A 57,671-nucleotide genomic window follows, 5' to 3' on the forward strand; every position below is an offset into this window, starting at 1 on the left:
CTCCGGCATCTACGCCTTCAACCTGGTGCAGAAGCGCGCCAAGCGCCCCGCCGGCGCCCCGGACAGGTCGCTGGCCCGCCCGGTCACCAAGGTCGGTGTCGTCGGCGCCGGTCTGATGGCCTCCCAGCTCGCCCTGCTGTTCCTGCGCCGTCTGGAGGTGCCGGTCGTCCTGACCGACATCGACCAGGAGCGCGTCGACAAGGGCGTGGGCTACGTCCACGGCGAGATCGAGAAGCTGCTCGGCAAGGGCCGGATCAACCAGGACAAGGCCAACCGGCTCAAGGGCCTGGTCTCCGGTGTCCTGGACAAGGCCGAGGGCTTCGCGGACGCGGACTTCATCATCGAGGCCGTGTTCGAGGAGATGGGCGTCAAGCAGAAGGTGTTCGCGGAGGTCGAGGCGGTCGCCCCGGCGCACGCGATCCTCGCCACCAACACCTCCTCGCTGTCCGTCTCGGAGATGGCCTCGCAGCTGAAGCACCCCGAGCGCGTGGTCGGCTTCCACTTCTTCAACCCGGTCGCGATCCTCCCGCTCCTGGAGATCGTGCGCGGCGAGCGGACCGACGAGGCCTCGCTGGCCACCGCGTTCGGTGTCGCGAAGAAGCTGAGGAAGACCGCGGTCCTCACCAAGGACGCCCCGGCGTTCGTCGTGAACCGCATCCTGACCCGCTTCATGGGCGAGATCCAGAACGTCATCGACGAGGGCACCCCGGTGGCCACGACGGAGAAGGCGGTCGAGCCGCTGGGTCTGCCGATGTCCCCGCTGGTCCTGCTGGAGCTGGTCGGCCCGGCGATCGGGCTGCACGTCTCCGAGACCCTGAACCGCGCCTTCCCGGACCGGTTCACGGTCTCGCCCAACCTGAAGGCGGTCGTCGAGGCGGGCAAGCGCGGCTTCTACGTCTACAAGCCCGAGAACGGCTTCAAGCCGGAGCTCGACCCGGAGGTCGCCGCCCTCCTCGTCCAGGGCGACTCCGTCCTGACCGAGGAGCAGGTCCGGGCCCGGGTCCTGGACGCGGTGGCACAGGAGATCGGTCTGATGCTGGAGGAGGGTGTCGTCGCCGAGGCGCAGGACATCGACCTCTGCCTGATCACCGGTGCGGGCTGGCCCTTCCACCTGGGCGGCATCACGCCGTACCTGGACCGCGAGGGCGTCTCCGAGCGCGCCAACGGCAGGCGCTTCCTGCCGCAGGGCGTGGCGAGCGTCCCGGCGTAACCTCGGACGTACGCGGAACGGCCCCGGCACCTCTTCCAGGTGCCGGGGCCGTTCCCGTCGTCGCGGGCGGGTCACCCTATGGAGCGCCAGCCCTCCAGGAGGAGGCCTTCGGCCGCCGCCTTCTGCCGGGTGGTGACCAGGCCCGCGCCGCCGACCAGGGCCATCGCGACGAGGCGCCCGTCGAGGCCCCGGGTGAGGACGGTGGACAGGTCGCCCTGGACGTCCCCGGTCTCCGACCACTTGATGCCCTCGCTCTCCTGCTCGCTCGGGTAGGCGGCGAGGGCGAGGCGGCCGTCGGCGGACTGCTGGGCGAGGACCGTGCAGTCGAAGCCGTCGATGAGGCAGCGGGTGGCGGCGAGGCGCCCGGTGCCGACGGCGTCGCCGAGCGGCGTGGGCTCCAGGGAGCGCTCCGGGGACCAGGCGCAGACCCGGCCGTCCCCGTCGAGGTAGAAGAGGGTGACGTGGCCGGAGGGGCCGGTGGTGGCCGCCAGGGTCCCCATGACCACCGAGGCGGGGACCAGCTCCTCACGGAGCGGCTTGGCGCCCGCCTCCCGCTGCACGTAGCGGACGAGGCCCTTGGCGTGGCAGCTGAGCAGTTCGACCATGCCCGAGCCGTTGGTGAGGGCGACCGGCGAGGGGTCGGTCTTCGAGCCCATCAGGTCCCACCAGGGGTGCCAGCCGCCGGCGTCCTTCTGGGCCCGCACGCTGAGTCCGCCGCCGCCGTTGCGCACGAAGACGTACACGCGGCCCTGGGCGTCCACGGCGACGGCCGGGTCGCCGGTCCAGGGCCCCTTGCCGTTGGAGTGTCCGATGGGGCGCCAGGCCACGGCGGGACGGCCGGTCTGGAACTGGACGGAGTGCACCAGCTCGACGTGGTCGTCCTCACCGCCGGTGGGCCGCAGACCGACGAGGTGCACATAGCGGTCGGCTCCCTGGCCGACGGCGAGGAAGGCGCTCAGTCCTTCGCCGCCGAGCGGGTCGGGGCCGGTCCAGCCGCCGTCCTCCCGCTCGGTCCAGCGCACCACCCCTCCGTCCCTCGGCAGATGGGCACTGAACCTGCCGTCCGCCCCACGGGTCAGCCAGGATCCCTGGAGCCGGGGGGCGGCGGAGCCGTGGGAGCGGGCAGCGGGGACCTGGGATCGATTCGCCATGGGGGGATCCAGCACTCCGGTCGTCGGGAGGAGTTCGGGTACGAGCCGACTCTAGTCTCCCGCCGGGACGCCCCTTTCCGCGCCTTCGGGATCGGCGGTCAGGAGGGGAGTTCGCCGTCCTCGCGCGCGAGGCGGCTGTGCCGGTGGCCGTACAGGAAGTACACGACGAAGCCGAGCAGCATCCAGACGGCGAACCGGAACCAGGTCTCGGCGGGCAGGTTGAGCATCAGCCAGAACGAGGCCGCGACGGAGAGGATCGGCAGGGCGGGGACCCAGGGGGTGCGGAAGGCGCGCGGCAGGTCGGGGCGGGTGCGGCGGAGCACCAGGACGCCCACGGCGACCACCACGAAGGCGAAGAGGGTGCCGATGTTCACCAGGGTGGCGAGTTCGTTGATGCTGGTGAAGCCCGCGACGACGGCGATGATCACGCCGAGCAGGATGGTGGGCCGGTAGGGGGTCCGGTACTTCGGGTGGGTGACCGAGAAGAAGCGGGGCAGCAGTCCGTCGCGGCTCATCGCGAAGAACACCCGGGTCTGGCCGAGGAGCAGGATGAGACAGACCACGGTGAGGCCGACGGCGGCGCCGAAGCTGATGACGCCCGCGTAGAAGGGGTGCCCGACGGCTTTGAAGGCGTCCGCGAGCGGGGCGTCGACGGACAGCTCCGTGTAGTGCTGCATTCCGGTGACGACGAGGGCGACGGCCACGTAGAGCACGGTGCAGATGACGAGCGAGCCGAGGATGCCCCGGGGCATGTCCCGCTGGGGCAGCTTGGTCTCCTCGGCGGCGGTGGCCACCACGTCGAAGCCGATGAAGGCGAAGAAGACGACGGAGGCGGCGGTGAAGATGCCCATGACGCCGAAGTTGGTCGGCTGGTAGCCGAACATCAGCTGGATCAGCGGCTCGGTCCAGTCGGAGCCGCCGCCGGGCGGGGTGACGGCGGGCGGGATGAAGGGCTTGTAGTTGTCGCCGACGACGAAGAACAGGCCCGCCACGATCACGATCATCACCACGGTCACCTTGATGGCGACGACGACGGAGGTGATGCGGGCGGAGAGCTCCATGCCGAGGACGAGGACGACGGTCAGCACCAGGACGAGCACGAAGGCGAGGAGGTCGAAGGTGCCGCCGGGGATGTCGGGGCCTTCGAGCGCGGGTGGCAGGTGCCAGCCGATGTTGTCCATCAGCGAGCGGACGTAGCCCGACCAGCCGACGGCGACCACCGCCGTGCCCAGGGCGAACTCCAGGACGAGGTCCCAGCCGATGATCCAGGCGGGCAGCTCGCCGATGGAGGCGTACGCGAAGGTGTACGCCGATCCCGCCACCGGCACCGTCGAGGCGAACTCGGCGTAGCAGAGGGCGGCCAGGGCGCAGACGACGCCCGCGACCACGAAGGCGATGGCGGTCGCCGGGCCCGCGTTCTCCTTGGCGACCTTGCCGGTGAGGACGAAGATGCCGGTGCCGATGATGACACCCACCCCGAACACCATCAGGTCCCAGGCGGACAGGGACTTCCGGAGTGCGTGCTCGGGCGCCTCGGTGTCGCGGATCGACTGCTCGACCGACTTGGTCCGGAACATGCCCGAGCCGGCACGCGGCTGTTGGTCCGTGCTCATCGTCGTACCTCCTGCCGGAGGGCTGCCCGCCCGGGGCCCGGAAGGCACGCGAAAGGGCCGGTCGGCACTCCGAAGAGTGAACCGACCGGCCCCAGGTGACGGGGTCCGTCAGTCGCGCACGGGCTCCACGACGGGCTCGGCGGGCTCGGCGCTCTCGTACCGTCCGTCGAGGCGCGAGACCAGGCCGGTGACCTGGCGGGCGACGTCGAGGGCGGTCAGGCCGATCTCGGCCATGACCTCGCCCCGGGAGGCGTGGTCGAGGAAGCGCGGCGGGATGCCGAAGTCGCGCAGCGGGATGTCCACGTCCGCGTCGCGGAGCGCCTGGGCGACGGCGGAGCCGACGCCGCCGACCCGGCTGTTGTCCTCGACGGTGACGACGACCCGGTGGCGCTGGGCGAGCGGGGCGAGGGCCTCGTCGACCGGCTTGACCCAGCGGGGGTCGACGACGGTGGTGGAGATGCCCTGCCGGTCGAGCAGGTCGGCGATCTCCAGGCACATCGGGGCGAGCGCGCCGACGGAGACCAGGAGGACGTCGGGGCGGTCGCTGCCGGGCTCGCGGAGCACGTCCATGCCGCCGACGCGGCGGAGCGCGGGGACGGCGGGGCCGACGGCGCCCTTGGAGAAGCGGACCACGGTGGGGGCGTCGGTGACCTCGACGGCCTCGCGGAGCTGGGCGCGGACCTGGTCGGCGTCGCGCGGGGCGGCGAGTCGCAGTCCGGGCACGACCTGGAGGATCGACATGTCCCACATGCCGTTGTGGGAGGCGCCGTCGGTGCCGGTGACGCCCGCCCGGTCCAGGACGAAGGTGACGCCGCACCGGTGCAGGGCCACGTCCATCAGGACCTGGTCGAAGGCGCGGTTGAGGAAGGTGGCGTAGACCGCGAAGACCGGGTGGAGGCCGCCGGTGGCGAGGCCCGCCGCGGAGACCGCGGCGTGCTGCTCGGCGATGCCGACGTCGAAGACCCGCTCGGGGAACGCCTTGGCGAACTTGTCGAGGCCGACGGGCTGGAGCATGGCCGCCGTGATGGCGACGATGTCCTCGCGCTCCTTGCCGAGCTCGACCATCTCCTGGCCGAAGACCGAGGTCCAGTCGGCGCCGGAGGAGGCGATGGGCAGACCGGTGTCGGGGTGGATCTTGCCGACGGCGTGGAAGCGGTCGGCCTCGTCCTGGAGGGCGGGCTGGTAGCCGCGGCCCTTCTCGGTGAGGCAGTGGACGATCACGGGGCCGCCGAAGCGCTTGGCGCGCGTCAGGGCGGACTCCAGGGCCTCGATGTCGTGGCCGTCGATGGGGCCGACGTACTTGAGGCCGAGGTCCTCGAACATGCCCTGGGGGGCGATGAAGTCCTTGAGGCCCTTCTTGGCGCCGTGCAGGGTCTCGTAGAGCGGCTTCCCGACGACCGGGGTGCGCTCCAGGATGTCCTTGCCCCGGGCGAGGAAGCGCTCGTAGCCGTCGGTGGTGCGCAGGGTCGCCAGGTGGTTGGCGAGGCCGCCGATGGTGGGCGCGTAGGAGCGCTCGTTGTCGTTGACGACGATGACGAGCGGGCGGTCCTTGGCGGCGGCGATGTTGTTCAGCGCCTCCCAGGCCATGCCGCCGGTGAGGGCGCCGTCGCCGATGACGGCGACGACGTGGTCGTCCTTGCGCAGGACCTCGTTGGCCTTGGCGAGGCCGTCGGCCCAGCCGAGGACCGTGGAGGCGTGCGAGTTCTCGATGACGTCGTGCTCGGACTCCGCCTGCGAGGGGTAGCCGGAGAGGCCGCCCTTCATCTTGAGCTTCGAGAAGTCCTGGCGGCCCGTGAGCAGCTTGTGGACGTAGCTCTGGTGGCCGGTGTCCCAGAGGACCTTGTCCTTCGGGGAGTCGAACACGCGGTGCAGGGCGATGGTCAGCTCGACCACGCCGAGGTTGGGCCCGAGGTGCCCGCCGGTCTTGGAGACGGCCTCCACCAGGAACGTCCTGATCTCGTCGGCCAGCTGGTCCAGCTGTTCCGGGGAGAGCCGGTCCAGATCTCGCGGTCCCCTGATACGGGTCAGCAGAGCCACCCGTTCCTCCTTGCGTTTGAGCTGGTCGAGCTTGCCGATTTGTCGAGTCTAATGTTCCGTCCCGGATCGCGGACATCGGGCCGGGGAGTCGGGCATCACTCGGATGGCCTACATGGCGTTAATCTGTACGGCTCCGCGCGGGGCGGGCCGTGGGCCGGGCGGGGTGCCGCCGGGCCGGGGATCCGCACGGGTTCCGACCCCGCGCCGGGCGGTCGCGGCACCCGGACCGTGTGCGGGGTGGCCGCCCGCCTCCGGGACTCCGCCCGGCCGGTACGGCGGGACGCCCGTCGCGTCCGTCCGGATTCCACGCCCCCGGAGTCCCGCCCTGACCGCACTCCGGGGCGGCCCCGGGCGTCAGGCCTTCTTGACCACGCTCGACTTGAGCTGCATGGGGCCGAAGCCGTCCACCTTGCAGTCGATGTCGTGGCCGTCCACGCCGTCCACGAGGCGGATGCCGCGGACCTTGGTGCCCGCCTTGATGCCGCCGGGGCTGCCCTTGACCTTGAGCGCCTTGACGACGGTCACGGTGTCGCCGTCGGCGAGGACGTTGCCCACGGCGTCCTTGACGACCCGCGCGCCGTCGTCGCCGGACGGGCTTCCGGGGTCCGCCGTCGCCGACCACTCGTGGCCGCATTCGGGGCAGACGAGCAGGGCGCCGGTCTCGTAGGTGTAGACGCCGGAGCAGTGGGGGCACGGGGGGAGGTTCTCGTTCACTGTTCGATTTTAGGAGCCGATCCGCCCCTGGTGAAAGCCGAAGACTTCCAGCGGTCGAACACTACGCGACCACGACAACTATCAGCGTTTGCATTTATAGCGCGTGCGCAATTATTGTCGAGTCTCATCAAGAGCCCGCTCAAGCACTCGGAGAAGGGACGGACCCATGCCTCTCGCACTCCTCGCGCTGGCCGTAGGGGCCTTCGGGATCGGCACCACCGAATTCGTGATCATGGGCCTGCTGCCCGGGATCGCCGCCGACTACGGGGTCACCGTCCCCACCGCCGGACTCCTCGTCACCGGCTACGCGCTCGGCGTCGTCGTCGGCGCCCCGCTCCTGACCGTCCTCGGCTCCCGGGTCGGCCGGAAACGGATGCTCATGCTGCTGATGGGCCTCTTCGTCGCCGGGAACCTGCTCTCCGCCCTCGCCCCGGACTTCGGGACGATGCTCGCCGGACGCGTGGTCGCCTCCCTCGCGCACGGCACGTTCTTCGGCATCGGCTCCGTCGTCGCCGCCGGACTGGTCGCCCCGGACCGGAAGGCCGGAGCCATCGCGACCATGTTCACCGGACTGACCCTGGCCAACGTCGTGGGCGTCCCGCTGGGCACCCTCGTCGGGCAGGCGGTCGGCTGGCGCGCCACCTTCGCCGCCGTCGCCGCGCTCGGGGTGATCGGGCTGCTCGGCATCGCCCGGCTCGTCCCCGAACTCCCCCGCCCGGAGGAGACCCGGCTGCGCGGCGAGCTGACCGCGTTCCGCAACCCCCAGGTACTGCTCGCCATGGCCATGACCGTCCTCGGCTTCGGCGGGGTCTTCGCCGCGATCACCTACATCGCCCCGATGATGACCGAGACCGCCGGATACTCCGACGGCGCGGTCACCTGGCTCCTCGTCCTCTTCGGCGTCGGCATGTTCCTCGGCAACCTGGTCGGCGGACGCTACGCCGACCGGGCCCTGATGCCCCTGCTGTACGTCGCTCTCGGCGGGCTCGCGGTCGTGCTCGCGCTGTTCACCGTGGCCGCCCACCACAAGGTCCTCGCCGCGCTCGCCGTCCTCCTCGTCGGAGCCCTCGGCTTCGCCACCGTGCCGCCGCTGCAGAAACGCGTCCTCGACCAGGCCCACGGCGCCCCCACGCTGGCCTCCGCGGTCAACATCGGCGCCTTCAACCTCGGCAACGCGCTGGCCGCCTGGCTCGGCGGCCTCGTCATCACCGCGGGCCTCGGCTACACCGCCCCCAACTGGGTCGGCGCCGCCCTCGCGACCTCCGCCCTGCTCCTCGCCCTCTGGTCGGCCACCCTGGAACGCCGCACCCCGACGCCCGTCGGCCCGGTCGGTGGACCGGCGGGCCGGCGTGGGCCTGGATCAGTTCGGAAGGGTGCCCCAGATCTGCGCTGTTCCGGTGATCGGCAGGTTCGACTCGCGGTCGGTCCTCTGGCCGGAGACGGCGTCGAAGTTCGTCAGAGCGCCGTTCGTGGTGTCGAGGGTGAGGAGGTTGGTCCGGGACCAAGCCACCTCGAAGGGCCCGTCCAGGTCCGTCCCTGACAGGTTCGCCGGCTGCCCCAGGTCCTTGCAGTCGCCTTCGGTGAGGTCGAGGACCGCCAGGTGGTCGGCCGCCGTGGTGGTGTTGAGCGCTGTGGCGTACCACCGTCCGTCAGCGGAGAGCACGCCACGTCCGGCGGGGGTGCCTGCCGTGCAGTCCGGCAGCGGCGTGTTCTTGTCCGCCGCGGTGTCGTAGGCGGTGACGCAGCCGCTCTTCCCGCAGCCCTCCTGCCGCCAGATCACACGTGATGGCCCGGTGCTGACGACAGAGGCGTCTCTCGCCAGTGTGCGGGTGGGGAGACGGGTCTTCGCATCGAGCAGGACGATGTCGGTGCGTGCCTTCTTCGCGTTGCCCACGCTGGAGTCGTCCGCCGTGGTGAGCAGCCCGATCAAGCCCTGCGCGCTGTCGGCCAGGGGCCGGATCCCGCAGGGAAGCGCGTAGCCCTCCGGCCCGGGCCGCCCGGAGAGGTCGTACTGTCGTACCGCGTAGCGAGCGGTCACCGATTCGGGCAGGTCCTTGCCCCCGCACGCTGTCGGCGCCGGCTGTTCGGTGACGGCCCAGGCCTGGTGTTCTCGCTGAGAGGGGAACCAGGTCACGGCAGGCCCGAGGACGGTGGCGCGTTCCGGGCGGGCGGGCTCCAGCGAGACCAGGGTGCCGTCGTCGACACCGACGATCTCACCGGAGGACAGCTGGCTCTGCTCACTGAGTGTGTGGATGTCCTCGCCCGGCTCGGCATCTGCGGGGCGCTTCGCCGCGATCCTCACAGGAGAGTCGATCTCGTCGAGGACGCCGATGCTTCCTCCGAGGTTCAGGACGATGCCCCGCGGGGGCGCCGCCTGGGATTCATCACTGCTGCATCCGGTCAGCATCAGAGGACCGAGAGCCGCGGCGGCGAGCCACGGAAGTACGGCACGGGGACGGGGGGCGACTGCTGTCATGGAGGCTCCTTGGCGCGGCTCGACGAGACGTGGCGGACACGTGCGGGGGCCGGTCCCGCAAGGATCGGCCCCCGTGCGGTGCTGCTACGGCCTGGGTGTGCACGGACCGCTGGAGATGCACTCCGAGAAGAACGGGAAGACCGTGATGGCGGCCAGGCTGCCTTCGTTGCCGAGGAACCTCGCGCCGCAGCCGGCGGTGTCCTGCCAGCGTTCGACGACGTAGTTGGTCCGCTCGATCTTCGGGGTGGTGTAGCCGTACTTACCGCCGGGCACCTCCATCCAGCTCGTGACCGTCACGCCCTTCTCGGCCTTGTCGACGATCTCACGGGAGATCGACGCCTCGACCTTCGCGATCCCCCAGGAGGCGCTGCCGGTCAGTCCGGAGGTCCACTTGGTCTCCTTCGCGGTGGTCGTCGTCATGGCGTAGGTCAGGCGAGAAGCGGCCGACGACCCGTTCCGCTTTCCTGCGGTGTTGCCGATGGCCTCGTAGCCGGACTTGATCCGCACGACCTTGGTCCACACGTCCGGCGGGCAGCCCTCCTCCCCGGGCGTCGCGGCCTGCGCCTGAGGGACGACGAGCATCCCGGCTCCGAGGGCCAGGGACCCGGCCAGGGCGACTTTACGAGAGAGCGATGTCATGAGAATTTCCCCCTGTGCGTCGTAAGCGGTTGGTCGTTCCGCCGCGATCAACACAAGCACAACAGGCCTTACACATCTATTGAGTTGAGGTCGATCTGAGGGAGATGCGCCGGAACGAGCCACGGGGAACGGGCGCCGGTGGGGCCTTCCGGCCTGGCCGCCGAATCAGGCGACAGCCACACGCGACGCACGAGGCTCCGTACCGCTGAGGAAGGCGCTCGAAGTCTCGACACGTCGACTCAGGCGGCACGTTGGTTCCCTGCCCTGCCGCACCCGACCTCCCACCCGCCCTGATCGAGTGGGTCACCCTGCTCATCGTCACCCGCCAGGACGACCGGCGCCGCAAGCCGCCGCACCAGCGTGCGCTGGTCGCTTCGGTGCGCCTCCGCGAGCACGACGCCCTCGTACGGACAGCCGTCGCCTTCGGGATCTCCGCCGCCGCCCACGCCGGTCCTCGTGGGTCCCCGTCGCATGGCGGCGGGCGCCGCGGCCGGCCTCGTCCTGGAGAGGGACCGTCGGGAACGCTCGCCGGACGCGGGCGGAGGGGGCCGTCCGCTCGTGCGTGCGCACGGGCGGGCGGCCCCCTCCGGCTCTTCCGGGTGGGAGCGCGGTCAGGCGCGGCCCGCTGTCTTCTGGGTGCGCCGGGAGACCGAGTCGATGATCACGGCGATCAGCAGGACGGCTCCGGTGATCATGTACTGGATGGCGTTCGAGGACAGGTTCATCTGGTTGAGGCCCTGGACGATCGACTGGATGACCAGGATGCCGAGCAGCGCCGACCAGACCTTGCCGCGCCCGCCGAACAGGGACGTACCGCCGATGACGGCGGCCGCGATGCACATCATCAGCTGGTTGCCGCCGCCGAGGGAGCGGTCGGCGCCGCCGGTCGCGGAGGCGAGGAACAGACCGCCGACGGCGCCCGTCGTGCCGGAGATCATGAAGACCGAGATCCGGATCCAGGACACGTTGACACCCGCGCGGCGGGCGGCCTCGATGCCGCCGCCGACCGCGAAGACCTGACGGCCGTACGTGGTGCGGCGCAGCACGAAGTCGGTGACGAGCAGGATCGCCAGGAAGATCACCAGGGAGAGCGGCAGGCCCTGCTCCTGGTTGAAGCCGTACGCGGCGGCGAGGACCAGGACCGCGAGGACGCCGGTGCGCAGCGCGATCTCGCTCTGCGGGCGGTGCGGCAGGTCGGCGGACCTGCGGCGGCTCGCGTCGCGGAACTGGGCGTACCAGAAGGCGGCGATCACCACGACGGCGAGGCCGTAGGCGGCGGCGACGTCGGAGAAGTAGTACTTGGTGAGGTCGCCGACGAAGCTGCCGATCGGGGTGGGGATGGTGGAGCGGTCGCCCATCACCCAGGTCTGGAGTCCGGCCCAGCCGAGGAACCCGGCGAGGGTGACGACGAAGGCGGGCACGCCGATCTTGGCGAAGACCAGACCGTGGAAGGCGCCGAGCAGGGTGCCGGACAGGATGCCGAGGAGGATGGCGAGGGAGTCGGGCATGTCGGTGCCGAGGACGCCCCAGACCGATCCCGCCAGACCGGCGACCGAGCCGACCGCGAGGTCGATCTCGCCGAGCAGCAGGACGAAGACGATGCCGACGGCCATGATGCCGGGGCCGACCGCGTACAGCGTGATCTGGTCGAGGTTGTACGAGGTGATGAAGTTGCCGGTGAGCGCCTGGAAGACGATGCCGATGACGATCAGGCCGACCACGACGGGCAGCGAGCCGATCTCGCCGGAGCGGATCTTGCGCTTGAACTCCTCGACGTACCCCTTGAAGCCCCGCTCGCGCACGAGGAGGCGGGGGTCGACGGCGGGGACGGTCGCGGGGGCCGGGACCTCGGTCGCGGGGGCGCCGCCGCCGCGGGGCTCGGGCACCGGGGCCGCTTCGCTCGTGGTGGGAGGGGTCTCGCTCACTTCGTCACCTCCGCGTTGCGGGCCTGGCGGCGGGTCACGGCGTTGTCCGTGGCGCCGGTGATCGCGGCGATGATCTCCTCGTGGGTGGTGGTGGCCACCGGGAAGGTGCCGTTGTTGCGGCCCAGGCGCAGGACGGCCACGGTGTCGGCGACGGCCTTCACATCGGCCATGTTGTGGCTGATGAGGATGACGCCGAGGCCCCGCTCGCGCAGCCGCTCGACCAGGTCGAGGACCTGGGCGGTCTGCTCGACGCCGAGCGCGGCGGTCGGCTCGTCGAGGATCACGATCCTGGGGTCGCCGACCAGGGCGCGCGCGATGGCGACGACCTGGCGCTGGCCGCCGGAGAGGGCGGCGACGGGGATGCGGACGCTGGGGATGCGGATGGAGAGGGTGGAGAGGAGGTCCTTCGCCCGCTTCTCCATGGCGACCTCGTCGAGGACGCCGCCCTTCTTGATCTCGCGGCCGAGGAACAGATTGGCGACGACGTCGAGGTTGTCGCAGAGCGCGAGGTCCTGGTAGACGGTGGCGACGCCGAGGTTCTGGGAGTCCTGGGGGCGCTGGATCTCGACGCGCCCGCCCTCCCACTCGATGACGCCCTCGTCGATCGGGTGGACGCCCGCGATGGTCTTGACCAGCGTGGACTTTCCGGCTCCGTTGTCGCCGACGAGCGCGACGACCTCTCCTGCGTGGACTTCGAGATCGACACCGGAGAGGACCTGGACCGCTCCGAACCGCTTGAAGATCCCGCGCAACGCCAGCACGGGCGTCTGGGACACGTGAACCAACTCCTTCGCCGCCCGGGGAACGGCGGGATGTCGCGCCGCCGTGCGGCGCCGAAGTTTCGAGGGGGAAGGGGCTCGTCCGGCCCCCGGACCGACAGCGGGGTCTGGGTCGGCCGGGGACCGGACGGGCGGAGGGACGGACCGGGCGGACGCCTTCCGGTCCGTACGGGGGCGCAGCCCCGTACGCGGGGCCCGCGCCGCGCGCGGGCCGGTGGCGGGACCGGTCCGTGGTGCCGGCCCCGCGCGGGGCCGACGGGTGGGCCCGGGGGCTGTCGCCTCCGGACCCGGGAGGGGCTACTTGATGCCCAGGGCGGCGCACTTGGCGGCGAGGTCCGGGGTGCACAGGTCGGCGACCTGGTAGATGCCGTCCTTGACGACCGTGGTCTGGATGTTGGTCTTGTCGACGACGACCGGCGGGAAGAGCGTCGACGGCACGCCGTCGGTCGCGCCCTGCGCGCCCAGGTCCTTGCCCTGGAGGAGGTTCACCGCGAACTTGGCTGCCTCGGGGGCCAGTTGGAGCGGGGACTTGTAGATGGTGAAGGTCTGCGTGCCCGCGATGATCCGCTGGACGCCCGCGACCTCGGCGTCCTGGCCGCCGACCGGGATGTTCTTGATGCCCGCGTTCTCCAGGGCGGTGATGATGCCGCCGGCCATGCCGTCGTTGGCCGAGTAGACGGCGCCGATCTTGCCCTTGCCGACGGAGGAGATCGCGGCGGACATCTTCTCGCCCGCGACCTTCGGGTCCCACTCGCCGGACGCCTCGTACGCGATCTTGCCGACCTTGCCGTCCAGGGCACTGTGGACGCCCTTCTTGAACAGGGCCGCGTTCGGGTCCTTCTCGTCGCCGTTGATCATCACCACATTGGCGGTGGCGGCCCCGCCGCCGAGGGCGGCGAGCAGCGCCTGGCCCTGGAGTTCGCCGACCTTGTTGTTGTCGTGGCTGACGTAGGCGTCGGCGCCCGCGACGGCACGGTCGTACGCGACGATCTTGACGCCCTTGGCCTTGGCGTCCTTGACCCAGGCGGCGGCCTTGGTGGCGTCGACCGGGTCGAGGGCGATGACCTTGACGCCGTCGGCGATCAGCTGGTCGAACTGCTGCTTCTGCTTGACGACTTCGGAGACCGCGTTGTTGTACACGACCTCGCAGTCCGCGCAGGCGGCCCGGACGGCCTTCTCGAACTGGGGCTTGTCCAGGGCCTCGTAGCGCGAGGTCTTGTTCTCCGGCAGAAGCAGACCGATCTTGGTCGAGCCGCCCTTGTCACCGCTGTCGCCGCCACCGGCCTTGCCGCAGGCGGCGAGCGTGAGGGCCATCGAGACCGCGGCCGTTGCTATGACGGCACGACGCGTCACTGCGTTCATGGGGGGTTGCCTCCCTGACGAGGCCGCGACGTTGCGGCCGAGGTGGCACGAAGTCAACTCGGCCCCAACGATGTCGTCAAGAAGTAAATCCTTAACGAGATGACAACGGTGGCGCTCGTTCTCTAAGTGAAGGCAAGCCGGGGAGAGGGGCCCGAAGTCGGCGGTGAACTCTCCAACAGGGTCGAATCACCCATCTCGCTCAGCACCAGTGCGAGCGCCCCGAGAACCTCGGCTCGACCACCCAACGCCCCTTGGACCAGGGTGAGTTGACGGGCGGCGCTGGGGATCGCGTACCGCGAGACGGAGTCCCTCACCGGGGCCAGGAGCAGTTCGCCCGCCTCCGCGAGATCGCCGCCGAGCACGACCCGGCTCGGGTTCAAGAGATTGCAAAGGTTGGCGACACCGCTGCCGATGTGCCGTCCCACGTCGGCGATCACCCGGCGGCATCCCGGGTCGCCCTCCCGGGCCAGCCGGACCACCCGCTCCATGGTCAGGTCCGGCCCGTGACCGGGCTGGAGCAGCGGCAGCACGTACCGGGCGGCGGTGAAGGTCTCCAGACAGCCCCGGTTGCCGCAGCGGCAGACCGGACCCGACTCGTCGATCGTGATGTGCCCGATCTCCCCCGCGGTGCCGCCGGGCCCCCGGTAGACCCGCCCGTCGATGACGAGCCCGGCGCCGACGCCGCTGGCCACCTTGATGTACGCCAGGTCCTTGACGCCCCGGCCGCTGCCCCAGACCAGCTCGCCGAGCGCGCCGAGGTTGGCGTCGTTGTCGACGCGCACGGGGACGCCCAGCCGTCCGGACAGCTCCTCGGCCGGGTTGATGCCGCTCCAGCCCGGCAGGATCGACGTCGAGCCGAGCGTGCCGGACGAGACGTCGATGGGGCCGGGGACACCGAGCCCCACCCCGATCACCTTGTCCCGGCCGATCCCGGTGGTCAGGATCAGCCGGTTGACCAGTTGCTCCGCCCGGTCGAAGCCCTCGGCGGCGGAGGCGTCCACATCGAGCGGCTCGGCCTCCTCGGCGAGCACCTGATGGGCGAGGTTGCCGATGGCGACCCGCAGATGGGTGTGGCCGAAGTCCACCCCGATCACGATGCCCGCGTCCCCCGAGAGGGAGACGCTGCGGGCCCGGCGCCCGCCCGCCGAGGTCGGCGTGACGTCGACGGTGCCGCCTTCCTTCAGCTCCCGCACGATGTTGGAGACCGTGGCGGCGGAGAGGCCCGTCGCTCGGGCGATCTCCGCCTGGGTGAGCGAACCCGCCATGCGCACCGCGCGGACGACCCGTTCGAGATTGGCCCTGTGCAGCGACGTCTGCGACCCAGGAGTCTCCATCGACCCACTCACTCCCACCGTTTTCTCCAACATGTGAACCCCAAGGGGACTCTTTCGGCCCGCTTCCCGTCAAGACCTTGATTGGCGGACCGTACGCGCCGCCCGCCGGGACGCGACACGACAGGGCCCCCGGCGCGCGGTGCGCCGGGGGCCCTGGGGGTGCTGCGGGGTGCTGCGGTCACTGGGATACCGGTGAATACCGGTGGATCTCGGTGGATGCCAGTAGATACCGGTGGATCTCCGTCGGTCTCTACGGGAAGGGGCCCTGGAGGGGCCGGGGGTTCACTTCACGGCGCCGGCGGTCAGACCGGCCACCACCTGCCGCTGGAAGATGATGTACGCGGCGAGCACCGGGAGCATCGCCATCACCAGTCCGGCGAAGAGTCCGGACCAGTCGCCCTTGTAGCCCTGACTGACGGCCAGCTGCACGAGGCCCTGCGAGAGCACCTTCTTCTCCGGCTCGGTGTTGAGCACGGTCGGCAGCAGGTACTGGTTCCACTGGCCGAGGAAGTTGAAGATGCCGACGCTGATGAGACCGGGCTTGGCCATCGGCAGCATCACCTGGAAGAAGGTCCGGGTGTGCGAGGCGCCGTCCACGAACGCCGCTTCCGCCACCGAGGACGGCAGGGTGCGGAAGAAGGCGGTGAGGAAGAAGACGGTGAACGGCAGCGAGTACGCGATGTAGACCAGGATCAGACCGGGCAGCGTGTTGAGCAGGGCCATGTTCTGCATCACGTAGAACAGCGGCACGAGCGCCAGGATGATCGGGAAGCTCATCCCGCCGATGAACAGGAAGTAGATGAAGCGGTTGCCCGGGAAGTCGAAGCGGGCCAGGACGTACGCCGCCATCGAACCGAAGAGCAGGGTGCCGATCAGCGAGCCGCCGACCACCAGGATCGTGTTCAGGAAGTAGTCGCTCATGTGCGCTTCGGTCCAGGCGCGGGACCAGTTCTCGAAGTGCAGCTTGTCGGGCAGCGACCACGGCGAGGTGAAGATCGCCTTGTCGGTCTTGAAGGAGGTCATGACCGCCCAGAGCAGCGGCATGACGACCATGATCGCCCAGAGGATCAGGACGCCGTGGGAGAAGACGTTGAGCGTCGCCCCCTCGCCCTTGGACTGCTTGCGCGCCGCCGGAGGGGCCGTCCTGGTGACCGCGGGTCCCGAGCCGCCCGGCGTGCCGGGGGTCTCGACGCCGGTGGTGGCCGTGTCGGTGGTCTTCATCAGAACTCCAGCCGCTCGCGCCGGCCCAGCTTCATCACGATCGCGGCGAAGGCGAGCGTGACGAGGAGAAGCGCGACACCGATGGTCGTTGCGTAGGCGGCCTGACCGTCCCGGAACGCCTTCTGGTACACGTACAGCGGAAGGACGATGGTCGAGTAGTCCGGCCCGCCGCCGCTGGGGCCGACGGTCATGATCTGAACGACGGCGAAGGACTCGGCGCCGAGCGCCAGGATGCCCATGTAGATCCAGCCCGACTGCACGGTGTCCCAGAGCAGCGGCAGAGTGATCTTGAAGAAGGTGGTGAACCGGTTCGCGCCGTCGAGCAGCGCCGCCTCGTAGAAGTCCCGGGGAATGGACGCCATGCCCGCCGAGAAGAGGACGACGAAGAATCCGACCGTGGACCAGACGAGAACCACCATCACGCAGATGAGGGCGAGGTCGGGGTCACCCAGCCAGTCCGGCTGGATGCTTCCGAGACCGACCCCCTTCAAAACGGAATTGATGGCTCCGCTATTCGGGTTGTACGCGAACTGGAAGAGCAGTGCGACGATCGCGATCGACAGCACCTGCGGGAAGAAATACACGATCTTGTAGAAAGCGGAACCGCGCACACCCGCGATGGCCGCGCCCCTACGGCGCCGACCGCCGACATTCAGCATGAAGGCGAAGAACAACGCGAGCCCGACGGTCACCAGTGGCAGCACCACCGCGAGGGTCAGACTGTGCTGCAACGACTTCCAGAAGATCTCGTCGTCCAGCATACGACTGTAGTTGTCGAATCCGATCATGCCGAATTCGGGACTCAGCCCGGTCCAGTCCGTGAACGAGTAGTAGATGGACTGGATGAACGGCCAGATGACGAACAGCGCGTAGAGCGCGAGGGGGGCCGTCAGGAACCCCACGATGAAACGGTACTTGCCGTGTTGCATTCCTACCGACCCCGATCTTCCCGCGGAGGCGCGCCGCTGCTGCCGCGCGCGAAGGGCCCGGGGCCCGCTCCCGGTCGGCGGGAAGGGGCCCCGGTACAGCTCACTGGTGCTTGTAGTGCTTGATCGAGGAGTCCTTGGCCGCTTCGTCGGCGTACTTCTGGATCTTCTTGATCGTCTCGGCCGGGGTCGCGCGGCCCGCCATCATCTCGCCGATGCCGGCGACGCCGATCTTCTCCTTCTGGAGGGCGACGTACCAGTCCTGGAGGCGCGGGTTGACCACGTTCTGGCCGGCCTTCTCCAGGGCCGCGACACCGGACTTGAGGCCCGGGGACAGCTCGATGCCGTCGGTGCCGCCGTTCAGCGCGGTCAGGGACTTCACGGACTGCGTGAAGTTCTTGGAGGACGCCTCGCTGAGCATGATGCGCAGCTGCTCCATGCCGCCCTCGGCGTTGGCCGCCTTCGCGGGGACGATGAAGGGCTCGCCGCCGGCCGCCCAGATGGTGCCGAACGGCATCTTGTCCGAGGAGTCGATGCCGGTCGGACCGGAGACCGCGAGGCCGAAGTCGGCCGGCATGGTCTTCGCGGCCTCGTTCTCGACCCAGGAGCCGTTCGGGATGAACAGCGCCTTGCCCTCGGTCCAGGCGGTCTGCGACTGGATGTGGTCGAGACCGGGGGTGCCCTTGAGGATGTAGCCCTTCTGGACCAGCTCGTAGTAGGCCTCGAAACACGCCTTGACCGCGGGGTGCTCCCAGGCCTTCGGCTCCAGGTTGTCGATGGCGTCCAGGACGTCCCGGCCGCCGACCTTGCCGATCATCGGGTAGAGCGAGAAGGGGACGTAGTACGGGTGCTTGCCCGCGTACGTCCAGGCCGCGATGCCCTTGCGCTTGGCCTTCTCGCAGACGGCCAGCATCTCGTCCCAGGTCTCGGGGTACTTCGCGTCGAGCGAGTCGAGGAGCTTCTGCGAGTACCAGACGCCGTAGACCGTGTAGGCGTAGTTGAGGATCCAGCACTGCTGGCCGTCGAACTGGCCCATCTCGATGATGCCCGGCCGCAGGGTGTCGCGGACCTTCTTGTTCGGGTCGTCGACGGACGGTGCGTCCAGGAGCGGGGTGAGGTCCGTGAGCTGCTTCTGACCGACGAGGACGCCCATGTCCATCTGCTCGGCGCCGGAGTTGTCGATCAGGTCCGGCGGGTTGCCGCCGTTGAAGCGGGGCTGCAGCGTGGTGGTGATCTTCTGGGTCGGGGTGAACTTGACCTTCGCCTTGGGGTAATTCGTCTCGTAGATCTTGACAGCGTCCTTGGCGTACTGCTGTCCGAATCCGCCGTCGAAGAGGACGAAGTCGAGCGGTGCCGACTCGTTCACGCCGAGCGGGTTCTTGTCGGTCTTCTTACCCTTTTCGACCTTTCCGTTACCACCGGTGTCACTGCTCGCACAGGCGGAGAGGAAGCCCATCGTCGGGACGGAGATCAGGCCGATAGCGGCCGAACGCTTGATCAGATCGCGACGGCCAAGGCCCTCACTGGTGTGCGCGGAGGTGGATCCCATGCTCAAGTCCTCGCCTTCATTCAGGACTCAGGCGGTGTACCGGTCGCCCGTATCTCACTCGCCACAGGCGAAGGGCCCCGCCACCGCAGTCATTTGCAGCCGGGTCATGCAGACGTCGGGCCGTCGTGTGATGGAAACGACTGGCTGGACGCCGACAGGTATAGTCCACTTCCCTTCACCTGAGCAAGATCGTAAGCAGGTTTCGACAACCATCTTTCCCGAGTTGAGACCTCCGGGATTAGCACGAGGCATCTGCGGCGTTTCGTCCAAGGATTCGCCCTGCAACACTCTTGACAGCCCATCGGATCAACCCATATCGGGGTACGGACGAGTAGCCGCGCGGTCGCACGGAACCGAACAAGGCAAAAAGGACATGTGGCCTGGATCGAAACAGTTGTGTCACAGACCCCCCGCCCTGTGAAGTTCCTGTAAGGACGATCCGGGATGATAGGGATCCCGCGTTCCCCTCCTTCGTGACGGACGCACCGCGGGACCTGCCCCATTCCCCTTGCATCTGGAGTACACGTGGCCAACTCTTCTGGCCTGAACCGCACGAGTCTGATGTCCCGCGTGACGGTCGCGGCGATCACCGCGGCGCTCGTGGGCACCACCACGGCCGCCTTCGCGGCCGACGCGCCCCGGACCGCGCACTCCGCCGGCGCCGCCGAGTCGGGCGCCCGCGCGGGCGCGCTCGCCGCGACCGCCGCCGCTGTCGTGACGCCGGAGAACTCCCTCTTCGGCGCCGCCGCCAACGGCAATCTCTCCCGCTACGACCGCGACGGGAACGGTGGTCTGCAGGCCGCGAAGGACAGTGGCAGCGGCTGGCAGTACAGCAAGACCATCACGCAGGTGGACCACAACGCCGACGGCTTCGCCGACGGCCTCTGGTTCGTCGAGAACAACCGCCTCGCCTACATGAAGTTCGGCGGCACCCCGACCGACATCGGTGGCGGCTGGGGCATCTACAACAAGGTGTTCTCGGGCGCCAACCTCGGCGGCGGCACCGCCGACGACCTCCTCGCGCGTGACAACGCGGGCGTCCTCTGGCTCTACCTGGGCTACGGCAACGGCAAGGTCGCCGCCCGCACCAAGATCGGCGCCGGGTGGAACGCGTACAACCAGATCACCGGCAAGGGCGACCTGACGAACGACGGCAAGGCCGACATCGTCGCCCGTGACGGTTCGGGCGTGCTGTGGCTGTACAAGGGCACCGGGGACTACAAGAAGCCGTTCGCCGGACGCACCAAGATCGGCGCGGGCTGGAACGCCTTCAACACCCTGATCTCGGTCGGTGACATCAACAACGACGGCATCGCCGACCTGATCGCCCGCGACGGCTCGGGCGCCCTGTGGCTGTACCGGGGCACCGGCAACGCCCCCGCCCCGTTCCACTCCAAGGTCAAGATCGGCACCAGCGGCTGGAACAGCTTCCGGCTCCTCTTCTGATCTCGGCCCCCGGGCCTCCGGGGGCCCGCCAGGGACCGCGCCGGATCGGCGCGCCCCCGGCCATAGGGAAGGGCCCCGCTCCTCTGAGAGGAGCGGGGCCCTTCCCTATGGCCGGATCCGGTGGGTCAGCCGCGGATCAGGTTGCGGAGCACGTACTGCATGATTCCGCCGTTGCGGTAGTAGTCCGCCTCGCCGGGGGTGTCGATGCGGACGACCGCGTCGAACTCGACACCGGTGTCGGTGGTGACCTTGACCGTGCGCGGGGTCACGCCGTTGTTCAGCTCCTCGACGCCGGTGAAGGAGAAGGCCTCCTCGCCGGTCAGGCCGAGGGTCTCGGCCGTCTGGCCCTCCGGGAACTGGAGCGGCAGGACGCCCATGCCGATGAGGTTCGAGCGGTGGATGCGCTCGTACGACTCGGCGATGACGGCCTTGACGCCGAGCAGCGCGGTGCCCTTGGCGGCCCAGTCGCGGGACGAGCCGGAGCCGTACTCCTTGCCCGCCAGGATCGCGAGCGGGGTGCCCTGCTCGATGTAGTTGCGCGAGGCGTCGTAGATGAAGGAGACGGGGGCGCCGTCCTTCGTGAAGTCGCGGGTGTAGCCGCCCTCGGTGCCCGGCGCGATCTGGTTGCGCAGGCGGATGTTGGCGAACGTGCCGCGGATCATGACCTCATGGTTGCCACGGCGCGAGCCGTAGGAGTTGAAGTCACGACGCTCCACACCGTGCTCGGTGAGGTACTTGCCGGCCGGGGTGTCGGCCTTGATGGCACCGGCCGGGGAGATGTGGTCGGTGGTGACCGAGTCGCCCAGCTTGGCCAGGACGCGGGCGCCGACGATGTCGGTGACCGGGGTGGTCTCCATCGTCATGCCCTCGAAGTACGGGGGCTTGCGGACGTAGGTGGACTCGGTGTCCCACTCGAAGGTGTTGCCGGTCGGGATCGGCAGCGCCTGCCACTGGGCGTCGCCCGCGAAGACGTCCTGGTAGGACTTGTTGAACATGTCCTCGCCGATGGCGCTCGCGACGACCTCGTTGACCTCGGCCTCGGTCGGCCAGATGTCGGCCAGGTGGACGGGCTTGCCGTCCTGGTCGACACCGAGGGCGTCCTTGGTGATGTCCACCTTCATGGACCCGGCGATGGCGTACGCGACGACCAGCGGCGGGGAGGCCAGGTAGTTCATCTTGACGTCGGGGTTGATGCGGCCCTCGAAGTTCCGGTTGCCGGAGAGGACCGAGGTGACCGCGAGGTCGTGCTCGTTGACGGCCTTGGAGACCTCGTCCGGCAGCGGGCCGGAGTTGCCGATGCAGGTCGTGCAGCCGTAACCGACGAGGTTGAAACCGATCTTGTCGAGGTACGGGGTGAGACCCGCCTTGTCGAAGTAGTCGGTGACGACCTTCGAGCCCGGGGCGAGGGTGGTCTTGACCCACGGCTTGCGGGTCAGGCCCTTCTCCACGGCCTTCTTCGCGACGAGCGCGGCGGCGACCATGACGTACGGGTTCGAGGTGTTGGTGCAGGAGGTGATCGCGGCGACGGTGACGGCGCCGTGGTCGATCGTGTAGGTGCTGCCGTCGGGGGCGGTCACCTGGACCGGGTTCGACGGGACGCCGTTGGTCTGCGCCGGGGAGTCGGAGGCCGGGAAGGACTCCTTGCCCGCCTCGTCGGCGGTGTCGACGTAGTTGCGGACGTCCTGGGCGAACTGCGCGGCGGCGTTCGCGAGGACGATGCGGTCCTGCGGGCGCTTCGGGCCGGCGATGGAGGGGACGACCGTGGAGAGGTCGAGCTCCAGCTTCTCGGAGAAGTCGGGCTCAGCGGCCGGGTCGAGCCAGAGGCCCTGCTCCTTGGCGTACGCCTCGACGAGCGCGACCTGCTGCTCGTCGCGGCCGGTCAGGCGCAGGTACTTCAGCGTCTCGTCGTCGATCGGGAAGATCGCGGCGGTGGAGCCGAACTCGGGCGACATGTTGCCGATGGTGGCGCGGTTGGCGAGGGAGGTCGCGGCGACGCCCTCACCGTAGAACTCGACGAACTTGCCGACGACGCCGTGCTTGCGCAGGATCTCGGTGATCGTGAGGACGAGGTCGGTGGCGGTGGTGCCGGGGGTCAGCTCACCGGTCAGCTTGAAGCCGACGACGCGCGGGATGAGCATGGAGACCGGCTGGCCGAGCATGGCGGCCTCGGCCTCGATGCCGCCGACGCCCCAGCCGAGCACACCGAGGCCGTTGACCATGGTGGTGTGCGAGTCGGTGCCGACGAGGGTGTCGGGGTACGCCTGGCCGCCCCGGACCATGACCGTACGGGCCAGGTGCTCGATGTTCACCTGGTGGACGATGCCGGTGCCCGGGGGGACGACCTTGAAGTCGTCGAAGGCGGTCTGGCCCCAGCGCAGGAACTGGTAGCGCTCCTTGTTGCGGCCGTACTCCAGCTCGACGTTCTGGCCGAAGGCGTCCTTCGTGCCGAACTTGTCGGCGATCACGGAGTGGTCGATGACCAGTTCCGCCGGGGAGAGCGGGTTGACCTTCGCCGGGTCGCCGCCGAGCTCCTTGACGGCCTCGCGCATGGTGGCGAGGTCGACGACACAGGGAACACCCGTGAAGTCCTGCATGATCACGCGGGCCGGCGTGAACTGGATCTCCTGGCTCGGCTGCGCCTGCGAGTCCCAGCCACCGAGGGCCCGGATGTGGTCGGCGGTGATGTTCGCGCCGTCCTCGGTGCGGAGCAGGTTCTCCAGGAGAACCTTCAGGCTGTACGGGAGGCGCGCGGAGCCCTCGACCTTGTCCAGCTTGAAGATCTCGTACGACTCGTCGCCCACGCGCAGCGTGCTGCGGGCGTCGAAGCTGTTCGCCGACACGACAGTCTCCTTCATCAATGTGCGCGTATTACCGCCATGCTGCCGCCACGACTCCTCGCCGATCCGCTAAGGTAAGGCTTAGTTAGGTAACCCTTACCGGGTGGGGCGGCCATGGTGCGCCGTAAGCAGTTATCTCGATGTCGAGATAACTCTAGTGCATCACCGCCGCGAGGTCATGCCCGGATGCCCTCGACCGACCCGTCGCATCGAAGGTTGAGCTCTGTCGGTGAAGGCTGGTGGACGCCAGGATTCTCGCCGAAGGCCGAGCGGACGCCGAGGCACGGCCGCCCGGGGGACGGTGAGGGGGGCCGTTCCACGCGTACGGCGACCCCCTGCCCGGCGCTTCGGCTCGGGCTTCTTCGACGGCGGACAGCACCGTCGCACCGGGTGGGGCGCCGGGTGGAGCGGCCGGTTCGAGGACATGCCCGCTGGTACGCGGGCTCCGCCCGAACAGGGGCGATCGTAGGCTCCTCGAACCCCGGACTGGTGCCGCGCGGTCATCACGGGCGACCAGGAGGCGCGGCGGGACGGGAGCGGCCGGGGCCCGCTGGATTCCGCCCCGGACGTGACGGGGATCGCCTCCCACCGTGACGGAGATCGCCTCCAGGCCGTTCTGGCCGCACTGGATACGAGGGCGGAGAACGGAGGCGGGAGGGCGACGGTCAGATCCGCCCGTCGCTCTCGGCTCAGTCGGCGGGCCGGACCGGCTCCGCTCCGCTCTCGGCCAGGAAGTCGATGAGCACTTCGGCGAGCCGTTCGGGCTGGTCCTCGGGGACGAGGGTGGACGAGTCGGCGATCTCGACCAGTCGGCCCTGGGGATACAGCTCGGCCAGACGGCGGCCGTGCTCGCGCGGCATCAGCCTGTCCTCCGTCGCCCAGACGACCAGCACCGGGCGGTCGAAGGCGCGCAATCGCTCGCTCCAGGCCAGCAAGGTCTCACGTCCGGGTGCCGAAGTGGCGAACTTGGCGAAGTCCCTGCGGATGGCCTTGCTCCGGGTGGCGGGGGCGAACCAGTCGTCCATGATCTCGTCCGGGATCCCTCGCAGGCTCATTCCGCCGTACCCGTTGCGGTTGTTCCGGAACAAGGGGACACGCATGAGGCGCGTCAGGAGCCAGACGCCACCGGGGATCCCGCACACCGCGACCGCCGCTCTGGCCGGTCCAGGGGGAAAGTTGTCGAACGCCTCGCAGGCCACCAGCACCAGACGCGCGACTCGCCGGGCCTTCCCCTCCGACACCAGGAACTGGCCGCCGCCCCAGTCGTTGAGGACGAGCGTCACGTCATCGAGGCCGAGCCGTTCGATGAACTCACCCAAGAGCAGCGCGACACCGCGATGAGACAGATCGGCGTCCGGGCGCATCGGCCGGCGGTGCCCGCCGAGAGGCAGTGTGGGCAGGACGCAGCGGTACCCGTGCAGCAGCGGCACCACTTTGCGCCACTGCGTCTCGTTCATCGGCAGACCGTGGCAGAACACCAGCACCGGCCCGTCGCCCCCGGTGTCCTGGTAGTCGATCGTTCCGGACGACAGCGCGATCCGCGGCATCACACCCCCTGTGGCAGAGCGCTTCAAATGTAGTCCAGCGAAGGCTGACGGGCCATGCGGAAGGCCACGCGGAAGGCCACGCGGAGACCGCTCAAGCTTCGGTGAGGAACGCTCACCCTTCGACGCGAGAGGTCATCGACCACACCCACTCGGCCGTGACGCCCACCCGGCCGTACACCTGACTCGCGCACGCGGACGCCGTACGGGGGCACCCAGAAGCCAGGTCGTAGGGGCCGGGCCCTGGCCAGGGCCCGGCGAAGCCGTACCCGGGCAGGCGCGTGGAGGTCGTACCCGCGCCGGGGCGCGAAGCCGCACCCGGGCAAGCCCGTCGAGGCAGGCCGTACCCGCACCAGGGCTCAGACCCCGCGCCCCACCCGTACGGACCCCCGTGGATTGCCCGGAGTCGGGGCGCGGCCGACGATCGGGGCATGTTCAGTGGCGCGCACCTGGTCCTCTACACCCGTGACGCGGAGGCCGACCGCGCCTTCCTCAAGGACGTCTTCGGGTTCGAACACGTGGACGCGGGCGGTGGGTGGCTGGTGTTCCGGCTGCCGCCCGCCGAGATCGCCGTGCACCCCACCGGGCGCGAGCCCCGGAGCGAGATCTACCTCATGTGCGAGGACCTCACCCGGACCCTGACCGCCCTGGAGGACCGGGGCGCCGAGGTCTCCCGGGCCATCACCGAGCAGTCCTGGGGACTGCTCGCCGCCGTACGGCTGCCGAGCGGCACCGAACTCCCCCTGTACGAACCGCGCCACCCCACCGCACATGGCGTTTCACTCTGATGGCCCACCCCAACCATCAGGGTCATCTCATATCTGAGATAACGTGACGGCATGGCAGACGACTACCTCGTACGCATCGGCAAGCTCATCCGTGACGCCCGCCAGCACCGTGGCTGGACACAGTCGCAGCTCGCCGAGGCGCTGGCCACCAGCCAGAGCGCCGTCAATCGGATCGAACGCGGCAACCAGAACATCAGCCTTGAGATGATCGCCCGGATCGGCGAGGCCCTCGACAGCGAGATCGTGTCCCTGGGCTACGCGGGCCCTATGCACCTAAGGGTCGTCGGCCGCCGCCGGCTCTCCGGCTCCATCGACGTCAAGACGAGCAAGAACGCCTGTGTCGCGCTGCTCTGCGCCTCCCTCCTCAACAGGGGCCGCACGGTGCTGCGCCGGGTCGCGCGCATCGAGGAGGTCTTCCGGCTCCTGGAGGTGCTGAACTCCATCGGCGTCCGCACCCGCTGGATCAACGAGGGCGTCGACCTGGAGATCGTGCCCCCGGCCGAGCTGGACATGGACTCGATCGACTCCGAGGCCGCGATCCGCACCCGCTCGATCATCATGTTCCTCGGCCCGCTGCTGCACCGCATGGACCGCTTCAAGCTGCCGTACGCGGGAGGCTGCGACCTCGGTACGCGGACCATCGAGCCGCACATGATCGCGCTGCGCCGCTTCGGTCTCGACGTCACCGCCACCGAGGGCATCTACCACGCCCAGGTGGAGCGTTCCGTCTCCCCCGACCGGCCGATCGTGCTGACCGAGCGCGGGGACACCGTCACGGAGAACGCGCTCCTCGCCGCCGCCCGCCACGACGGCGCGACCGTCATCCGCAACGCCTCCTCGAACTACATGGTCCAGGACCTGTGCTTCTTCCTGGAGGCGCTGGGCGTACGGGTGGACGGCATCGGCACCACCACGCTCACCGTGCACGGCGTGCCGCAGATCGACGTGGACGTCGACTACTCCCCCTCGGAGGACCCGGTCGAGGCGATGAGCCTGCTCGCCGCCGCCGTCGTCACCGAGTCGGAGCTGACGATCCGCCGGGTCCCGATCGAGTTCATGGAGATCGAGCTGGCCGTACTGGAGGAGATGGGCCTCGACCACGACCGCTCGCCGGAGTACGCGGCGGACAACGGCCGCACCCGCCTGGTCGACCTGACGGTCCGCCCCTCCAAGCTGGAGGCGCCGATCGACAAGATCCACCCGATGCCGTTCCCGGGTCTGAACATCGACAACGTGCCCTTCTTCGCGGCCATCGCGGCCACCGCGCAGGGCAAGACCCTCATCCACGACTGGGTCTACGACAACCGCGCGATCTACCTCACGGACCTCAACCGCCTCGGTGGCCGCCTCCAGCTCCTGGACCCCCACCGCGTCCTGGTCGAGGGCCCCACCCGCTGGCGCGCCGCCGAGATGATGTGCCCCCCGGCCCTGCGCCCGGCGGTGGTCGTCCTCCTCGCGATGATGGCGGCGGAGGGCACCTCGGTCCTGCGCAACGTCTACGTCATCAACCGAGGCTACGAGGACCTGGCGGAACGCCTGAACTCGATCGGCGCGCAGATCGAGATCTTCCGGGACATCTGACCGCGTTCGGAAGGCAACATCCCGTCTCTCCTCCGGGCTCATGTGCGCATGCGGGTCCGGAGGAGAGACGGACCGGCGGGAGCACGGCGACCGGCGGGACTGTCGGCGTGTCGGTGCCCGCCCATACAACGGATGATGTGAAATGATATTTAGTTATCTCCGGGCATCGTCGCGTCGACGCCCCGCGCACCCGGCTCTGGAGGTACTCACCGCATGCCCGCCCCGTCCCACACGCCACGCGCCCAAGGCGGCGATCCAGGCCTCGACCGTCTGAAGTCCGTCCTCGAGGACTGGCGCAAGTCTCTGCTGGAGATGAGTGGGCGGAACCGGCTGCTGAACTTCCGGCACACCAGGACCGCGACCCTGGAGATGGTGTCCCCGGATGCCGATTCGCTGCTGGCCGGTCTCGGAACGGGGTGGGCCTTCGCTCCGGTCGTCGAGGAGGACCCGGAGCCGGAGGGCTCGCTCACCCTCCGGAAGGCGTCCGACGCCCCTTCCCGGCAGAACCCCGGCCTCATCACCCAGAAGACCACTCAGTCCGGCCTCGACAGCGCTCTGTACCAGTTGCGGAGCAAATCGGGTCAGATGTTCAACGACTACGGCCTCTGGGTTCTCTGGCTCGGTGTCGGCATGATCAACTGGCGCGAGGACGGAGCGCACGAGAGCAGTGCGGCGCCCCTGGTGCTGGTCCCGGTCGAGCTGCGCCGGGAGGAGAGCGGCCGCAAGTACCGGCTCCGTCTCTCGGAAGGGCAGGAGCGCACCCACAATCCGGCCCTCGCCGTCAAGATGGAGCATCTGGGAATCGACTGGAGCCCGGTCGGTGACGCCGACGTCACGGACCTGCCCGCGGTGCTCTCCGCGGCACGGAAGGCGACAGCGGGCTCGGACGGCTGGTCGGTCGACGAGCGCGTCGTGCTGGGACTCTTCGCCTCCCACCGCGAGTCCATGTACCAGGACCTCCTGCAGAACGAGGACCGCGTCCTCGCCCACCCGCTGGTACGGGCCGTCGCCCTCGGCCCGGACGCCGGTCTGCCCGACGACCTCATCGGCTTCGACCCCCCGGAGCTGGACCGCATCGACGAGCTTCAGCTGCCCGAGACGACCCCCCTGGTCCTGGACGCCGACGCCTCGCAGCGACAGTGCGTCGCGGCCGTCCTCGATCAGCGTTCCTTCGTCATGAGCGGTCCGCCGGGCACGGGCAAGAGCCAGACGATCACCAATATGATCGCCGCCCTGATGCACGCCGGCCGTAGCGTGCTCTTCGTCAGTGAGAAGGCCGCGGCGCTGGATGTCGTACGCAACCGTCTGCGCGGTGTCGGACTCGGTGACTTCGTCCTGGCCCTCCACAGCAGTGATACGAGCAAGAAGGCCGTGGCCACCGAACTCGCCCGCGTCCTGACGACCGAGGCCCGGGTCACCGGAGCAGCGCAGCACGAGCTGGATCAGGCACGGCAGCTGCGTACGGACCTGTCCGCGCACGCCGCAGCCATGAATCTGCCCCGGGAGCCGCTCCGGCGCTCCCTCCACGAGGTCCTGGGGCGACTGGTCCGACTGGACCGGGCGGGCGTCCCCCAGTTGCCGCTGGCCACGCGCGACGACGCGGTGGTGCGGAATCTGGGTGCCGGTTCTCTCCAGGAGGCGATCGACGCGGCGCAGGCGATCAGCCGTGCCTGGCGGCCCGCCGCGGAAGGGATGTCGTTCGCGTGGCGCGGTCTCGTGGGCGGCGCGGCGCAGCCCGTGGTGTCCGAGGCCGCCGATGCCCTGACCGCGCTGAGCGCGGCCGTCGGCCGACGGCCCTTCGCCGCGTTCGTGGACGCGCCCGGGTCGGTGCGCGCGCTGAGGCAGAGCGTGCGGACGCTGGCCGGGGCGCTCCCCTCCGCGCCCCAGGCGCCGGCCGACGGCCAGTTGCCCGAGGACATCGGCGCCGAACTGCGAGAGCTCGCCGAACTCTTCGGCATGCCCCGGGAGGTCACCGGCCAGGAAGCGGCCTTCGCGTTGTGCGAGCTGGCCGACCTGACGGCGGCCCACCACCTCCCGCCCACGGGGTGGTTCGACTCCTCCGGTCTCGCGCGGGCGCACACCGCCGCGGCCGAGCTGCGTCAGGCGCTCACGGCGGTGGGCGAGGCACGGGCCACGGCCGAGGACCTCTTCGGCGCGCGGGTGCTGAGCGAGGAGGGCCTCCGTGAACTGGCGGACCGGTTCTCCACACAGCACCAGGGTCTGATGTCCCGCTTCTCGGCTCGGTTCAAGGCCGATAGGACGGCTGCGACCGCGCTCACGGTCGGCGGGACGTGGGACAAGTCGGTCGGTGCCCGACTCGGCCAGGCCGTCGCCTGGCGGGACGCGCACGACGAGCTGATGGGCCTCGCCGAGCGGCACTCCGCGCTCCTGGGACCGTACGTCCCCCGGACGGAAGAGGCGGTCGCCGCTCTCGACGCGGCGCTGGCCAACGCCGACCGCATCGCGGAACTGACACGCGACGCCGAGCACACCGGAAGCGCCGCGCTGCGGCTGGCGCACGACGCGGACAGGGACCGGCTCGCCACCCTGCTCGCCGACAACGTCCGCAGCGCCCTGGGCAGCTGGTGTGCCGTCGCGACACAGCGCGCCGACCGCTGGGAGGCCGCGGTGGAGGCGCTGCTCGCCCTCTTCGACCCGGCCCGCTCCGCCCAGCTGTCCCCGTCCCTGCTCGGCTCGTACGACCGGGCCCGGGAGACGGTCGACGCGCTGGACGGGGACCCGCGCGGGCCCGAGGAGTGGCGTGCGTACCGGGACGGGCTCGCCGTGCTCGCCCGGCACGGTGCGGACGGCCTCGTCACAGCGGCGGCCGAGCGGAACCTGGACCCGCTGCGGCTGCCCGATGTCGTCGAGCAGGCTCTGCTGCGCGCCTGGGCGGACGGTGTCCTCGCCTCCGACGACCGGCTGCGCATCACACGGGCCGACGATCTCGACGCGCGGGTCGCCGACTTCCAGGAGGCCGACCGCCGACTGGTCGCCGCCGCGGGCCGGGCCGTCATCGAGGCGTGCAACACGCGGCGCCCTCGCCGCTTCGGGAGCGGCGGCAGCGCGGTGATCACCCGCGAGGCGGAGAAGAAGGCCCGGCACATGCCGGTGCGCGATCTGCTCGACAGGACACGCGAGGTCGTGCAGTCGATCAAACCCTGCTTCATGATGAGCCCGCTCACCGTGAGCCAGATGCTGCCCGCGGACTTCCAGTTCGATGTCGTCATCTTCGACGAGGCGTCCCAGGTCCGCCCCGGAGACGCGATCAACTCCGTGTACCGGGGTCGCACGCTCGTGGTGGCGGGCGACGAGAAGCAGCTCCCGCCGACCTCGTTCTTCGACGCGGCCGTCGAGGACGACTCGGACGAGTACGCCGAGGACGTACCCGACTCGTTCGAATCGCTGCTGCACGCCTGCAAGGCCGGGGCCATGCGGGAGCTTCCGCTGCGCTGGCACTACCGCAGCCGCCACGAGAACCTGATCACGTTCAGCAACCGTCAGTTCTACAAGAACTCGATGATCACGTTCCCCGGCGCGCAGGAGGAGGGGAACGACGTCGGGGTCGCCTTCTTCCAGGCCGACGGCGTCTACGACCGCGGCGGTCGCCGCGACAACCGCGCCGAGGCCGAGTTCGTCGCCCAGCGCGTCGTCCACCACTTCGACAGTCGCCCCGGTCTCACCCTCGGCGTCGTCGCCCTCTCGCAGGCCCAGGCGTCGGCCATCGACCTGGCCGTGCAGGAGATCCGGCTGAAGCGGCCCGATCTGGAGCACTGCTTCACCGAGGACCGTCTCGACGGCTTCTTCGTCAAGAACCTGGAGTCGGTCCAGGGCGACGAGCGCGATGTGATGATCATGTCGATGGGGTACGGCCCGGATGAACACGGGAAGCTGGGGCTGAACTTCGGCCCGATCAACAAGTCCGGTGGATGGCGCCGCCTGAACGTCGCGGTCACCCGTGCCCGGTACCGCATGGAGGTCGTCGCCTCCTTCCGCGGCGGCGCCCTGGCCGACAGCCCGAACGAGAGCGTCCGCCACCTGAAGCGGTATCTGGAGTACGCGGAGAACGGCCCGTCGGTGCTCGCCCAGGAGCTCGGCCCGTCGGACGCCGAGCCCGACAGTCCCTTCGAGGAGTCGGTGATCGAGGTGCTGCGCGACTGGGGCTACGAGGTGCAGCCGCAGGTCGGGGTCGCCGGGTACCGCATCGACCTCGGTCTGCGCCATCCCGCCCTTCCCGGCTCCTACGCGCTCGGGATCGAGTGCGACGGCGCGATGTACCACTCGTCCAGGGCGGCCCGCGACCGGGACCGGCTGCGCGAGCAGGTCCTGAACGGTCTGGGGTGGCGCCTGTACCGGATCTGGGGCACCGACTGGTACCGGGGCCGTGCGGCGGCCGAACTGCGCCTGCGCGAGGCGGTCGAACAGGCTGTCGCCCAGGGCCCGTCGGCCCCGGGGACTCCCGTGGCGCTGCCCCGGCAGGCGGGCCCCGCCGACGAGCCCCGGCCCGTGCCCGTGGGCCGGGTTACCTCTGACGACGACACGCGGGCGGTTCCCGTGGCATCGCCTCCTCCGGCGTCGCTCGATGTCGAGTACGAGCGCGTGCCGGTGGACACGGAGGCCCGGGGGGAATGGGGCGCACCGTACGAGACCAAGTGGATCAGTGTCACCTCGCCCTACGAGATCCACACCACGGAGGCCGTGTCGGCCCTGCGCAAGGTGCTGACGGACGTCATCGGAGCCGAAGGCCCGATCCATGAGGACCTCCTCGTGCAGCGGGCCCGCGAGGCATGGGGCCTCGCCAAGGCGGGCAGTCGTGTCCGGCCCGCGATCGTGCGGGTCGCGCAGGGTCTCGTCCGGTCGAAGGCCGTCTCTTCGGACGGTGATTTCTACGACGTGGCGGACCGGAGGGTCTTCACGGCGCGCAGACCCGGTGCCGGGCAGACTCCTCGGAAGGTGTCGCACGTGGCACCGGCCGAGCGCACCCTCGCGCTGCGGGAGCTGGCCACCGAATGTCCCGGCATGTCGGAGGAGGAGTTGCTGAGGCAGACCTGCGACTTCTTCGGCTGGCGGCGGATCGGCCCCGACATCCGTGCCGCGCTCGTCGCCGACATAGCGGGACTCCAGCGCGTCCGGGTCCTGACGGGCGCCCCCGACCGCATCACGGCGGTGCGCTGACGTCAACGGCTCCGCAGAGTGTGGGCGACGAAAGCGAAGTGCTGAGCGTTGCCCACACTCAGCCACGTCTCGAACCCACCGGTGCTCCCGTTCCCGTGCGCGCAGTCGCGCAGCCAGCTCTCACCGACGCTCGCCAGGGGTCCGCGGAAGTCGGGCGACTCGACGAGCCCCCGCGCCGCCGCCCGGTTCAGCGGGATCTTCTCGTCGCCGCTGTGCAGCACCTTCACCATGACGAACGCCCGGTCGGCCGTGTAGCGGAGGAATCCCCAGTCCGGGCCGCCCTTCTGGTCGGGCCTCGGCACCCTTGCGATCGCGTCGGCGGGCAGTGTCCCGTAGTCGCCGTAGCTCAGCGAAGGCGCGTACGCCCGGCGGCTCAGCGCCACTTCATGCCACATCGCCCAGTCCCACCGGGGCTCTTCGCGCGTGCCCCGTTCCAGCGTCTCCGCCGTGACCTGGGGGAAGCCGCCGCTCAGCACGGAGACCGAACGCCAGGGGGTGAGGGGGACCAGGGCGTCGAGTGCCCGTAACGCCTCCTTCCCGGCGTCGGGCCGGTCCCCGAGGACCGCGTCCATGTCGAGGAGGAGGTCCGCCCGCACCGTCGGCTCGGCACGGGCCAGCAGGAACCGGACGGCTTCGGTGGTCCCGGCGTCCCATTCCCTCGTGACGCGGACACGCACCCCGATCCCTCGTCCGCTGTGGGCCGCCGCCGAGAGGGAGGCCGTCTGCTGAAGCGGGGACCGCTCCGGGCCGGTCACCGGTCGGAGGGGTGACAGCTCGCTGTATTCGCGCAGGATGTCCGCCAGCACGGCCACCTGCGCCTCGTCCGCGAAGGGGGCGTCGATCCAGGCGGAACGGTGGCGTTGGACCCGGCTCACCGAGCCGAGGCCCTTCCGCAGCTTCGCAGCGAGGGCCGGAGTGTCAGCTCCTGGCCACGGCGGCAGGTTCCACAGAGGCGCGATGGTCCGTCGATCGACCGCGCTCAGCCACCGGTAGGCCGTCACCGCATGCCGTCGCACCGGCAGCACCGGGACGTACAACGGCTCAGACACGGCGGACCCCCCCTCGGCGCTGTCGGCTCCGGTGACCTGGTGCCAGAGTCCGCGCCGCACGCCGAGTGCGAAACCGTGCCTATTCGGCCTTCCTGACCGAAAAACCGGATTCCCATGTGAAACGATCAACGGTTCTACCGTCCGGCGATCACCCTCGTACCGGAGGCACCCCGGCTGTCACCACCCACCATTAGGATTTCCCCTGGATGCTCCCTGGTCGGGACAGCCTGGAGGGCCCCGGGCCCCGGGCGGTCCGACATGGGGCACGGAAACCGAGACGGGCGGGGAAAGCGCATGCGGGAAGGCCGGTGGACCACGGTCGCCGACTCCGAGTTCGACCATGAGCGCCGCGGTCTGGAAGCGATCCGCGCCCTGCTTCCGGACGCGGACCCCTGGCGGGCCTGGTCGAACTTCACCTTCACGGCGAACACCGGGCACGTCCGCGAGGTCGATCTGCTGATCGTCGCCCCCGGCGGCATGACCATGATCGAGCTGAAGGACTGGCACGGCTCTGTGACCAGCGAGAACGGCACCTGGGTCCAGACCACCCCCGGCGGCCACCGCCGCCCCCACGGCAATCCGCTGCACCTGGTCAACAAGAAGGCGAAGGAGCTCGCCACGCTCCTCGGGCGGAACGGCAAGCGCGTCTGGGTGGGCGAGGCGGTCTGCTTCACGGACGGCGGTCTGCGCGTCCACTTCCCCGCCCACGACCAGAACGGCGTGTTCACCGTCCCCGAGCTCGTGGCCATGCTGAAGCAGCCGCCCCGGGACGAGCGGCGCCGCATCACCGCGATCGACTCACGTGAGATCAAGGCCGCTCTCGACCGGATCGGCATCCGGCGCAGCGAGGCCGCGTACAAGGTCGGCCCGTACCAGCTGGAGCGGAAGTCCTTCGACTCCGGCCCCACCTGGGCGGACTACCGGGCCACGCACAGCGAGCTGCCCGAGGTCGCCCGGGTCCGCGTCTACCTGAGCGAGCGCGGGTCCGATGCCTCGCTCAGGCGCTCGGTGGAGAACGCCGCCCGGCGCGAGGCCGCGGTGCTCCAGCGTTTCCGCCACCCCGGTGTCGTGCAGCTGAAGCAGTACTTCCCGTCCGGGCACTCGGCCGGCCCTGCGCTGATCTTCGACCACCACCCGCAGACCGTCAGGCTGGACGAGTACCTCCTCCAGCACGGCAAGCGGCTCGACATCCTCGGCCGCATGGCGCTCGTCCGCCAGCTCGCCGAGACCATGCGGTCCGCGCACTCCAGCCGGATCCACCACCGCGCCCTGGCCGCACGCTCGGTCCACGTCATCCCGCGCAATCGGGGGCGGGAAGGCCGGGCGATCGGGGAGGAGGCCGCCTGGCTGACTCCCCGGCTGCAGATCTCGGACTGGCAGATCGCCACGCAGCGCTCCTCGGGCACGGACGGCACCACGGGCCAGGGCATGACCCGCTTCGCCCCCACGGCCCTCTCGGTGGCGCACGTCTCCGAGGGCTCCGACCCCTATCTGGCGCCCGAGCTCACCGCCCTCAGCGCGGACCCGGTCTATCTCGATGTCTACGGCCTCGGTGTCCTCACATATCTGCTGGTCACCGGCCGGGCCCCGGCCGCGAGCCAGGCCGAGCTGCTCGCCCGTCTGGAGGCGGGCGAGGGCCTGCGCCCCAGTTCCCTGGTGGAGGGCCTGTCCAAGGACATCGACGAACTGGTGCAGGCGGCGACCGCCTACCGCCCCGGTCAGCGGCTGTCCTCGGTGGACGAGTTCCTGGAGATGCTGGAGCTGGTCGAGGACGACCTCACGGCACCGGTGCCGGTGGTGGAGGCCGCGAGCGCGGACGCTCCGGAGAAGGATCCCCTGGAGGCCGTCGCGGGCGATGTCCTCGGCACCAGGTGGGAGGTCCGCCGCCGACTGGGCACCGGCTCCACCAGCCGCGCGTTCCTCGTACGCGATCTGGAGGCGGAGGCCCGGAAGACCCGTCCGCTGGCCGTGCTCAAAGTGGCCCTCTCCGACAGCCGGGGCGACATCCTGGTCCACGAGGCCGAGGTCATGGGGCAGCTCCGCCCGGACTCCCGGATCATCCGGCTCGTGGAGCCGGAGCCCCTGCGCGTCGCGGGCCGGACGGTCCTCGTCCTGGAGTACGTCGGCGACGAGCGCGACCCGGTCGCCGGGACCGACGAGAGCGGTGGCACGTCCGAGGAGCCGGGCGCCGGGTCCCGGGGCGGCACGCGGCACCGCCGCCGCGAGGAGACCGTCGCCCGCCAGCTCCGTGAGCGCGGCCGTCTGCAGATGGACCAGCTGGAGGCGTACGGCGACTACCTCTTCGGGGCCGTGGACTTCCTGGAGGGCGAGGGCGTCTGGCACCGGGACATCAAGCCGGACAACATCGCCATCCGCATCCGTCCCAACCGCACCCGCGAACTGGTACTCATCGACTTCTCCCTCGCGGGCTACCCGGCGACGGACCACGACGCGGGTACGGAGGGGTACCTCGACCCGTTCATCGGCACCCTCACCCGCACCGCGTACGACTCGCACGCCGAGCGGTACGCCGTGGCCGTCACGCTGCACCAGATGGCGTCCGGCGAGCTCCCGAAGTGGGGCGACGGCTCGCTGCCGCCCCGTATGACGGACGCGGCCGAGGTTCCGTACCCCGTCGTCGCCGCCGACGCCTTCGAGCCCGCCGTACGGGACGGTCTCCTCGCCTTCTTCCGCAAGGCCCTGCACCGGGACACCGCGAAGCGTTACGCGGAGCTGAAGCCGATGCGGGACGCCTGGAGGAAGATCTTCCTGGACGCCGCCCAGGCGATCCCGTCCAGCCACCGCAGCCGCCATCCCGAACCGCTCGCCGAACGGCCGGTCACCGACCCCGGCATGTCGGCGATCGCCGAGGCCGAGCCGCTGACCGCCGACGAGCAGCGCGAACGGCTCGCCGCCGCCGTCACCCGGGACACCCACCTCTCCTCGGCGGGTCTCACCCCGGCCGCCGAGTCCTTCCTGTACGGCCTCGGCGTCACCACCGTCGGCGGGCTCCTCGACTACAGCCGCAGCAAGCTGCCCAACGCCCCCGGTCTCGGTACGAAGACCCGCACCGAGGTGCAGCGCCGCCAGCGCCAGTGGGGCAAACTGCTGCGCGAAGCCCCTCTCTCGCCCCTGACCCAGAAGGGCCGTGCCGAGGCCAAGGAAGAACTGGCCCAGCTCACGGCCACCGAGTCGGCGGTGCTCGGCACCCTCGCCGCGCAGGACGGCGCGGGCGGGCTCACCGGCTCCGCGCTACGTTCGGTCAGCCTGGACACCCTGGCCACGATCTTCGTCCCCGAACTCAACAACAACCGCTCCAACAGCAACAAGATCGAGATGGTGCGGCTGCTGCTCCGCCTCCCGAACGAGCGCGGCGAACTGCCGGACATCGGCGTCTGGCCGAAGCAGAAGGACGTCGCGGAGTCCCTCGGCCTGTCGGCGGGGCGCATCCCGCAGATGCTCAAGGAGGAGCGCAAGCGCTGGAAGAAGCATCCGGCGGTGCAGGCCCTGCGCGAGGAGATCACCGGTCTTCTGGTCGACCTCGGCCGGGTCGCCTCCGCCCTCGAGATCGCCGACGCGCTGGCCGTACGGCGGGGTACGCAGCTCGCCGAGCGTGAGCAGCGGCGGGCGCTGGCGCTCGCTGCCGTGCGGGCCGTGGTGGAGGTGGAGCAGCTCGAGCCGGAGGAGGCCGAGTTCCAGCACCAGCCCAACCGCAGGGCCACCGAGGACGCCCTCGTCGCGGGCCTGCTCGCGCTCGACGTCCGGGAGACCGACGCCCCGGACACCCCGACGGCACCCGGTCTCCTCGACTACGCCGGCCGTCTGGGGAGGACGGCGGACCGGCTGGCCCGCCTGGCGACCCTGCCGACCGCCGCCACGGTGCTCAGTGAGCTGGGCGCGCTGACCCCGCCGCCGGGTGCGGTCGAGTGGGACGAGCGGCGGCTCGTCGAGCTGGCCGCCGCCGCCTCGGCGAACGCCGCCGCGACTCCGCGCCTGGAGATCTACCCGCGTGACCTGTCGCTGGTCCGCGCCCTGCGGCTCACCCAGGCCGGTCTGGTCCCGATGATCCCGGGCATGCCGGAGGCCCGGCAGCCCGGCCTCCCGGGTGAGCTCGTCCACGAGCGGGTCCGTGCCCGGTTCCCCGAGCTCGTCGTTCCCGACACTCGGGGGGTCGCGAGCCATGACCTGCCGACCGGCAGCCGTCTGACGAAGGCGCTCTTCGACGCGGGCTTCGAGCTCACCCTGTCCACGCGCGAGGACACCAGGACCCTGCGGTACCTGCCCACGCGGACGGACGGCACGTCCAGCTATCTGACGGGGGGCGTCTGGCGGCAGTCCACGGACGTGGGCGCGGTCACGCGGTATTCGGACGATCCGCTGCTCGCGGGCGCGGTCCGCTCCGACGAGCGTCTGCTCGCGTCGGCCCGCCAGGACGGTTTCCGGGTCCTGACCGTGCACCACGGCCGTACGGTCGACGCGGTACGGGAACTGGTCGCGGCCCGGATAGGCGCCCGCCCGGTGTCCGTGACCGAGCTGTTCCTGGAGTCCATGCACGCCCTCGTCCCGCCGGCCACGAAGCCGACGTGGGAGACCCTGCTCCGTGCCGACGTGGCCGAGCCGGGCTCCCGGGGGGCGCTGAAGTTCGCCGAGTACGCTCGGACGGCGTGGGGCACGGTCGAACCGCGCGTGCGGGAGCTGCTCGACCCGGCGACGGGTCCGGGACCCGTCCTCCTCACGGAGACGGCCGTCTTCGCCCGGTACGACGCGATGGGCGTCCTGGACCGGCTCGCGGAGGCGGCCAGGCGGGGCGGGCGCGGCCTGTGGCTGCTGGTCCCACAGCCGGACCCGGCGCGGGAGCCGAAGCTGGGGACTGTGGCGGTGCCGTACCAGGCGGGCCTGGGCGAATGGATCGACCTGCCCGACTCGTGGGTGAAGAACGCCCACCGGTCGGGTCTGAACGAAGTCAAGGGAGACGACAAGTGATCGACCGCAAAGCCCTGTTGGACGACCTGAAGCAACAGGTCAAGGCGGTCGAGGCCGATCTCGGCAAGCAGGTGAAGATCGTGCCGGAGGGCGCGCGCCTGCGGGCCGAGTACGACCGGGCCCGGAAGCTGGGCCGTACGGCGGCGACGTGGAACACGTGGCTGGACGAGCGGATCACTCAGGTCGCGGTGGCCTGGGTACTCGGTTCGGTCTTCGTGCGGTTCAGCGAGGACAACGGCCTGATCCCGGAGCCGTTCCTGACGGCACCGGGCGAGGACCGGCGGGACCTGGCGCTGGCCCGGTACGAGGAGTACCTGTCGACGTCGGAGGACCCGACGTACCGGGGCTGGCTGGAGCGCGCCTTCGACGAACTGGGCGCGGGCCAGGCCGGGCGTCTGCTGTTCGACCGCCGTCACAACCCGCTCTACCAGATCCCGCTGTCGCACGACGGGGCGCGGGAGCTGGTCGACTTCTGGCGGGGCCGGGACGAGGAGGGCGTCCTCGTCCACGACTTCACGGACGCCCTGAACGAGGACGGCACGGAGGGCTGGGACACCCGCTTCCTGGGCGACCTGTACCAGGACCTGAGCGAGGCGGCCCGCAAGACGTACGCGCTGCTGCAGACCCCGGAGTTCGTGGAGGAGTTCATCCTCGACCGGACGATGGACCCGGCGGTCCGGGAGTTCGGCTACGAGGACCTGAAGATGATCGACCCGACCTGCGGGTCGGGCCACTTCGTCCTGGGCGCGTTCCGGCGGCTGGTACGGCTGTGGGGCGACGGCCAGCCAGGACGTGACTTGCACGAGCGGGTGCGGGCGTCCCTGGACTCGGTGCACGGCGTCGACCTGAACCCGTTCGCGGTGGCCATCGCGCGGTTCCGGCTGCTGGTCGCGGCGATGGCGGCGAGCGGCGTACGGACGCTGGAGGAGGCGGGGCGGTACGAGTGGCCGATCCACCTGGCGGTGGGCGACTCACTGATCAAGCACCGTCACCGGCAGGGCAACCTGTTCGACGACTCGGACGAGGAGGGCGCGGACGAGCTCGCGGACTTCAAGTACGAGACGGAGGATGTGCATGAGCACCCGGATATTTTGCGGCCGGGTCGGTATCACGTGGTGGTGGGGAATCCGCCGTACATCACGGTGAAGGACAAAAAGCTCAACGACCTATACCGAGATCTCTACGACGCATGTGCGGGCACATACGCCCTTTCAGTACCGTTCGCGCAGCGATTCTTCGAGTTGGCTGCCCGAGGCGACTCGAATGGGTCTGGCTACGGCATGGTCGGGCAAATCACCGCCCGCTCGTTCTCTAAGCGTGAGTTTGGCCGACTCCTCGTAGAGGATTTCTTCGCCCACGATGTCGAACTAACTGAAGTCATCGACACATCCGGAACGTACATTCCTGGCCATGGGACCCCAACAGTAATTTTGATCGGGCGCCCCCTCGCCGGCATTCACCGGAAAAGCACCATCCGCACCGTTCGAGGCGTGCAAATTGAGCCATCTCTTCCATCCGACCCCGCTAAGGGACTTGTATGGAGTGCGATCGTCAGGCAAATCGACACGCCTGGATCCGTAAGTAAATGGGTGTCCGTGGACGACCTCGAGCGGGACGTCAACTTCACTCAGCAGCCCTGGATTCTCACCGACGGCGGATTGGAACTTTTCACTCAAATCAACGACCAGGCAACGCGGCGCCTAAAGTCCGAAATCAGCCCACCCATTGGTCGCGCAATCCGAGCTGGAGCTGACGAAGCCTACGTTCGACCTCTGCGCCCAACATACCGAACCTTCGCAGGCTCAAACGGACTACGCCCTCTCATGACAGGGGATATCGTGCGGGATTGGGACGCGCGCCCCGAGGAATCCATCTGGTTCCCTTACGGAAAAGAGGTCAATCCAACAGACCTTGCGCGAGAATTGTGGCAGCTACGGCGACTACTTGAGGCCCGTCGCACTTTCCAAGGAGATATGGCAGCGGCAGGGCTTCGCTGGTGGGACTACATGCAGTACACTGCGTCAGCTTACGAGACGCACCTATCTATTTCTTTCGGTGAAGTTGCCACACACAATCACTTCGTACTGGATCGCGGCGGCCGGGTATTCAAGCAGACCGCACCAATCATCAAACTGCCAGGGCAAGCAACAGAGGAGGATCACCTCGGTCTTCTGGGTCTCTTGAATAGTTCCACGGCAGCATTCTGGTTGAAAATGGCTTGTCACGACAAGCCAAGTAACGGTGTCGGGCGAGGACTAGAGTCCGAGAAGTGGACTGTTCATTACCAGTTCAACGGATCCAACATTGAACGCTTCCCGCTGCCCCCTATGCCCTACCCCACTTCTGCCGCCACCACTCTAGATGCATTCGCCCAGCACCTCGCCGCCGCCAGCCCTGCGTCTCTGCTAGCTGAATCCACCGCCACCGTCTCCGCCCTGCACGAGACGCACGAGATTTGGTATTCCACACGTGCACGCATGATCGCCCTCCAAGAGGAGCTGGACTGGCAGGTCTACTCGCTCTACAACTTGCACCCCGAGGACCTGCGGGTCTCTGAGGATCCCGATTCTCCCGACATTCCCGAGCTCGCCCTCGGTGAGCGTGCCTTCGAGATCGTGCTTGCTCGTCGCGTCGCCGCAGGCGAGGCCAGTGACGAGTGGTTCAAGCGGCACGGCTCCACGCCCATCACCGAGATCCCTGCGCACTGGCCCGCCGCCTACCGCGCGGTCGTTCAGAAGCGGATCGATGCCATCGAGTCGTCGCGGGCCATCGGGATGATCGAGCGGCCCGAGTACAAGCGGCGGTGGGCCACCGAGGGGTGGGACTCGCTTCAGGAGAAGGCCCTGCGGAGCTGGCTGCTCGACCGGATCGAGAGCCGTGATCACTGGTTCGACGAGAACGGGATGCCCGCCCTCATCACGCTCTCCCGCCTCACCGACAACCTGTCCCGCGACGAGGACTTCGTCTCCGTCGCCAAGATCTACGCGCCCCGCAAGGAACTGCACGCCGTCGTCACCGAGCTGATGACCGACGAGCACGTCCCCTTCCTCTCCGCCCTGCGCTACAAGCCCGCCGGGCTCAAGAAGCGCTCCGACTGGGAGCACGTCTGGGACCTGCAGCGTCAGGAAGACGCCGCCGAGGACGAGCTCGCCAAGCGGAAGATCCGGGACACCATCCCCGTACCGCCGAAGTACACCTCGGCCGACTTCCTGCGCCCCTCCTACTGGCGGGCGCGCGGCAAGCTCGACGTGCCCAAGGAGCGCTTCATCTCCTACGGGCAGGCCAACGTGCCCACGCCCGACCTGTACGGCTGGGCCGGCTGGGACCACCAGGAGCAGGCGTACGCGCTCACCACGTACATCGCCACCCATGAGGCCCTGACCGCCGAGGAAGCCACCCCGTTCCTGGCCGGTCTGCTGGAGCTCCAGCCCTGGCTGGACCAGTGGCACGACGAGTTCGACGCCACCTTCGGGTCGTCCCCCGCCGTGTTCTTCCGGGGCGACCGGCAGATGGAACAGGGCAAGCACGGCCTGACGGACGACGACCTCCACGCCTGGCGCCCAGCGGCGGCCACCCGAGGCCGCCGGACGACCAAGAAGTAGGCCCCAATACGGCGACGGCCCCCGCGATCCACATGGTTCGCGGGGGCCGTCGTCACGTACTCAGCCGTTCAGCCGCCCGGCCTTGACCGCCGCCACGAAGGACGACCAGTCCCCCACCGCGAACACGAGAACCGGACCGCCCGATACCTTGCTGTCCCGTACGGGGATAGCCGTGGCGAAGTCGTCGGAGACCTCGACACACGCGCCACCATCCTGGTTGCTGTAACTGCTCTTGCGCCAGTTCACAGCGCTCAGGTCGATGGTTCGCACGGCAGCTCCTCCAACATACGCAGGACGGTCTTCCGCGACTCGGCCGGGGAAAGCGCCAGGTCGCGCATCGCATCGTACGCACGCTGCATACGCTCCACTACGGCGCTGTCCTCGAAGAGTTCGCCACCGTATCCGTGCTCCGTGTATGCCACGGTGCGCCAGCCCGGCAGACGCAGGAACCAGACATCCGTACTCGACAAGCCGTGCAGACCTGTCTCCTGTGGCAGCACTTGAAGCGTCACGTTCGGCCGCTCGGCCATCTCGTGCAGATACTCAAGCTGTTCCCTCCACGCTGCCGCGTCCCGTAGGGCCGTTCGCAGGGCCACCTCCGAAAGAATCGTCCGGAAGGGAGGCGGATCCTCTCCTTCCAAGAGCACCCGTCGCTCCAACCGCGCCTCGACCTGCTGCTCCAGCTGCTTTCCTTTGAACCCGCCCAGCGACAGCAGTTCCCGCGCGTACCCCGCCGTCTGCAACAACCCCGGCAACACGCTCACCGCGAAGTGCCACAGGCTCACCGCCTCTGCCTCCAGCGTCATGTACCGCCGGTAGCGTTCCTTGAACTGCGACTTGTCCCCCGCCGCCAGTTCCCAGAGGGCCAGCAGCAGTTCCGGCGTGCCGTAGAAGGTGTCCAGGGCCCGGACGACGTCCGGGCTGCTGATCGTCTCGCCCTTCTCCATTTTGCCGAACAGCGACCAGTCCCAGCCGACCCGTTCCCCGAGCTGCCGCAGACTCAGCTTCCGCTCCACCCGGAGTCTGCGCAGTTCCTCCGCGAACCGCTGGCGCGGCTCCTGGCTGCGACCGCTGATCACTCGTCGCTGCGGCATGGCGCTTCCCTCCGAGTCGCTCGCACGGGCCGACCGTGCCGACGGGGCGTGGAAAGTGTGGAACCAGCACCGCACGAGGGGGAAGGACTTCCCCGTCCACATCCGGCCCGCCCGTGTCCGGGCACATCCTCGTGACACCCGGACTACGGAGCGTAATCCACCGCATGTCAACGGGTCCAGGAACCAGCGGAATCGACCCCCACGAGGAGCGCACCCATGGTATTGACCCCGACCGAACCGGCCACCCCCGCGTCCAAGATCCAGGAGGCCCTGGACGCGCGGGACGCGCTCGCCGCCGCCCTCAGTCGGGCCGGCGTCCAGCTTCCCGCCATGGACATCCGCACCCCGTGGCAGGACGAGCGGGAGGGCGAGGCCCGGTACGCCCTCGTCCATCTCGGCGTCTGCTCCGCGCCGGTCGCCCACGCGCTCGCCACGGTGATCCTCAACGGGCTCGGCCGGTGACCGAGGAGAGCGACGAGCTGCCCCGCGTGGACGCGGTCGTCCTCGACACCGCCCGCAATCGCGTGGGCCGTGTCATGGGCCGCGAGGGCCCGTACCTCCAGCTGCGCCCCCTCGGCGGTGGTCTCGAGTGGGACGTCGCCCCGGCACAGCTCCATCCCCTCGTCGGCGCCGAACTGCTGAGCGCGCTCGTCGCCGAAGCGAACGCACGCAGTCGACGTGGCAGCGAAAACGGGCCACCGCTTGGCCTGAACCTGACGGAGTCCGGGCGGCCACCCTCCCTGTGAAGCACCCACCGTCCTAAGATGACGGGAATCAATTGCGCGGCCCGCCGGGCTTCCGTTCCGCCTCGCGGACCTCGAGGACATGCCCCCACCCGCACGAGCGTTCTTGTGCTGCCTGGGGGCATTCCTTGCTGTTCCGTGAGTCCGCGACGTCCGTCGCCGCCCGCACCCTCGAAGGTTCGCTGGCGGCCCTCCTGGCCGAGAACTTCAGGCACAAGCACAGCCATCAACCCGGTGCCTCCGAAGTGCGGTCCTGGAAGCACAGCCTCCCGGCCCTCACGCACGCCCTGGTCGAGGCCGGGCTCGGCGACGTCGAGGTGATGGTCGAGTACGGACTGCCCCTCACCAGCAAGCGGGCGGACGCGATACTGGCCGGAGTCCACCCCACCACCGGCGAACCGTCGTACGTCGTCGTGGAGCTCAAGCAGTGGAGCGAGGCGCACCCGGAGGACGAGGACCCGCTCCTCTGCCGCATCGGCTCCTACGCGCACCCCGTCCTGAACCCGATCGAGCAGGTCCGCGGCTACTGCGAGTACCTGCTGTCGTTCAACGGCGCGGTGGAGCGGAGCCCCGAGTCCGTCGCCGGAGTGGCCTTCCTGCACAACGCGACCGAATCCGGTGTCCGCGCGCTGCGGTCCGTCCCGGAAACGCCCCACGGCCGCATGTACACCGGCCAGGAGCGCGGCGCCTTCATCGACTTCCTGCGCACCCGCCTCGCCCCCAAGCCCGGCGCCGAGGCCGCCGACATCCTCCTCCAGGGCAAGGTGCGGCCGTCCAAGCAGCTCATGAGCGTCGCGGCGGCCGAGGTGCGGGACCGGGAGCAGTTCGTGCTCCTCGCCGAGCAGCGGCTCGCGTACGAGGTGGTGATGTCGGCCGTGCGGAAGGCGCGGCACGCCAACCACAAGCGGGTGATCGTGGTCACCGGCGGCCCCGGATCGGGCAAGAGCGTCATCGCGCTGCAGCTCCTCGGAGAGCTGTACCGGCGCGGGATCCCTGCCCTGCACGCCACCGGGTCACAGTCGTTCACCAAGACGATGCGCAAGGTGGCGGGGGCCCGGAAGCCCGAGGTGCGCGAGCTGTTCAAGTACTTCAACAGCTTCATGCAAGCCGAGCCGAACGACCTCGACGTACTGATCTGCGACGAGGCGCACCGGCTCCGCCTCACCTCCGCCAACCGCTACACGAAGGCCGAGCTGCGGACCGGGCGTCCGCAGGTGGCCGAGCTGATCGACGCGGCCCGGGTGCCGGTGTTCCTGCTCGACCAGCACCAGGTGGTGCGGCCCGGCGAGATGGGGACGAGGGAGCAGATCGAGCAGGCGGCGGCCGAGCTCGGCGTCGACTGCACGGTGGTGGAGCTGGACAGCCAGTTCCGCTGCGGCGGCAGCGACGCGTACGTGGCCTGGGTGGCCGACCTCCTCGGCCTGGAGGGCGGGGAGCCGACGGTCTGGGAGCCGGACGGCAAGGTGGAACTGCTCGTCGCGGACAGCCCTCGGGAGCTCGAGGACTTCCTCGTCGCCCGCCGGGACGAGGACTACGGGGCCCGGATGTCCGCCGGTTACTGCTGGAAGTGGACGAAGGACATCACTCCGGCCATGCGGTCACTGCCCGCCGACGTCGTCATCGGCGACTGGTCCCGGCCCTGGAACCTGTTCGGCGACCGGTCCCTGCTCGGAGCGCCGCCCTCGTCCCTGTGGGCGACGGACGAAGCCGGTTTCGGCCAGGTGGGCTGCGTCTACACGGCGCAGGGCTTCGAGTACGACTGGTCCGGCGTGATCATCGGGCCCGACCTGGTGTGGCGTACGGACCACTGGGTGGTCGACCGCACGGCCTCCAAGGACCCGTCGTTCACCAAGGCCACCCCCGACGCCCAGATCGACCGGCTGATCCGCAACACCTACAAGGTGCTGCTGACCCGGGGCATGGTCGGGACGATCCTCTACTCGACGGACGCGGAGACGCGGGAGAAGCTCCGGTCGCTGATCCCTCCGGCCCCGGTCACCGACGGGACCGCCGATCCCGTGTGACGTCCGGTGCCGGAAATCCGGCGACCGCTGTCAGAGCGACGCCATACGATCGGACCAGTGACACCAGTCACCACCACCAGCAACCGACCCGCCGGAGAGTGATCCCGTCCATGGCCCAGCAGCCGCCCCTGCTCCGTGACGTCATCGACATCAAGGAGAAGGTCTCCACCTCGGACTTCGTGCTCCAGCTCTCGGAGGCGACGACCCCCGAGGGCGCGGAACGCGCGCTCCGGGACTACGTGGTCACGGAGCGGCTGCTGGAGAACTTCGACGAGGCCCTCGGTCTGATCAGGTCCGCGCTCGACGGATCCACGTCCAAGGCGGCCTACCTCCACGGCTCCTTCGGCTCCGGTAAGTCGCACTTCATGGCCGTGCTCCACGCGCTGCTCAGCGGCAGCCCGGCCGCCCGCGCCCGGGGCGACTTCGACCCGGTCCTCACGAAGCACGAATGGCTCGGCGAGGACGGGAAGAAGTTCCTGCTCGTCCCGTACCACATGCTCGGGGCGAAGGCCCTGGAGCAGCGGGTCCTCGGCGGGTACGTGAGCCACGTCAAGAAGCTCCACCCGGAGGCGTCGACCCCGCAGGTCTACCGGACGGACGCCCTCTTCGAGAGCATCCGGTCGATGCGGGCCCGCATGGGCGACCAGACCGTCATCGCGGGTCTGGCCTCGCTGGACGCGGCCGACGACGAGGGCGGCGAGGGAGAGGACGAGTGGGGCGAGTCCCTCGCCTGGACGTGGACGCCCGCACTGCTCGACACCGCGCTGGCCGCCGAGGAGGTCCACGAGGGCGGCCGGGCCCTCAACCTGGTCCGCCCCTCCACGCCCTCCGAACTTCGGGCGCGGCTCGTGCGCGACGCGAGCACGAACCTGCTGCCCGGCTTCGCGAAGAACGCGGCGGAGGACGAGCACGGGTTCATCTCCCTCGACGCCGGCCTCTCCGTCATCGCCGAGCACGCCAAGGAACTGGGTTACGACGGCCTCGTCCTCTTCCTGGACGAGCTGATCCTGTGGCTGGCGACGCTGATCCACGACCAGAAGTTCGTGGCCCGCGAGGCGAGCAAGATCACGAACTTCGTGGAGGGCGGCGACGCCCGCCGCGCCGTCCCCATCGTCTCCTTCATCGCCCGCCAGCGCGATCTGCGCGAGCTGGTCGGCGAGGAGGTGTCGGGAGCGGCGGAGTCCTCCATCCAGGACACGCTCAACCTGGCCTCGGGCCGGTTCGACAAGATCACCCTCGAGGACCGGAACCTTCCCCAGGTCGCCCAGGCCCGCCTGCTGCGCCCGAAGGACGCGGAGGCGGCGACGCTCATCACGGCGGAGTTCGACAAGACGCGCAAGGTGCGCCAGGAGGTCTGGGACACCTTGCTCGGCTCCGACCGGGGCGCGGACGGGGTCGGCGCGGACGAGGAGAGCTTCCGGCTCACCTACCCCTTCTCGCCCGCCTTCATGGACACCCTCGTGCACGTGTCCTCCGCCCTCCAGCGCAACCGCACGGGCATGAAGCTGATGGGACAGCTGCTCGCCGACCACCGCAACGAACTGCGGCTCGGCGACCTGATCCCGGTCGGCGACCTGTACCCCCTGATCACCGCGGGCGGCGACAAGCCGTTCACCGACAGCCTGAAGGTCGTCTTCGAAGCGGCCGACAAGCTGTACAAGACGAAGCTGCGCCCCTACCTCCTCCTCACGCACAACGTCTCGGAGGAGGAGGTCGAGAAGTACACGAACCGCCCCGACGACATCACCGACCAGGCACTGCGCGCCCGGATCAAGGCGTTCACGGGCGACAACCGCATCGTCGGCACCCTGCTGCTGTCCGCACTCGCCCCGAGCGTCCCCGCCCTCGCGGACCTCACCGTCCGGCGGCTCTCGGCCCTCAACTACGGCTCGGTGGTCGCCCCGATCCCGGGCCGTGAGTACGGCATCCTGAAGAACAAGATCGCGGAGTGGGCGGGCCGCTTCCCGGAGATCAAGGAGACCGGCACCGACCTCAATCCCGGCGTCCGGCTGGAACTGTCCGGCGTCGACGTGGACTCGATCATCGCCAACGCCAACGTCAACGACAATCCGGGCAACCGCGCCGCGCTCGCCAAGCGACTCCTCGCCGAGGAACTCGACATCCCCCAGGGGCAGTTGATCGACGGACTGAACCTCGTCTGGCGGGGCACCGAGCGCAGCGTCGAGATCATCTTCGGGAATGTGGCCGACAGGGACGACCTGCCCGACCACGACCTGATGCCCCAGACGGACGGGCTCTGGCGGATCGCGATCGACCTGCCCTTCGACGAGACCGAGTACGGCCCGGTCGAGGACGCCGACCGGATGCGTCGGCTCCGCGAGGAGCAGGGCGAACCGTCCCGTACGGTCGCCTGGTTGCCCACCCACCTCTCCAGCCAGCGGTACGCCGACTTCCGCCGTCTGGTCGTGATCGACAAGGCCCTCGCGGACGAACAGCGTTTCAACGGCCAGTACGCGGGCCATCTGAGTCCGGACAACCGGGCCGCAGCCAAGGGCCTGCTCGAGACCCAGCGCGAGACTCTGCTCAAGAACGTGAAGGCGGCCTTCAAGCAGGCGTACGGGCTCGCCGAGAAGAAGGCCACCGACGTCGAGCTGGGCTTCGCCGACCACCTGCTGTCCCTGCGCGCGGTCGACGGACTGACGCTCTCCTTCGGACAGTCCCTGCGCGACGGGATCCGGCACGTCGCGGGCAAGCTGCTCACCAGCCAGTTCCCGGACCACCCGGACCTCGACCCCGACAGTACGGGGACGGCCGTCAAGCAGGCCGACGCCAAGAAGGTCTTCGGTCACGTACGGGCGGCTGCGGAGTCCCGCGACGGACGGGCCGAGATCCCGGCCCCCGACCGGAACCTGATGCGCCGGGTCGCCGGTCCGCTGCGCCTCGGACAGCAGAAGGAGGCGTACTTCGAGCTCTCGCGCTACTGGGCCGACCACTTCCAGCGGCTGGCCCGCGAGCAGGGCGTGACCGGTGACCTCAGTCTGATCACCCTGACCGACTGGACGGACCGGCCCACTCCGCGCGGGCTGCCCGGCTTCCTCACCCGGCTCGTCGTGGCCTCGTTCGCCGAGATGGACGACCGGGTGTGGGTGCGCGCGGGCGGGCCGCTCGACCCCGCGCCGGGGCTGCACGAGATCAAGGAGCAGGACTCCCTGCGCAGCCAGCCGCTCCCCTCCGAGGAGGACTGGGACACCGCCCGCCACCGGTTCACGTCCGTCTTCGGGCTGCCCGCGCCCACGCTGCGCCGTGGCCGCATGGTGAACCAGCTGGCCCGGCAGATCACCGCCGAGGCGGGCAAGTACCGTGACACGGCGAATGCCCTGGTGGCGGAGCTGGAGGAGCACGCGACCTTCCTCCAGCTGGACGAGACCGAGGAGACGGGACGGCTGGCCGTCGCGCGGCGAGCCGTGGAACTGCTCGACACGCTCGCCGGTTTCGCCGGTCAGGGCGCCGCGGGGGCCCGGAAGACCGTCGAGGCGCTCGCCGCCTTCGACTTCGGTCCGGTCAGCCCCGACCGCTTCGGGACCTCCGTCAAGCGGGCCGACACGGTGGCCACGGCCCTGAACCTGGCCCCCTGGACCACGCTCGACCTGGCCTCCTCCGAGGGCCCCGAGGGCGAGGCCCTGCTCGAGTCCCTCCGCAACGCCGCCCGCAGCGACCAGCGGACCGCCAAGCTGGAGGAGGCCCTGAAGCAGACCCAGCGCGATGTCCTCGCGCTGGTGAAGCGGAACCGGACGGCGACCACCCCGCCACCCGCTCCCCCGGCCCCGGCCCCTGGTCCCGGTGACGTGCCGCTGGACACGCCGACCAGCCATCCGCCCGTACCCGAGAGCAGCGGATCCGGCACCGCCCCCACCAGCGGCGGCCGGGTGCGGACTTCCGGCGGCGGACTCACCACGGCCGTGCGCGCCGCGGCGGAACTCCAGGCCGAACTCGCCACGCTGATCGCCGAGAACCCCGGAGCCACCGTCGAGATCACCTGGCGGGTCGTCGAGTCGTGAGCACGATCACCCCCGGCACCCTCGCGGTGCGGCTCACGGTCGCGGCCGTCACCCAGTACCTTTCCGCCCAGACGTCGCTGGCCGACGCCTTGGCGGGCCGGGGCAGGCCCCGGGTCGTCCTGCTGCGCTCCGCCCCGCACTGGGAGGGTCCCACCGTGCCCGTCTGGGGCGACGGCAGGTCCGCCCGCGTCACGGCCGCCCCGTCCCCGCTCGCCGTGCACGAGCTGGTGCTCGACCATCTCGCCGACCGGTCGGGCGGGCCCGCCGTGCTCGTCGTCCTCACGGACCGCGAACAGAGCGAGCTCGACCCGGCGGTCCTCGCCCGCGCCCACAAACAGCGCGTCGACGCGGTCGACAGCTGGGACCTCGTCCGGGACGCCTTCGGCGCCCACCAGGTCGACCCACGGCTCAAGGAGGACAACTGGGCCGCCGAGGCGCTGCTGGAAGCGGCGCCCCCGGTCGGCTGGCCCCGTCTCGCCGGTGGACTGCTGTCCCGGCGGACAGCCCTCTCCGCCCTCGCCCTGCGCCGCCTGCGCCTGAGCCCGTACCAGGAGGAGGACGCGCCCGGCCCACGGGACCACACGGCGGCGGCGGACAACCTGGACACCCACGCGCTGCTCGGCTGGTCGCTGACGCCGACCGGACCCGAGCGCTTCCTCGAACTGCGCGGGGCCGAGCGCTCGGGCCTCGTGACCTTCCTCGGCGAGGAGGACCAGGCCGGTTCCGCCGGTCGGGCGCTCCTCGCCCTCGTCGAGGCGGAACACGGCCCGGACGCCGTCGCCTTCGGGCTGGTGTGCGCCGCCCTGTGGAGCCACACCGAGCCGGACGCCTCGACGTACACCGCGCGGGGCCGTGCCGAGCGCTGGTTCGGTGAGCGGCCCCCGGCCCGGGGCGAACAGTTCGACGCCTTGGCCGCGGCCTTCGGACAGGCGGCCGAGGAGTACGTCACGGGGCTGCTGGCGAGGGCCGCCCGAGCCGGTGGCGAGGGTTCCGACGAGGCCCGCGAGGCCCGCCGGACCAGTGACACCGCGCTGGACCGGGCCTCGGCCCTGGTACGGCAGTTCGGCGCCGAGGCCGCGGCAGGAGCCAGCCCCGTCCTGTCCGCCGGCCTGGACGCCAGGTTCACCGCCGTGGGACGGGCACTGACGGCGCGAGAGCCGAAGGAGCTCGCCCGCACGGTGAACGCCCTGGGCGAACACCAGCGTGCGAAGGGGCCGGAGAACCGGGCGCGCATCGAGCGGACCCGGATGGGCCGACGACTCGTCCAGTGGCTGGCCGTCGAGACCGTCGCCGCGAACCGGTCGGTGTTCGAGGCCATACAGCACCACGTCGAGGAGACCGGCTGGGTCGACCGCGCCCTGGAACACATCGAGGCCGGGGGCGACCCCGACACGGCGCTCGCCGCCGCGTACGACACGCTGGGCACCGACGTGCGTGAGCGCCGACGCGTCATCGACCACGACTTCGCCCGCGCGCTCGCCGTGTGGACCGCCGGAGGCAATGTCCCCGGCGAGATGCTGACCGTGGAGTCCTTCCTGGCGCGCGTCGTGAGGCCCGTCGTCCGGAACGCCCCGGACCGGCGGGTCCTGCTGCTCGTCCTCGACGGCATGAGCGCGGCCATCGCCACCGAGCTGGGCGAGGAACTGCGCGCTTCGTGGGCGGAGTTCGACCCGGTGGAGGACGGGAACCCGAGGCGTCGCGCCATGGCCGCCGCCCTTCCGACACTGACGGCCGTCTCCCGTACCTCACTCTTCGCGGGCATGCTCACCCACGGGTCGCAGAAGGACGAGGCCCAGCTCTTCCCGAGGCTGCCGATCTGGGGCGGAGCGCCCGCCGCCGTCTTCCACAAGGACGACCTGCGCGCCGGGAGCGCGGGCGAGACGTTCGGACCGGCACTGACCGAGGCCCTGCTCGACGGCCGTACGCACGTGGCGGTGGTCCTCAACGCCATCGATGACCGGCTCGCCAAGGAGCAGAAGCTCGGCGACGGATCCTGGCAGGCCGCGCACGTCCCCGGACTGTCGGACCTGACGCGGGTCGCGGCGGAGCAGGGCATGGCCGTGCTCGTCACCAGTGACCACGGGCATGTGGTGGACCGCCACGGCATGAAGGTCGAGGCCGGGGCGCCGCTGTCGGCCCGCCACCGCGCCCCCGGCGGGAACATCTCCCCGGTGGAGATCGAGCTGCGCGGAAGCCGGGTCGTCGCTCCCGAACCCGGGGGCACGATCGTGGCCCTCTGGGACGCCGACTCGCGGTACACGGCGCGGAAGGCGGGCTACCACGGCGGGGCTTCGCTCGCCGAGTTCACCATCCCGGTGCTCGCCTTCCTGCCGTTCGGGGCCACGCCTCCCCCCGGATGGCGGGAGCTGGGAGACCAGCGGCCTTCCTGGTGGGACCAGGAAGGGCAGGCGCAGCCGCCCGCGACGGGCACGACTCGTCCGGCGGGTACGACGGTCACGGCGGCGAAGCGTCCGGCCCGCCCGAAGGCGAGGGAGGAGCAGGAGCGGCTGGCTCGCACGCACGACGCGCTGTTCGACGTCGTCCTCGCTCCCGCCCAGGATCACGAGGACGCGCTGGTGACCGTCACACCGGTCGACCCCGACGACGCCCTGGTGGCCCGGCTCTTCGACTCGGAGACCTTCCGGGGACAGATCGGCCTCCTCGCCCGCAGGCCCCCCATGGACAAGGTGGAACAGGCGATCCGGTCCCTGATCGACGCCGGTGGAACGCTCCCCGTGACGGCCCTGGCCCAGCGCGTGTCCTATCCGCCGACCCGCGCCGACGGGTTCGCCGCCGTCCTGCGGCAGCTGCTCAACTACGACGGCGTGCAGGTCCTGGAGACACTCCCGGACGGCAGGACCGTCCGCCTCGATCTTCCCTTGCTACGGGTCCAGTTCGGTCTCGACTGACGTCCCGTCCGCCTCGATCTTCCTCGATCCCCGCCCAGATGAGCCAGGAGCCATGAGCGCCAACGACCGTGTCCTGATCAACCAGATGATCGACGACTGGCGGAACACCCGCGCCGTGCCGATGTCGTTCGATGCCGCCTTCGAACGGTTCGCGAGCGAGCACGCGCTGCACGGGTTCGGCCTGTCCGAGGAGGAGATAGAGGCCGGGATCATCGGGGGAGGCAACGACGGCGGCGTCGACGGCGCGTACGTGTTCCTCGGCGGCCGGCTCCTCCACGAGGACAGCGAGATCTTCCAGCAGTCCTCGGCCGTGTCCCAGGTGGAGGCCGGATCGCAGCTCACCCTGTGGCTCGTCCAGGCCAAGACGAGCCCGGCCTTCTCCGAGCTCGCGCTCGACAAGGTGGCCGCCACCTGCAAGGACCTGCTGAACATGGAGGTCGACGAGCAGTCCGTGGCGATCCTCTACAACGAGGACCTGCTGGCCCGCTTCAAGCTGTTCCGCGAGGCCCTGAAGCGACTCGCGCACCGCCATCCGACGATGCTGATCAAGTTCTCGTACGTGACGCGCGGCGAGGCGTCCGAGGTCCACATCAAGGTGCAGACCAAGGCGAAGCTCCTGGAGGCCCAGCTCACCCAGGCGTTCGCCATCTCCACGGGTGAGGTGGAGTTCCTCGGCCCGGCCGAACTCTGGAAGCGTGCCAGCACGATCCCCTCGTACACCCTCGAGCTGCCCTACCAGGAGAGCATCACCCACGGCACCAGCCACATCGCGCTGGTCGGCCTGGGCGAGTACATCGACTTCCTCAGCGACGAGACCGGGACGATCAAGTCGCACATCTTCGACTGGAACGTCCGTGACTACCAGGGCAACGTCGAGGTCAACCGGGAGATCACCGCATCCCTCCAGAAGGCCGACGCACCCGAGTTCTGGTGGCTGAACAACGGCATCACGATCGTGTGCTCCCAGGCCACGTCCGTCGGCAAGCGCCTGAGCCTCTCCGACGTGCAGATCGTCAACGGCCTCCAGACCTCGTACACACTCCACCAGACACTGCGCGAGCTGTACGAGGCCGAGCCGAGCGCCCCCGTCTTCGAACGGCTGGTGCAGGTGCGCATCCTCGTCACCGCCGATCAGGCGGCGCGCGACGCCGTGATCCGCGCCACCAACCGGCAGACCAGTGTCCCCGTCGCCTCCCTGCGGGCCACCGACGACATCCAGCGGCAGATCGAGGCGTACTTCTTCGAGCACGACTGGTTCTACGACCGCCGCAAGAACTTCTACCGGAACCAGGGCAAGCCCACCGACCGCATCGTCAGCATCCCGCTCCTCGCCCAGTCCGTGATGGCGATGGCCCTGGGACAGCCCGACCACGCGCGCGCACGGCCGTCGAGCCTGCTGAAGTCGGACACGGACTACCGGAAGGTGTTCTCCGAGAAGACGGAACTCCCCGTGTACCTGTGGCTCGCCAGGGCTCAGCGCAAGGTGGACGAGTTCCTCCAGTCGACCTCGGAGCCCGTCTCCCGCTCCGAGTACACCAACCTCCACTTCCATCTGGCCATGCTCGGTGCCGTCGACCTGGCCGGCCGCGCCTTCAACAGGCCGGACACGCTGGGCAACGCGGCACGGGAGGAGGTCTTCCCCACCCCCGCGCGCCTCAAGTCGCTGTGGTCGTCGCTCCGCGAGCAGTTCGAGTTCTTCCAGAAGGACCGGCAGTGGGGGCCGGACAAGACCGCGAAGAGCGCGGACTTCGTCGCGCACCTGACGACGACGCTCGGTTACGGCGTCGTCCGCCGTCGATGACGCACCCGGAGGCCCGGACCGCGCCGGATGGGACAATGACCGCGTGAGTGCTCCTCGTCCCACCGTCGTCTCCGCCGCCCGACGGCGCACCGCCCTCGACGCCCTCCGGCGCGGGGCGGTCCCCGAGAGCGGTCTGGATCTGCTGGCCACCGGCCTGGACCGCTTCGAGTCCGCGCTCGACGTGGAACTGGACGCGGTCGCCTCCGGAGCCTCGGTCTTCAAGGCCGTGCGCGGCGAGTACGGCTCGGGCAAGACCTTCTTCACGCGTTGGCTCGGCGAACGTGCCAAGCAGCGGAACTTCGCCGTCTCCGAGATCCAGATCTCGGAGACGGAGACCCCGCTGCACCGGCTGGAGACCGTCTACCGGCGGCTCACCGAGCGCCTGGCGACGGCGAGCTTCCCGCCGAGCGCCCTGCGTCCCGTCGCGGACGCCTGGTTCTACGCGCTGGAGGAGGACGCCCTCGCCGCGGGCGCCGGCGAGACGGAACTGGACGCCGAGGTGGAGAAGCTGCTGGCCGCCCGGCTGGCGGAGGTCTCGCGGCACGCGCCGTCCTTCGCCACCGCGCTGCGCGGCTACCGGTCCGCGCTCGCGGGCGGCGACGAGGCGACGGCCTCGGCCATCCTCGCCTGGCTCGGCGGACAGCCCCACGTCGCCGCGGCAGCCCGGCGCTCCGCGGGCGTACGCGGAGACCTGGACCACTTCGGGGCCCTGGGCTTCCTGCAGGGGCTCCTGACCGTACTGAGGGACTCCGGGCACCGGGGACTCTTCGTCGTCCTCGACGAGGTGGAGACCCTCCAACGGGTGCGGTCGGACGCACGGGACAAGGCGCTCAACGCGCTGCGGCAGCTCATCGACGAGGTCCACTCCGGCCGCTTCCCCGGTCTCTACCTCGTGATCACCGGAACGCCCGCCTTCTTCGACGGCCAGCAGGGCGTGCAACGGCTCGCCCCGCTCGCCCAGAGGCTGGCCACGGACTTCACGACGGATCCTCGCTTCGACAACCCTCGCGCGGTGCAACTGCGGCTGCCAGGATTCACTCAGGAGTCCCTGACCGGCCTGGGGGTGACCATTCGCGATCTGTACGCGTCCGGTGCCACGGCCCCCGACAGGATCAGGACGATGGCCGACGACGCCTATGTCGCCGATCTCGCCCGTGCGGTCGCCGGATCTCTCGGCGGGAAGGTCGGCGTCGCACCCCGGCTCTTCCTGAAGAAGCTGGTCGCCGACGTCCTGGACCGCGTCGACCAGTTCGAGGACTTCGACCCGCGCCGGCACTACCGGCTGACGGTGACGAGCACCGAACTGACCGATGTGGAAAGGAACCTGTCCGCCGCGGTGTCCGCCGACGCCATCGACCTGGAGCTGTGATGACGCACGGCGCGGACCCCGTCGACCGGCTCGACCCCGTCGTCCTCCATCACGTCGTCAACACCCTCGGGTGGCCGGATCTCCGGCCCCTGCAGCGCGCCGCCGTCGATCCGGTGATGGACGGCGAGGACGCGGTGCTGCTCGCCCCCACCGCGGGCGGGAAGACCGAGGCCGCCTGCTTCCCGATCCTCTCGGCCATGTCCGCCGGTGACTGGACCGGCACCTCGGTCCTCTACCTCTGCCCCCTCAAGGCGCTCCTCAACAACCTGGTGACGCGCGTCGACGGGTACGCGCAGTGGCTCGGCCGGACCGCCGCCCTCTGGCACGGCGACACCAAGGAGTCCCAGCGGCGCCGGATCCGTACCGAACGGCCCGACATCCTGCTGACCACACCGGAGTCGCTGGAAGCCATGCTCATCGGCGTGAAGACCGACCACGCGCACCTGCTGGGCGGGGTCAGGGCCGTCGTGGTGGACGAAGTCCACGCCTTCGCCGGTGACGACCGGGGGTGGCACCTGCTGGCCGTCCTCGAACGCCTGGAGCGGGTGACAGGACGTGCGATCCAGCGGATCGGGCTCTCCGCGACAGTCGGCAACCCCCAGGAGCTCCTCACCTGGCTCCAGGGCTCCCGGGCCGGACAGCACCCCGGCAGGATCGTGGCCCCGGACCTGCCCCCGGGCGGGACCACGCCGTCGTCGCCGCCCCCGGGAGAGGTGCAGCTCGACTACGTGGGCTCCCTCGACAACGCCGCCAAGGTCATCGCCGCCCTGCACCGGGGCGAGAAGCGACTGGTCTTCTGCGACTCCCGCCGTCAGGTGGAGGAGCTGGGCGCGGCACTGCGGGCACGGGACGTCACCGTCTTCCTCTCGCACGCCTCGCTCTCCACCGATGAACGGGCACGGTCGGAGCAGGCGTTCGCCGAAGCACGCGACTGCGTCATCGTCTCCACGTCCACCCTGGAGCTGGGCATCGACGTCGGCGACCTGGACAGGGTCGTCCAGATCGACTCCCCCGGCACCGTCGCGTCCTTCCTCCAGCGGATCGGCCGCACGGGCCGACGCCCCGGTTCCACCCGGAACTGCCTGTTCCTGGCGACCCGCAAGGACAGCCTGCTCCAGGCGGCCGGGCTGCTCCTGCTCTGGGGCCGGGGCTGGGTCGAGCCCGTCGTCGCGCCGCCCGACCCGCGCCACCTCGTCGCCCAGCAGCTCCTCGCCGTCACCCTGCAGGAACACAAGCTGGGCGACCAGCTCTGGGCGGAGCAGTGGAACGGCCTCGCCCCCTTCGACCGCTCGGCCGCCCCCGTTCTGCGCCACCTCGTGGAGGAAGGCTTCCTCGACTCGGACGGAGGTCTGCTGTTCATCGGCGAGGAGGCGGAGCGCCGCTTCGGAAAACGGCACTTCATCGAGCTGACCGCGTCCTTCACCGCACCGCCCCAGTTCACCGTCCTGTCCGGCCGCACCGAGATCGGCCGGATGGACCCCGCCGTCCTGACCGAGGAACGGCCGGGCCCGCGCAGACTGCTGCTGGCGGGCCGCAGCTGGCAGGTGACGTTCATCGACTGGGGGCGCAAGAGGGTCTTCGTCGAGCCGGTCGAGAGCGGTGGAGTGGCCAAGTGGTCGGGCGGGTCGGTCGTCGGCCTCTCCCACACGCTCACCCGTGCGATGCGCGAGGTCCTCCTCGGCGCGGATCCCCCCGTGGAACTCACTCGCAGAGCCGAAGTCTGCCTGCGCGACTGGCGCGTCGAGGAAGCCCCCCGCGTGGTCCACCCCGG

The 57,671-nt window shown here is 70.0% G+C and carries 33 protein-coding genes and 2 pseudogenes (2 of these 35 running past the window's edge); 17 read left to right on the forward strand and 18 right to left on the reverse strand.

Translation table 11 applies throughout. The annotated features are described in order from the left end of the window. Positions 1-1,210 carry the 3' portion of a 3-hydroxyacyl-CoA dehydrogenase NAD-binding domain-containing protein gene (locus ACFXGN_RS12760; RefSeq protein WP_384857262.1) on the forward strand. Its footprint begins 929 nt before the window's first position, so the window shows 1,210 of its 2,139 coding nt (coding positions 930-2,139); its start codon lies off the left edge, out of view; its stop codon occupies positions 1,208-1,210. Positions 1,211-1,281: 71 nt separating this feature from the next. Here ACFXGN_RS12760 and ACFXGN_RS12765 read toward each other — a convergent pair whose 3' ends face one another. The 4 genes from ACFXGN_RS12765 to ACFXGN_RS12780 all read right to left on the reverse strand — a co-directional run bounded on the left by ACFXGN_RS12765 (position 1,282) and on the right by ACFXGN_RS12780 (position 6,725). Continuing rightward, positions 1,282-2,361, reverse strand: coding sequence for a hypothetical protein (locus ACFXGN_RS12765; RefSeq protein WP_384857265.1), 1,080 nt, complete (start codon positions 2,359-2,361; stop codon positions 1,282-1,284). Between the two features lie 98 nt (positions 2,362-2,459). After that, positions 2,460-3,974, reverse strand: coding sequence for an amino acid permease (locus ACFXGN_RS12770; protein WP_384857268.1), 1,515 nt, complete (start codon positions 3,972-3,974; stop codon positions 2,460-2,462). A 108-nt stretch (positions 3,975-4,082) separates the two neighbouring features. Further along, positions 4,083-6,011, reverse strand: a complete 1,929-nt coding sequence (gene dxs / locus ACFXGN_RS12775) for a 1-deoxy-D-xylulose-5-phosphate synthase (protein WP_384857271.1) — start codon at positions 6,009-6,011, stop codon at positions 4,083-4,085. 354 nt (positions 6,012-6,365) lie between these two features. Then, positions 6,366-6,725: a zinc ribbon domain-containing protein YjdM gene (locus ACFXGN_RS12780; RefSeq protein ID WP_384857275.1), complete on the reverse strand. Its 360-nt coding sequence runs from the start codon at positions 6,723-6,725 to the stop codon at positions 6,366-6,368. Between the two features lie 166 nt (positions 6,726-6,891). On the opposite strand from ACFXGN_RS12780, the pseudogene ACFXGN_RS12785 reads away from it, so the two are divergent. After that, a pseudogene (locus ACFXGN_RS12785) lies at positions 6,892-8,076 on the forward strand (MFS transporter); the annotation flags it as partial. A gap of 9 nt (positions 8,077-8,085) precedes the next feature. On the opposite strand, the gene ACFXGN_RS12790 reads toward ACFXGN_RS12785, so the two are convergent. Further along, on the reverse strand, positions 8,086-9,201 hold the full coding sequence (locus tag ACFXGN_RS12790; RefSeq protein WP_384857278.1) for a hypothetical protein: 1,116 nt from the start codon (positions 9,199-9,201) through the stop codon (positions 8,086-8,088). A gap of 84 nt (positions 9,202-9,285) precedes the next feature. Continuing rightward, positions 9,286-9,840 (reverse strand): hypothetical protein, encoded by a 555-nt coding sequence (locus ACFXGN_RS12795; protein ID WP_384857281.1) that lies wholly within the window; start codon positions 9,838-9,840, stop codon positions 9,286-9,288. Positions 9,841-10,091: 251 nt separating this feature from the next. Here ACFXGN_RS12795 and ACFXGN_RS12800 point away from each other — a divergent pair. Then, a pseudogene (locus ACFXGN_RS12800) lies at positions 10,092-10,289 on the forward strand (IS5/IS1182 family transposase); the annotation flags it as partial. A gap of 162 nt (positions 10,290-10,451) precedes the next feature. Here ACFXGN_RS12800 and ACFXGN_RS12805 read toward each other — a convergent pair. The 7 genes from ACFXGN_RS12805 to ngcE all read right to left on the reverse strand — a co-directional run bounded on the left by ACFXGN_RS12805 (position 10,452) and on the right by ngcE (position 18,936). Then, positions 10,452-11,765 (reverse strand): sugar ABC transporter permease, encoded by a 1,314-nt coding sequence (locus ACFXGN_RS12805; protein WP_384857284.1) that lies wholly within the window; start codon positions 11,763-11,765, stop codon positions 10,452-10,454. Further along, complete coding sequence (locus ACFXGN_RS12810; protein WP_384857287.1) at positions 11,762-12,541, reverse strand: ATP-binding cassette domain-containing protein; 780 nt, start codon at positions 12,539-12,541, stop codon at positions 11,762-11,764. Before ACFXGN_RS12810 ends, ACFXGN_RS12805 begins: the two co-directional genes overlap by 4 nt. Positions 12,542-12,841: 300 nt before the next feature. Further along, a complete protein-coding gene (locus ACFXGN_RS12815) occupies positions 12,842-13,906 on the reverse strand; it encodes a sugar ABC transporter substrate-binding protein (RefSeq protein WP_384857290.1) in 1,065 nt (354 codons plus the stop codon). A 122-nt stretch (positions 13,907-14,028) separates the two neighbouring features. Beyond that, complete coding sequence (locus ACFXGN_RS12820) at positions 14,029-15,240, reverse strand: ROK family protein (protein ID WP_384857293.1); 1,212 nt, start codon at positions 15,238-15,240, stop codon at positions 14,029-14,031. Positions 15,241-15,522: 282 nt separating this feature from the next. Continuing rightward, positions 15,523-16,461 carry a carbohydrate ABC transporter permease gene (locus tag ACFXGN_RS12825; protein ID WP_384857296.1) on the reverse strand — a complete coding sequence of 313 codons (939 nt, stop codon included), beginning with the start codon at positions 16,459-16,461 and terminating at the stop codon, positions 15,523-15,525. Further along, a complete protein-coding gene (locus ACFXGN_RS12830; protein WP_384857299.1) occupies positions 16,461-17,390 on the reverse strand; it encodes a carbohydrate ABC transporter permease in 930 nt (309 codons plus the stop codon). Before ACFXGN_RS12830 ends, ACFXGN_RS12825 begins: the two co-directional genes overlap by 1 nt. Before the next feature lie 100 nt (positions 17,391-17,490). Next, positions 17,491-18,936: an N-acetylglucosamine/diacetylchitobiose ABC transporter substrate-binding protein gene (gene ngcE / locus ACFXGN_RS12835; RefSeq protein ID WP_384857301.1), complete on the reverse strand. Its 1,446-nt coding sequence runs from the start codon at positions 18,934-18,936 to the stop codon at positions 17,491-17,493. Between the two features lie 525 nt (positions 18,937-19,461). Here ngcE and ACFXGN_RS12840 point away from each other — a divergent pair. Next, a complete protein-coding gene (locus tag ACFXGN_RS12840) occupies positions 19,462-20,382 on the forward strand; it encodes an FG-GAP repeat domain-containing protein (protein WP_384857304.1) in 921 nt (306 codons plus the stop codon). Between the two features lie 125 nt (positions 20,383-20,507). On the opposite strand, the gene acnA is transcribed toward ACFXGN_RS12840, so the two are convergent. After that, entirely contained in the window at positions 20,508-23,222 is a 2,715-nt protein-coding gene (gene acnA / locus ACFXGN_RS12845) for an aconitate hydratase AcnA (RefSeq protein ID WP_384857307.1), read from the reverse strand. 686 nt (positions 23,223-23,908) lie between these two features. Next, entirely contained in the window at positions 23,909-24,766 is an 858-nt protein-coding gene (locus ACFXGN_RS12850) for an alpha/beta fold hydrolase (protein ID WP_384857310.1), read from the reverse strand. Between the two features lie 428 nt (positions 24,767-25,194). Here ACFXGN_RS12850 and ACFXGN_RS12855 point away from each other — a divergent pair, with 428 nt between their 5' ends. From ACFXGN_RS12855 to ACFXGN_RS12865, 3 genes are all read left to right on the forward strand, one after another. Further along, entirely contained in the window at positions 25,195-25,551 is a 357-nt protein-coding gene (locus tag ACFXGN_RS12855) for a VOC family protein (protein ID WP_384857313.1), read from the forward strand. A gap of 51 nt (positions 25,552-25,602) precedes the next feature. Continuing rightward, on the forward strand, positions 25,603-27,132 hold the full coding sequence (locus ACFXGN_RS12860; protein ID WP_384857316.1) for a helix-turn-helix domain-containing protein: 1,530 nt from the start codon (positions 25,603-25,605) through the stop codon (positions 27,130-27,132). A 213-nt stretch (positions 27,133-27,345) separates the two neighbouring features. Beyond that, positions 27,346-32,307, forward strand: a complete 4,962-nt coding sequence (locus ACFXGN_RS12865; protein ID WP_384857319.1) for a DUF3320 domain-containing protein — start codon at positions 27,346-27,348, stop codon at positions 32,305-32,307. A gap of 2 nt (positions 32,308-32,309) precedes the next feature. On the opposite strand, the gene ACFXGN_RS12870 is transcribed toward ACFXGN_RS12865, so the two are convergent. Beyond that, a complete protein-coding gene (locus ACFXGN_RS12870) occupies positions 32,310-33,356 on the reverse strand; it encodes a hypothetical protein (RefSeq protein WP_384857321.1) in 1,047 nt (348 codons plus the stop codon). 294 nt (positions 33,357-33,650) lie between these two features. Here ACFXGN_RS12870 and pglW point away from each other — a divergent pair, with 294 nt between their 5' ends. Both pglW and pglX read left to right on the forward strand, forming a co-directional pair. Beyond that, a complete protein-coding gene (gene pglW / locus ACFXGN_RS12875) occupies positions 33,651-38,339 on the forward strand; it encodes a BREX system serine/threonine kinase PglW (RefSeq protein ID WP_384857324.1) in 4,689 nt (1,562 codons plus the stop codon). Next, positions 38,336-41,941: a BREX-2 system adenine-specific DNA-methyltransferase PglX gene (gene pglX / locus ACFXGN_RS12880; RefSeq protein ID WP_384857327.1), complete on the forward strand. Its 3,606-nt coding sequence runs from the start codon at positions 38,336-38,338 to the stop codon at positions 41,939-41,941. The genes pglW and pglX overlap by 4 nt, the downstream gene beginning before the upstream one ends. A gap of 60 nt (positions 41,942-42,001) precedes the next feature. Here the strand turns inward: pglX and ACFXGN_RS12885 are convergent, their stop codons facing one another. Beyond that, on the reverse strand, positions 42,002-42,211 hold the full coding sequence (locus ACFXGN_RS12885) for a DUF397 domain-containing protein (RefSeq protein ID WP_384857330.1): 210 nt from the start codon (positions 42,209-42,211) through the stop codon (positions 42,002-42,004). Beyond that, positions 42,193-43,035: a helix-turn-helix domain-containing protein gene (locus ACFXGN_RS12890; protein ID WP_384857333.1), complete on the reverse strand. Its 843-nt coding sequence runs from the start codon at positions 43,033-43,035 to the stop codon at positions 42,193-42,195. Before ACFXGN_RS12890 ends, ACFXGN_RS12885 begins: the two co-directional genes overlap by 19 nt. Positions 43,036-43,251: 216 nt before the next feature. On the opposite strand from ACFXGN_RS12890, the gene ACFXGN_RS12895 reads away from it, so the two are divergent. The 8 genes from ACFXGN_RS12895 to ACFXGN_RS12930 all read left to right on the forward strand — a co-directional run. Continuing rightward, positions 43,252-43,497 (forward strand): hypothetical protein, encoded by a 246-nt coding sequence (locus ACFXGN_RS12895; RefSeq protein ID WP_384857336.1) that lies wholly within the window; start codon positions 43,252-43,254, stop codon positions 43,495-43,497. After that, positions 43,494-43,781: a hypothetical protein gene (locus ACFXGN_RS12900; RefSeq protein ID WP_384857339.1), complete on the forward strand. Its 288-nt coding sequence runs from the start codon at positions 43,494-43,496 to the stop codon at positions 43,779-43,781. Before ACFXGN_RS12895 ends, ACFXGN_RS12900 begins: the two co-directional genes overlap by 4 nt. 125 nt (positions 43,782-43,906) lie before the next feature. Then, a complete protein-coding gene (locus ACFXGN_RS12905; protein ID WP_384857341.1) occupies positions 43,907-45,802 on the forward strand; it encodes a DNA/RNA helicase domain-containing protein in 1,896 nt (631 codons plus the stop codon). Positions 45,803-45,912: 110 nt separating this feature from the next. After that, on the forward strand, positions 45,913-49,821 hold the full coding sequence (locus tag ACFXGN_RS12910; RefSeq protein WP_384857343.1) for a DUF6079 family protein: 3,909 nt from the start codon (positions 45,913-45,915) through the stop codon (positions 49,819-49,821). Continuing rightward, on the forward strand, positions 49,818-52,730 hold the full coding sequence (gene pglZ / locus ACFXGN_RS12915; RefSeq protein ID WP_384857346.1) for a BREX-2 system phosphatase PglZ: 2,913 nt from the start codon (positions 49,818-49,820) through the stop codon (positions 52,728-52,730). Before ACFXGN_RS12910 ends, pglZ begins: the two co-directional genes overlap by 4 nt. 52 nt (positions 52,731-52,782) lie before the next feature. Then, positions 52,783-54,531 carry an AIPR family protein gene (locus ACFXGN_RS12920; protein ID WP_384857349.1) on the forward strand — a complete coding sequence of 583 codons (1,749 nt, stop codon included), beginning with the start codon at positions 52,783-52,785 and terminating at the stop codon, positions 54,529-54,531. A 43-nt stretch (positions 54,532-54,574) separates the two neighbouring features. After that, entirely contained in the window at positions 54,575-55,900 is a 1,326-nt protein-coding gene (gene brxD, locus ACFXGN_RS12925; protein ID WP_384857351.1) for a BREX system ATP-binding protein BrxD, read from the forward strand. Continuing rightward, positions 55,900-57,671, forward strand: partial view of a DEAD/DEAH box helicase gene (locus ACFXGN_RS12930; protein WP_384857354.1) — the 5' portion only. 361 nt of this gene lie beyond the right edge of the window; the window shows 1,772 of its 2,133 coding nt (coding positions 1-1,772); its start codon is at positions 55,900-55,902; its stop codon lies beyond the right edge, outside the window. The genes brxD and ACFXGN_RS12930 overlap by 1 nt, the downstream gene beginning before the upstream one ends.

Origin of the sequence: Streptomyces sp. NPDC059247, from assembly GCF_042754005.1 — a bacterium.
Lineage (GTDB): Bacteria > Actinomycetota > Actinomycetes > Streptomycetales > Streptomycetaceae > Streptomyces.

Coding starts and splice junctions, on each gene's coding strand:
- ACFXGN_RS12790 (WP_384857278.1), bottom strand. CDS start 9,201: ATGACAGCAGTCGCCCCCCGTCCCCGTGCCGTACTTCCGTGGCTCGCC.
- ACFXGN_RS12815 (WP_384857290.1), bottom strand. CDS start 13,906: ATGAACGCAGTGACGCGTCGTGCCGTCATAGCAACGGCCGCGGTCTCG.
- ACFXGN_RS12890 (WP_384857333.1), bottom strand. CDS start 43,035: ATGCCGCAGCGACGAGTGATCAGCGGTCGCAGCCAGGAGCCGCGCCAG.
- ACFXGN_RS12830 (WP_384857299.1), bottom strand. CDS start 17,390: ATGCAACACGGCAAGTACCGTTTCATCGTGGGGTTCCTGACGGCCCCC.
- ACFXGN_RS12825 (WP_384857296.1), bottom strand. CDS start 16,461: ATGAAGACCACCGACACGGCCACCACCGGCGTCGAGACCCCCGGCACG.
- ACFXGN_RS12820 (WP_384857293.1), bottom strand. CDS start 15,240: ATGGAGACTCCTGGGTCGCAGACGTCGCTGCACAGGGCCAATCTCGAA.
- ACFXGN_RS12795 (WP_384857281.1), bottom strand. CDS start 9,840: ATGACATCGCTCTCTCGTAAAGTCGCCCTGGCCGGGTCCCTGGCCCTC.
- ACFXGN_RS12770 (WP_384857268.1), bottom strand. CDS start 3,974: ATGAGCACGGACCAACAGCCGCGTGCCGGCTCGGGCATGTTCCGGACC.
- ACFXGN_RS12850 (WP_384857310.1), bottom strand. CDS start 24,766: ATGCCGCGGATCGCGCTGTCGTCCGGAACGATCGACTACCAGGACACC.
- ACFXGN_RS12910 (WP_384857343.1), top strand. CDS start 45,913: ATGGCCCAGCAGCCGCCCCTGCTCCGTGACGTCATCGACATCAAGGAG.
- ACFXGN_RS12765 (WP_384857265.1), bottom strand. CDS start 2,361: ATGGCGAATCGATCCCAGGTCCCCGCTGCCCGCTCCCACGGCTCCGCC.
- ACFXGN_RS12920 (WP_384857349.1), top strand. CDS start 52,783: ATGAGCGCCAACGACCGTGTCCTGATCAACCAGATGATCGACGACTGG.
- ACFXGN_RS12860 (WP_384857316.1), top strand. CDS start 25,603: ATGGCAGACGACTACCTCGTACGCATCGGCAAGCTCATCCGTGACGCC.
- ngcE (WP_384857301.1), bottom strand. CDS start 18,936: ATGGGATCCACCTCCGCGCACACCAGTGAGGGCCTTGGCCGTCGCGAT.
- ACFXGN_RS12895 (WP_384857336.1), top strand. CDS start 43,252: ATGGTATTGACCCCGACCGAACCGGCCACCCCCGCGTCCAAGATCCAG.
- pglW (WP_384857324.1), top strand. CDS start 33,651: ATGCGGGAAGGCCGGTGGACCACGGTCGCCGACTCCGAGTTCGACCAT.
- ACFXGN_RS12855 (WP_384857313.1), top strand. CDS start 25,195: ATGTTCAGTGGCGCGCACCTGGTCCTCTACACCCGTGACGCGGAGGCC.
- ACFXGN_RS12865 (WP_384857319.1), top strand. CDS start 27,346: ATGCCCGCCCCGTCCCACACGCCACGCGCCCAAGGCGGCGATCCAGGC.